General features: G+C 69.3%; 42 protein-coding genes (1 of these 42 cut by a window edge). 29 read left to right on the forward strand and 13 right to left on the reverse strand.

Going from position 1 to position 52,740, the window contains the following annotated elements; genetic code table 11:
• The 5 genes in view from OEB96_RS23595 to OEB96_RS23615 are tightly spaced (at most 29 nt apart) and all read left to right on the forward strand, a layout consistent with a single transcriptional unit that may run on beyond the window.
• Positions 1–583 carry the 3' portion of a hypothetical protein gene (locus OEB96_RS23595; RefSeq protein WP_266218959.1) on the forward strand. Its footprint begins 323 nt before the window's first position, so 583 of the gene's 906 nt are visible here — the last part of the coding sequence; its start codon lies beyond the left edge, outside the window; it ends in the stop codon at positions 581–583.
• Between the two features lie 29 nt (positions 584–612).
• Positions 613–4,086, forward strand: coding sequence for a phytanoyl-CoA dioxygenase family protein (locus OEB96_RS23600; protein ID WP_266218960.1), 3,474 nt, complete (start codon positions 613–615; stop codon positions 4,084–4,086).
• On the forward strand, positions 4,076–5,770 hold the full coding sequence (locus OEB96_RS23605) for a B12-binding domain-containing radical SAM protein (RefSeq protein WP_266218961.1): 1,695 nt from the start codon (positions 4,076–4,078) through the stop codon (positions 5,768–5,770). Before OEB96_RS23600 ends, OEB96_RS23605 begins: the two co-directional genes overlap by 11 nt.
• 20 nt (positions 5,771–5,790) lie before the next feature.
• Complete coding sequence (locus OEB96_RS23610) at positions 5,791–6,582, forward strand: cupin-like domain-containing protein (protein ID WP_266218962.1); 792 nt, start codon at positions 5,791–5,793, stop codon at positions 6,580–6,582.
• A 29-nt stretch (positions 6,583–6,611) separates the two neighbouring features.
• Positions 6,612–7,775 (forward strand): SPL family radical SAM protein, encoded by a 1,164-nt coding sequence (locus OEB96_RS23615; RefSeq protein WP_266218963.1) that lies wholly within the window; start codon positions 6,612–6,614, stop codon positions 7,773–7,775.
• An 8-nt stretch (positions 7,776–7,783) separates the two neighbouring features.
• On the opposite strand, the gene OEB96_RS23620 is transcribed toward OEB96_RS23615, so the two are convergent.
• Positions 7,784–9,166: a hypothetical protein gene (locus OEB96_RS23620; RefSeq protein ID WP_266218964.1), complete on the reverse strand. Its 1,383-nt coding sequence runs from the start codon at positions 9,164–9,166 to the stop codon at positions 7,784–7,786.
• 78 nt (positions 9,167–9,244) lie between these two features.
• A complete protein-coding gene (locus OEB96_RS23625) occupies positions 9,245–10,024 on the reverse strand; it encodes a 2OG-Fe(II)-dependent halogenase WelO5 family protein (RefSeq protein WP_266218965.1) in 780 nt (259 codons plus the stop codon).
• A gap of 112 nt (positions 10,025–10,136) precedes the next feature.
• Here OEB96_RS23625 and OEB96_RS23630 point away from each other — a divergent pair, with 112 nt between their 5' ends.
• Complete coding sequence (locus OEB96_RS23630) at positions 10,137–10,988, forward strand: 2OG-Fe(II)-dependent halogenase WelO5 family protein (RefSeq protein WP_266218966.1); 852 nt, start codon at positions 10,137–10,139, stop codon at positions 10,986–10,988.
• Here OEB96_RS23630 and OEB96_RS23635 read toward each other — a convergent pair.
• Together OEB96_RS23635 and OEB96_RS23640 are read right to left on the reverse strand one after the other, a co-directional pair.
• Positions 10,976–14,311 carry a B12-binding domain-containing radical SAM protein gene (locus tag OEB96_RS23635; protein ID WP_266218967.1) on the reverse strand — a complete coding sequence of 1,112 codons (3,336 nt, stop codon included), beginning with the start codon at positions 14,309–14,311 and terminating at the stop codon, positions 10,976–10,978. The two genes, OEB96_RS23630 and OEB96_RS23635, sit on opposite strands and share 13 nt — an antisense overlap.
• A gap of 122 nt (positions 14,312–14,433) precedes the next feature.
• Positions 14,434–16,170, reverse strand: a complete 1,737-nt coding sequence (locus tag OEB96_RS23640; RefSeq protein ID WP_266218968.1) for a hypothetical protein — start codon at positions 16,168–16,170, stop codon at positions 14,434–14,436.
• A 154-nt stretch (positions 16,171–16,324) separates the two neighbouring features.
• On the opposite strand from OEB96_RS23640, the gene OEB96_RS23645 reads away from it, so the two are divergent.
• The 4 genes from OEB96_RS23645 to OEB96_RS23660 all read left to right on the forward strand — a co-directional run bounded on the left by OEB96_RS23645 (position 16,325) and on the right by OEB96_RS23660 (position 21,102).
• A complete protein-coding gene (locus OEB96_RS23645; protein WP_266218969.1) occupies positions 16,325–17,113 on the forward strand; it encodes a phytanoyl-CoA dioxygenase family protein in 789 nt (262 codons plus the stop codon).
• A 6-nt stretch (positions 17,114–17,119) separates the two neighbouring features.
• Positions 17,120–18,964 (forward strand): radical SAM protein, encoded by a 1,845-nt coding sequence (locus OEB96_RS23650; RefSeq protein ID WP_266218970.1) that lies wholly within the window; start codon positions 17,120–17,122, stop codon positions 18,962–18,964.
• Positions 18,965–19,048: 84 nt separating this feature from the next.
• Entirely contained in the window at positions 19,049–20,089 is a 1,041-nt protein-coding gene (locus tag OEB96_RS23655; RefSeq protein WP_266218971.1) for a radical SAM protein, read from the forward strand.
• Positions 20,086–21,102 (forward strand): radical SAM/SPASM domain-containing protein, encoded by a 1,017-nt coding sequence (locus OEB96_RS23660; protein WP_266218972.1) that lies wholly within the window; start codon positions 20,086–20,088, stop codon positions 21,100–21,102. Before OEB96_RS23655 ends, OEB96_RS23660 begins: the two co-directional genes overlap by 4 nt.
• A 9-nt stretch (positions 21,103–21,111) precedes the next feature.
• Here OEB96_RS23660 and OEB96_RS23665 read toward each other — a convergent pair whose 3' ends face one another.
• On the reverse strand, positions 21,112–22,011 hold the full coding sequence (locus OEB96_RS23665) for a cupin-like domain-containing protein (protein WP_266218973.1): 900 nt from the start codon (positions 22,009–22,011) through the stop codon (positions 21,112–21,114).
• An 83-nt stretch (positions 22,012–22,094) separates the two neighbouring features.
• Here OEB96_RS23665 and OEB96_RS23670 point away from each other — a divergent pair, with 83 nt between their 5' ends.
• On the forward strand, positions 22,095–23,048 hold the full coding sequence (locus OEB96_RS23670; RefSeq protein WP_266218974.1) for a hypothetical protein: 954 nt from the start codon (positions 22,095–22,097) through the stop codon (positions 23,046–23,048).
• A gap of 9 nt (positions 23,049–23,057) precedes the next feature.
• On the opposite strand, the gene OEB96_RS23675 is transcribed toward OEB96_RS23670, so the two are convergent.
• Positions 23,058–23,960 carry a UbiA family prenyltransferase gene (locus OEB96_RS23675; protein WP_266218975.1) on the reverse strand — a complete coding sequence of 301 codons (903 nt, stop codon included), beginning with the start codon at positions 23,958–23,960 and terminating at the stop codon, positions 23,058–23,060.
• A 193-nt stretch (positions 23,961–24,153) separates the two neighbouring features.
• On the opposite strand from OEB96_RS23675, the gene OEB96_RS23680 reads away from it, so the two are divergent.
• Complete coding sequence (locus tag OEB96_RS23680) at positions 24,154–26,397, forward strand: hypothetical protein (protein WP_266218976.1); 2,244 nt, start codon at positions 24,154–24,156, stop codon at positions 26,395–26,397.
• 25 nt (positions 26,398–26,422) lie between these two features.
• Here OEB96_RS23680 and OEB96_RS23685 read toward each other — a convergent pair whose 3' ends face one another.
• Genes OEB96_RS23685 through OEB96_RS23695 form a run of 3 tightly spaced genes read right to left on the reverse strand, consistent with a single transcriptional unit; the run spans position 26,423 to position 28,970 of the window.
• The gene (locus tag OEB96_RS23685; RefSeq protein ID WP_266218977.1) at positions 26,423–27,721 is read right to left on the reverse strand and encodes a hypothetical protein; all 1,299 of its coding nucleotides are present in this window, start codon (positions 27,719–27,721) and stop codon (positions 26,423–26,425) included.
• Positions 27,722–27,750: 29 nt separating this feature from the next.
• Positions 27,751–28,206, reverse strand: a complete 456-nt coding sequence (locus OEB96_RS23690; RefSeq protein WP_266218978.1) for a hypothetical protein — start codon at positions 28,204–28,206, stop codon at positions 27,751–27,753.
• A 2-nt stretch (positions 28,207–28,208) separates the two neighbouring features.
• Positions 28,209–28,970: a phytanoyl-CoA dioxygenase family protein gene (locus OEB96_RS23695; protein ID WP_266218979.1), complete on the reverse strand. Its 762-nt coding sequence runs from the start codon at positions 28,968–28,970 to the stop codon at positions 28,209–28,211.
• A 151-nt stretch (positions 28,971–29,121) separates the two neighbouring features.
• Here OEB96_RS23695 and OEB96_RS23700 point away from each other — a divergent pair, with 151 nt between their 5' ends.
• The 5 genes from OEB96_RS23700 to OEB96_RS23720 all read left to right on the forward strand — a co-directional run bounded on the left by OEB96_RS23700 (position 29,122) and on the right by OEB96_RS23720 (position 40,996).
• Positions 29,122–32,973 carry a DUF483 domain-containing protein gene (locus tag OEB96_RS23700; RefSeq protein ID WP_266218980.1) on the forward strand — a complete coding sequence of 1,284 codons (3,852 nt, stop codon included), beginning with the start codon at positions 29,122–29,124 and terminating at the stop codon, positions 32,971–32,973.
• 119 nt (positions 32,974–33,092) lie between these two features.
• Positions 33,093–34,823 (forward strand): radical SAM protein, encoded by a 1,731-nt coding sequence (locus OEB96_RS23705; RefSeq protein WP_266218981.1) that lies wholly within the window; start codon positions 33,093–33,095, stop codon positions 34,821–34,823.
• Positions 34,824–34,828: 5 nt separating this feature from the next.
• On the forward strand, positions 34,829–36,799 hold the full coding sequence (locus OEB96_RS23710) for a hypothetical protein (RefSeq protein ID WP_266218982.1): 1,971 nt from the start codon (positions 34,829–34,831) through the stop codon (positions 36,797–36,799).
• The gene (locus OEB96_RS23715; protein ID WP_266218983.1) at positions 36,796–39,153 is read left to right on the forward strand and encodes a tetratricopeptide repeat protein; all 2,358 of its coding nucleotides are present in this window, start codon (positions 36,796–36,798) and stop codon (positions 39,151–39,153) included. Before OEB96_RS23710 ends, OEB96_RS23715 begins: the two co-directional genes overlap by 4 nt.
• 91 nt (positions 39,154–39,244) lie before the next feature.
• Entirely contained in the window at positions 39,245–40,996 is a 1,752-nt protein-coding gene (locus OEB96_RS23720) for a radical SAM protein (RefSeq protein WP_266218984.1), read from the forward strand.
• A gap of 52 nt (positions 40,997–41,048) precedes the next feature.
• Here OEB96_RS23720 and OEB96_RS23725 read toward each other — a convergent pair whose 3' ends face one another.
• The 3 genes from OEB96_RS23725 to OEB96_RS23735 are packed head-to-tail and all read right to left on the reverse strand — an operon-like array spanning position 41,049 to position 43,172.
• Positions 41,049–41,252 carry a ferredoxin gene (locus OEB96_RS23725; RefSeq protein ID WP_266218985.1) on the reverse strand — a complete coding sequence of 68 codons (204 nt, stop codon included), beginning with the start codon at positions 41,250–41,252 and terminating at the stop codon, positions 41,049–41,051.
• On the reverse strand, positions 41,249–41,959 hold the full coding sequence (locus OEB96_RS23730; protein ID WP_266218986.1) for a TetR/AcrR family transcriptional regulator: 711 nt from the start codon (positions 41,957–41,959) through the stop codon (positions 41,249–41,251). The genes OEB96_RS23725 and OEB96_RS23730 overlap by 4 nt, the downstream gene beginning before the upstream one ends.
• A gap of 4 nt (positions 41,960–41,963) precedes the next feature.
• Entirely contained in the window at positions 41,964–43,172 is a 1,209-nt protein-coding gene (locus tag OEB96_RS23735; protein WP_266218987.1) for a cytochrome P450, read from the reverse strand.
• A 307-nt stretch (positions 43,173–43,479) separates the two neighbouring features.
• On the opposite strand from OEB96_RS23735, the gene OEB96_RS23740 reads away from it, so the two are divergent.
• The 12 genes from OEB96_RS23740 (at position 43,480) to OEB96_RS23795 (ending at position 52,343) form a co-directional block, all read left to right on the forward strand.
• Positions 43,480–44,043, forward strand: a complete 564-nt coding sequence (locus OEB96_RS23740; RefSeq protein ID WP_266218988.1) for a DinB family protein — start codon at positions 43,480–43,482, stop codon at positions 44,041–44,043.
• 11 nt (positions 44,044–44,054) lie between these two features.
• Positions 44,055–44,837 carry a phytanoyl-CoA dioxygenase family protein gene (locus OEB96_RS23745; protein ID WP_266218989.1) on the forward strand — a complete coding sequence of 261 codons (783 nt, stop codon included), beginning with the start codon at positions 44,055–44,057 and terminating at the stop codon, positions 44,835–44,837.
• Positions 44,838–45,192: 355 nt separating this feature from the next.
• Entirely contained in the window at positions 45,193–46,407 is a 1,215-nt protein-coding gene (locus OEB96_RS23750) for a site-specific integrase (RefSeq protein ID WP_266218990.1), read from the forward strand.
• A 59-nt stretch (positions 46,408–46,466) separates the two neighbouring features.
• The gene (locus tag OEB96_RS23755) at positions 46,467–47,486 is read left to right on the forward strand and encodes an Rpn family recombination-promoting nuclease/putative transposase (RefSeq protein WP_266218991.1); all 1,020 of its coding nucleotides are present in this window, start codon (positions 46,467–46,469) and stop codon (positions 47,484–47,486) included.
• Positions 47,487–47,544: 58 nt separating this feature from the next.
• Positions 47,545–47,988 carry a hypothetical protein gene (locus OEB96_RS23760; protein ID WP_266218992.1) on the forward strand — a complete coding sequence of 148 codons (444 nt, stop codon included), beginning with the start codon at positions 47,545–47,547 and terminating at the stop codon, positions 47,986–47,988.
• Between the two features lie 57 nt (positions 47,989–48,045).
• Positions 48,046–48,375 carry a FliH/SctL family protein gene (locus tag OEB96_RS23765; protein ID WP_266218993.1) on the forward strand — a complete coding sequence of 110 codons (330 nt, stop codon included), beginning with the start codon at positions 48,046–48,048 and terminating at the stop codon, positions 48,373–48,375.
• 62 nt (positions 48,376–48,437) lie between these two features.
• Positions 48,438–48,635 carry a hypothetical protein gene (locus tag OEB96_RS23770; protein ID WP_266218994.1) on the forward strand — a complete coding sequence of 66 codons (198 nt, stop codon included), beginning with the start codon at positions 48,438–48,440 and terminating at the stop codon, positions 48,633–48,635.
• 95 nt (positions 48,636–48,730) lie between these two features.
• Positions 48,731–48,940: a hypothetical protein gene (locus tag OEB96_RS23775; protein WP_266218995.1), complete on the forward strand. Its 210-nt coding sequence runs from the start codon at positions 48,731–48,733 to the stop codon at positions 48,938–48,940.
• A 52-nt stretch (positions 48,941–48,992) separates the two neighbouring features.
• Positions 48,993–49,169, forward strand: a complete 177-nt coding sequence (locus tag OEB96_RS23780) for a hypothetical protein (RefSeq protein ID WP_266218996.1) — start codon at positions 48,993–48,995, stop codon at positions 49,167–49,169.
• 247 nt (positions 49,170–49,416) lie between these two features.
• The gene (locus tag OEB96_RS23785) at positions 49,417–50,472 is read left to right on the forward strand and encodes an Rpn family recombination-promoting nuclease/putative transposase (protein WP_266218997.1); all 1,056 of its coding nucleotides are present in this window, start codon (positions 49,417–49,419) and stop codon (positions 50,470–50,472) included.
• Positions 50,473–50,637: 165 nt separating this feature from the next.
• Entirely contained in the window at positions 50,638–50,787 is a 150-nt protein-coding gene (locus tag OEB96_RS23790) for a hypothetical protein (protein WP_266218998.1), read from the forward strand.
• Between the two features lie 47 nt (positions 50,788–50,834).
• A complete protein-coding gene (locus OEB96_RS23795) occupies positions 50,835–52,343 on the forward strand; it encodes a DNA repair protein RecN (protein WP_266218999.1) in 1,509 nt (502 codons plus the stop codon).
• Between the two features lie 63 nt (positions 52,344–52,406).
• Here the strand turns inward: OEB96_RS23795 and OEB96_RS46685 are convergent, their stop codons facing one another.
• Positions 52,407–52,574, reverse strand: a complete 168-nt coding sequence (locus tag OEB96_RS46685) for a helix-turn-helix transcriptional regulator (protein ID WP_407674670.1) — start codon at positions 52,572–52,574, stop codon at positions 52,407–52,409.
• Positions 52,575–52,740: the final 166 nt, after the last annotated feature.

The raw sequence follows: 52,740 nt of genomic DNA on the forward strand, positions 1-52,740 counted from the left end.
GGGCATCCTCGAGCCGCTGCGCGAGATCTTGGCGCCCTGGGTGGACCTGCTTCCGTCGGTTCGCGACCTGCCGGACTACGCCATGCTCGGCTTGCGCTTCGATGCCGCCCCGCCGGGAGGGGTGGGAAGGATGCACGTCGAGCTCCATCGGCGAGGACCGAGCCCCCGGGTGATGCAGGTCTACCGCGTGGAAGCCGGTGGGCCCCGCCTGGCCGGTCACGACGTGGCCTTGCACCCCAAGCGCGACGCCCACGAGGTGCTCGCGGAGATCAAGGCCAGCCGCTTCGTCTCCTACTCGCTCGATCGGCGGCTCCTCGGACGCACGCTGATTCCCGAGCTGTTCGCCTGCCGCAGGCTCCACGTCGGCCGACGCGATCACTGCGACGCGCTGGGGTTCTCGGGGGTCAACGTCGATCAGCTGAAGTTCGTCCACCGGCGCTTCGACTTTCCCGAGCCGATGCGCGCCTACCTCGCCCGGCACCGCGACCGCCTCGAGCACATCCTCTTCGACGTGGTCACGGAGTACGTCGCGCGAGACGGGACGATCGCCCACCTCCGCACCGGGTTCCGCTCGTGTTTCTAGCTCGTGGCTGTGCACTTTGGAGTTCGGGCATGGAGAGCTACAAGGGCCGCTTCGATCCGACTCGCTTCGAGGACCTCACGGTCACCGTGGAGTTCCACTGCCACAGCGCGTGCCGCTTCTGCATCGTGCAGGAGGGCATGAACTACTTCAAGGGCGTCCCCTTCGAGCGGTTCAAGGCGGCGGTCGACGACAACGCCAGCTCGCGGCGCTACCGGCGGGTCACGTTCACGGGCGGCGAGGTGACGCTGGAGGCCAAGCTCTTCGACTACGTCCACTACGCCCGCGACGTCGGCAACTTCGAGCACATCCGCCTGCAGACCAACGGCCGACTCTGTGCCGACCCCGAGTTCGCCCGGCGCCTGGTCGACGCCGGGATCGACGAGTTCTTCGTGTCGCTGCACGGACATGATGCCGCCACTCAGGACCACATCTCCCGACGCCCGGGGAGCTTCGACGAGGCGATGGCGGGCATGGAGAACCTGGCCGCGCTCGACGTGTGCTTGATGACCAACACGGTGCTCACGACGATCAACCAGCCGCACTTGGCCGAGATCGTCGAGACGGTGCAGCGACTCGCCCCCGTTCGCATGGAGTGGTGGAACTACCTCCCCATGGAGGACTACGCCGACGAGCGCGAGCTCCTCGCCCCGATGAGCCGGCTGGCCCCGTCGCTGCGCGAGGCCCTCGCGCGCGCGGCGGGCTACGGCATCGAGACCGCCGTCAAGTACGTGCCCCGGTGCCTGCTGGGCGACCACGCCGCGAGCCAGGACAACACGCAGTCCGACGTGCTCATCGTCGAGGAGTTCTACGACGTCTACCCGAAGTTCGCGTGCGTGTACGAGGCGCAGTGCGAGTATGCCGAGTCGTGTCTGGGGCTCCACCACCCGTACATCACCAAGTACGGCTGGGAGGAGGACGTCCTCCGCCCCTACCCTCGCAGCCGCGAGTGGGAGGAACCGGAGTACGGGCCGTGGGTCGGCTCGGACCGCCCAGGAGCCGCCGAAGCACCGGCCACGGACCAGCCGCAGTGGGCCAGCCTGGTCGAGGGGGTCGCCGAGCGCCACGGCGCGGTCCTGGCCGAAGTCATCGTCCAGCGACGGGCCTGTGTGTATCGATTCCAGCGGGGCCCGGGGGTGCGCGTCGACGTGTTGCTCACGGCGCGCAGCCACGAGCATGCCCTGGCCAAGAGCGCGTCCTTCGACCTCCACTACCGCAACCTTCGGGCGAACCTCGACGACCCCGAGCAGCGGCGCGGACTCGCAGCCCTGGTCAGGGATGCGATCGACACGGTGCGTGCGCGCGATCCCGGGGGCATGCGCCTCGACCTTCGCAAGGGCCTGGTCGGTCCCGAGGCGCTGCGACCCCGCCCGAGGTCCAGGCCGGAGCACAAGCGCGGAGCGAGGCGCCTGCGCGTCATCGCGGATCCGATCCAGCCCGGCCCAATCCCAACGAAGGAGCAGGTGCAGACGCGGGTACTGGGCCCGGCCTCCTTTCCCACGCCCTACCATCGGGCCGAGCTCGATCGCGAGCGGGACCTCGACGCCGCCGACATCGAGGCCTTTCGTCGCGACGGCCACCTGCTGGTGCGCCGCGCCTTGCCTCGCGATCTCATCCTCGCCGCGCGACCCCACGTGCTCGATGCACTCCGTGCCCCGCCGCAAGAGGCATCGAGCAAGGACGCGCGCGATGACGCCTATGCCCGCGCCTTTCGCCAGCTCACGGACCTCGGTCACCACGATGCCACGGTGCGTGCCTTCGCCCACGGGCGTCGGGTACTGCGCATGGCGGCCGACCTGATGGGCGTGCAGGCGGTGCGCCTGTTCTGCGAGGACTGGCTGATCAAGGAGCCCGGCGCGGGCATCACCCCCTGGCATCAGGACGAGGTCGTCTTCCCCTTCGATGCCGAGCAGACCATCACCTGCTGGATCCCCCTGCAGGACGTGGGCGCGAGCGATGGGCTCATGCGCTTCGCCACGGGGTCCCACCGGCTCGGGCTCGCGGAGATCGAGGACATCAGCGACACCAGCGAGCTCGAGTACGACCGCATCATCGAGCAGCACGCGCTGACGGTGGATCACCAGCCGCCCGTCTTCATGGGCGACGTGAGCTTCCATCACGGCCGCACCATCCACGGCGCCTTCGCCAACGGCAGCGATGCGAGCCGCGTGGTGCTGGCGCTCCACTGCTTTGCCGAGGGGGCGCGGATCAAGGAGCCCACCACGCCGAAGATGGCCCGACTGCTCGCCACGGCCCAGCCCGAGGCCGCGCCGGGCGATCCCGCCCGGAGCCCTCGCTGGCCGCTGGTGTTCGAGCGGGATCGCGTGCGGATCGAAGTCGGCGAGCCTGAGCCGGTAGAGCGCTTCCACCTGCGCGCCCGACTGCTGCCCGACGCCGCAGAGCTTCGTGACGTCTGGATCGAAGGCGGTCGCATTCGCCTCGAGCCCGTGGCAGGGGCGGTCACCTTGGCGCCGGCCGGCGGCTACCTCACCACGGGGCTGGTCGAGTGCCACGGTCACCTCAGCTACCCCCAGAACGAGGACTCACCGGTGGGCACCCCGGCGTGGATGGATGGGAAGCGCGCCGAGTATGCGGCCACCGGGGTCCTGTTGGTGCGCGACATGGGCGCGGTGGGCGACGAGATCCTGGACTCGACGGATCGGCCGGGGCTGCCTCGGGTCCAGCCCTCCGGCACCATGGTCCTGCGCTACGACGAGTTCCCCTTCACCCGTACGGAACCCGAAGCGCTGGTGGCCACCTGCGTGCGCCGCATGGAGGCCGGCGCCCGCTGGGTGAAGATCTTCGCCGACTGGTCGAGCGACTACCGCGGGCGAGTCAACACCGGCTTTCGCGGCGACGATGCGCTGACCTATGCCCCCGAGCTGCTGGCGGCCGCCGTGCAGGCCGTGCACGAGCGGGGCGGGCGGGTGGCCGCCCACTGCTTCACCCGGGCGGGGGCCGAGGCGTCGATCCGGGCGAGCGTCGATTCCCTGGAGCACGGCTGGGGCGTGGACGAGGGACTGATCGACGCGATGGTCGAGGCCCGCATCGCCTGGGCACCGCTCACCGGCATCGGCGTGCACATGTGGACGGTCGCTCGGCGAGACGGCCAGACAGACCGTATGCTCTGGGTGCAGGACGCCATGGACTCCCTCGCGCGACACCTCCCCCTCGCCGTGGATCGCGGGGTCGTGCTGCTGGCCGGGACCGACATGTTCCCGGAGGTCACCGTGGCCGACGAGGTGCTGCAGCTGTGCGAGCTGGGCGTCGATCCGACCACGGCGGTGGGAGCCGCGAGCTGGGCGGCCCGGGCCTGGCTGGGGGAGTGGGGCATCGAGGAGGGAGCACCCGCCGACCTGGTTCTCCTTCGCGAGGATCCACGCGTCGATCCGCACGTGCTCTCCCGTCCCGAGCTGATCCTCTCGGGTGGGAAGCGCGTGACCCCTGCCACCGCCCACGTTCGACCCCGCCGGCTCTCCTGGCGTCGAAGGATCGATGTCCGCTGAGCCGCGCATCGCGTTCCTGGCACGGGACCTCGTCTGGGCCGACGAGTCCGGCGGCGTGCTGCCGTTCTCCTACGCCGCCAGGAAGCTCGACGCGTCCCTGAGGAGCGCGCCCGACCTGGCCGGGGTCGAGAGCACGGTGATCGATCTGCGCACGGACGATCCCGAGGCGTTCTTCGCACGCATCCGCGAGTTTCGCCCGACCCTGATCGCCGCCTCCACCTACATCTGGTCGACGAAGGTGTTCTGCCAGGTCGCCAAGCAAGTGCGCGCGTGGGACTCGAGCGTTCGCTTCGTGATGGGGGGCCCCGCGGCCCGGCCCTCCCTGCTCTCCCTCGCTCCCTATGCGCCCTACGTCGATGCCATCGATGCGGTGGTCGTGGGCGAGGGCGAGGAGGTCGTGCGCGAGCTGGCCCGCAAGCACCTGCACGACGACTGGCGGCGAGAGGTCGCGGGGTTGGTGACGCCGTCGCCGCTGGGCTGGAGGCATGCCACCCCGCAGGAACGTCCCGCGCTCGACGGGTACGCCTCGCCCTACCAGCTCGGCAACGTGCCCCGCGACGAGGTGGGCTTCTTGGAGACCTTTCGCGGCTGCCCCATGCGCTGCGCGTTCTGCCAGTGGGGAGACGAGCGCTCCGATCGCGTGCACTCGGTGGACTACCTCGCTGGGCACCTGCGCGGCATGGCTGACTCCGGGGTGGAGCGGGTCTACGTGCTCGACGCCGGCTTCAATCTCAGCCCGCGCGCGTTTCGGAATCTCATGGAGGCGGAGCGCCAGGAGCAGGTGCTCGAGCACTGCCAGGTGCTCGGCCACATCTACCCGACCCACATTCGCGACGAGCACCTGGACTTCTTCGACACGTTTGCGCGGGCGGAGGTCACCGTGGGCATCCAGAGCTTCGATACCGCCGTGCTCCAGGCCCTGGGCCGTCGCTTCGACATTCCCCGCTTCGAGGCCGTGATGGCGCAGCTCCAGGGCCGGCTCGACATCGACCTGGAGCTCATCCTGGGCCTGCCCGGCGACAATCCACGCTCGTTTCGTCGCACGCTCGAGCGAGCGATGGAGTTCGCGACCACGGTGCGCGTGTTCTACTGCCTCGCCCTGCCGGACGCCCTGCTCGACCGGGCGGACGAGCTCGGCATCGAGTTCGATCCCGAGACCTTCATGGTCACCCGCTGCGAGGGCTGGACGCTCGATGAGCTGAAGACGGAGTGGGCCTACGTGCTCGAGCTGGCGCAGTCCTGCCATCGGCCCCACATCGGACCCAACTGGGTCGACTTCCGCCCCAACCCACCCCGACGAGATCCACCGGTCGACGCCACGCCCAAGCGGTCCTCCAATGGGCCCGCCGCTCGGCCGGGCGATCGGCGCCCGACCGAGCTCTCGTCTGCGTCCCGTGCCTCCCTGGGGGAGGTCATCGACGGCTCGGGCACGGGCTGGCGTCTCCATGCCGCGCGTGTCGACGGTGGCGCGCTGCTGCTCGATCTGTCTCGCGAGCGAAGGACCCTGATCCTCGAGGTCACCCCGGCGCGGCACGGCCAACGACGCTTCCGGGAGCTCGAGGGTCTGGCCTACTCCTACCGCGGTGAGCTAGCGACCGGCGAGGCCGAGCGGCTGACCGCGCTGATCCTCTATATACATGCCCATGTACACGCTACGGTGAAGGGCCTGCACGGCGTCTTCTGATGGCAAGGCAAGGACGGCCCATGCCCGGCGCCCTGACCACGCGCCCGATCCCCCGGATCGAGGCGCCGGATCCCGAGGTCTTCCTCCGCGAGTACGTACGCCGGTCCCAACCCGTGGTGATCGGCGGTGCCATCGACGACTGGCCCGCCCTCGAGCGCTGGACGCCGCGAGGGCTGCTCGAGGCGTTCGGGGATCGGCCGCTGCCCTCCATCCCCGTGCGCGACGGGAACGCGGTCTTCGATCCGAAGCGAGGCATCGACTACGCGCCGATTGGCCTCGCCGACTTCGTACGCGACCTCGAGGCCGGCACCGCCCAGCGCTACGTGATCTTTCGGGTGCACGAGCACCTGCCCGAGCTCATGGGTGACATCCGCACCCCGAGGTACCTCGAGCGCGCTCGCTGGCGTCGCTCTCGCTTCTGGTTTTCGCCGGGCAACGTGGGCAGCGTGCTGCACCGCGATCTGCCCGAGAACCTCTATGCCCAGGTTGCCGGCCACAAGCGCTGGATGCTCGTCTCCCGACGCGAGCTCACCCGCGTCTATCCCCATCCCCCCTGGTCGGGCGTGCCCAACTACTGCCGCGCCAGCGTCGAGGATCCCGACCTCGCCCGCTTCCCGAGGCTCCGGGGCCTGACCGTGCACACCACCACCCTCGGCCCCGGGGAGCTGCTCTACATCCCCAGTCTCTGGTGGCATCAGGCCCGATCGGTGGACACGAGCATCTCCATCAACCTGTGGTGGGTCCGAGGCGCGCTGCTGCCCCTCGTTCGCGCCGCCGAGGCCTTCATGGCCGTGCGACGCTTACGCTTGTAGACCCGTGCGATCTATCATCGTGGGGCCGCATGGACGTTCACCGGCACCTGCGAGCGCTGCTCGCCCCGCTCGTCGTGGGCGACGAGGTCTTGCCCGGGGTCGAGCTGGACGGAACCTCCACGGAGCTGGGGCTGCGGCTGCGACTCACGGCGGGAGAGCAGCGCATCTGGATCGACGTGACTCCGGTCGATCGCACCCCGAGGTGGGCCGCGCGCTCGCAGACGCTGGCGATCGGATACCGCGACGAGGGGGGGCGCAACGTCGTCGATCAGCGGCTCGGCTTGGCCCTCTGCCAGCGGATCGCTGCGATCATCGCCACCAACGAAGATGCGGTCGTGGGCGCGCTGCGCCGGGAGGCCGCGCAGGAAGCCCCCCTCGACGCGCGGGTCCGCGAGGTCACGGTGCCCACGGCTCTCGATGCGGCGGGACCGACGGAGGCCCCCTACTACACCATCAACCCCTACGTCGGGTGCGTGATCGGGTGTCGATTCTGCTACGCGCAGACCAACCTCGGGCTCATGCGACAGCTGATGGGGCTGGTCGAGATCCCGTGGGGGAGCTGGGTGGAAGTCCGCGCCAATCTCCCGCAGGTGCTCGCCGAGGAGCTCGCGCGTCTACCACCCCGTCCGATCAAGTTCTGTCCGATCGTCGGCGACGCGTACCAGGCGGTGGAGAAGAAGCTCCGCGTGACGCACGGATGCCTCGAAGCGATCCGCGACAGCGGACGGCCGTGGCCCACCATGATCCTGACCCGCTCCGCGCTCATGAATCGCGACGTGGAGCTGATGGCGTCGCTGCCCGCACCATGGGCCGGGGTCTCGCTACCCACCATCGACGACGCGGTGCGCGAGCACTTCGAGCCTCGCGCCTCGACCATCGCGCAGCGGCTCGACCTGCTGCGGAACCTGCGACGGGCCGGCGTCAAGACGATCGCGGTGGTCCAGCCGATCTTCGCCGGGCCCCTCGAGCCGCTCGCGGACACGCTCGCGGAGCACGTCGACGGCGTGTCCTGGGACGTCCTGCGCGGTGAGGAGGGCGCGAGGGCGGATTTCGACGATCCGCGGTTCGAAGCGACGCGCAGCGAGAGCTGGCAGCGGGACCGCGCGATCGCCTTGCTGGCCATGCTCGAGGAACGGGGCGTCGAGGTGTGGGACTCCGATCTTCCGCCGCCTCGCTCATCGCCGGGCTCGTAGCCCGGCCCCTATCCCGCGGGCGGCGGAGGCGGAGGCGGCGTCTCGTGGCAGACGCCGATCTCCAGGATGATGTACAGCAAGAGCAGCTCCTGTGGCGTCAGCCCGGGGTGGACGTCCTCGTCGGTGTGATAGGTGCTGAACATCATGCGCCCGCAGCCGTACTCGGCGCTGATGGTCATGGGCCGCACGGCGTCGGTCGGAGTGCACACCGAGCAGGGGCCCTCCACCCATGCACGATGACCCACGTCGACCGGCTCGCCCTCGTCGTTCTCCACCATCACCGGGTAGACGGCGTCGATGCCCGACCAGTTGTGCACGAGCTCCACCTCGGGCAGCGACAGCAGGTTGGGATGGCCGCCTCCGATGTCCTTGAGCGGCTCGGGCAGCGCCTCGAGCCACGCCAGCAGGTCCGGGTCGAGCACCGTCCCCGTGGTGTCGTAGTGGTCGAGGTCGGGATCGAAGGCCTCCCCGTGCAAGTGCTGGTAGTTGGGGAAGCTCTCGTAGAGGTACTCGTTGGCCCAGTCGGTCACGTACCACTTGCCGCCCTCCGAGACCCACTGGCGGATGTTGTCGATCCGCTGCGCGCTGAGGGTCCCCATGCCCACCTGCGCCATGCAGGGCACGAAGATGATGTGATACTGGCGCATCGCCTCGAGGTCGTCGAGCAGCGCCCCGCCCTCGGGCTGGGGCAGCAGATCGAATTTCTCGGTGCCCTCGACCAGGCCCCCGGCGTCGCTCACGTCGCCCAGGCCGATCTTCGCCAGGATGTTGTAGATGTTGTCGTTGGGGGTCCGTACCACCGCGATGCGGGGGATCCACATGCCGCCTCCCGGGTACCACCGGTCGGGCAGGTTGCTCTGGTCGGGCGCCACCACGTTCTCGCCCGCGACGACGTCGATGTCGGTCACGCGCAAGAACTGGCCCTTCTGCACCACGAGCTTGCGGCCGGCGCCGGCCGAGGCCGGCACCTCGAAGGTCCCATCGGCCTCGGTGAGCACGAATTGCTCGTTGCAGGCCACCTTCACGCACTCCGCACAGTACACCCCGTCGGGCACCGGCTCGGCATCGTTGGCGGTCACGTAGACCACCGCGCCGGCGATGGGGATCTCCAGGTTGGGTGCGTACACCGTGCCCCTGACGGTGGCGTCTTCGGTGGGCGTGCACGCGTCGCCCATGTCGAGCTTGGGTCCCCCGCCGATGGCCGCGTCGAGCTTGGGTCCCGTGCTGCCCTCGTCGTCGGCCGTGGTCCCGGTGGAGGTGGGGACGTGGGTTCCACCGCTGATGCCGGTCCCCTCCGCGGACGGATCGGCGGTGCACCCGGCCAGCACCAGCATCGAGACCACGGCTCCCAGTCCCATGCCCAGTCCCACACCAAGTCGCCTGTTCGTCATCGAGATCCTCTCATGTCGAGCCCGGGCCGGAACCAGCCTACCGCAACGGTGACGGGTTTGGGGCACGCAATGGGCGTGCTACGTCCAGAAGCTCATCTCCCCCCGCTGCGGGTCCACCGACACGAAGCCGTGGGTGTAGACCCGGTGTCGACCGCCCTCGATGAGCGTGACGGTGTGATAGCGGTTTGCATCGAACAGGATGAAGTCGCCCGTGCGGAAGCGGATGATCGTCTCCCGACGGAGGAGCGCATCGTCCATCACGAAGCCGCCCTGCTTCTCCGTGACCCACTCGCCGTCGCCCTGGGCGAAGGTCTTGTCGTAGACGATGAGGTCGCCGCCCCTCTCCGCGAGCTGGAGGTAGACGTTCCAGCTCAGCTGCACGGGGAAGCGCTTGATGCCGAGCCCCTCGATGTCGGCGGACCGGTCCACGTGCAGCGGGATGTGAGCGCCCGGGGGAAACGAGACGAACAGGCTCTCGAGGTAGGGCGCACCGTTCTCCGCCAGCACGAGGGTGCGCCAGCCCGTGACCTGCTCGAGCATCGTGCGTACGCGGTGGGCCTGGTTGGGCGTGTCCCCGTAGAGCGACGCGACCTTGGCGTTGAGCTCGCGGGTGCGGGCGAAGTACGCGTCGCACTCGCGGGGCATCAGCGGCTGGCCGACCTGGAGCGTGGGCAGCACCCCGTACCGACCCCGGTCGGGCTCGCTGGCGCCGAAGCGGTCCACCAGCGCAGCGCAGGTTTCGGCGTCGAGAAAGCCGCGAACGACCACGTAGGCGATCCGACCGTCGAGCACGTCCTGCACGTCCGCCATGGTGACGGTCTGGACCTCGCGCCCCTCCCAGGCGGTGGTTGCCGACATCTGTGCTTGCATCCCGAGGGCTCCTGGCTGGAGCGGTAGCGCACGAGGCGCGCGAGCGACGATAGCGTAGCGCATCATTGCCACCATGGGCCGCCGAAGCTAGCGTAGCGGCGTGCGGCAGGCCCTTGAGGTCGACGACCTGGACGCCTCCGTGCTCGCGGAGCGCCGCCCCAACGGGCTGGCCCAGGTGCGCGCGGGCAACGGCTTCGCGGGCATGATCATTCGCAACGTCTTCCCCGAGGCGACGATGCAGGAGATCGTCCGCCGCCTCGAGGCGGGCCTCAGCCGCATCCCGCGCAACGAGTCCGACTACTACCCGGGGGTCGTCTTCGGGCGCGTACTACCAGCGGAGCGCGACGCCACCCTGCACGCCTACTTCGAAGAAGCCGCGATCTACCGCGAGGAATCCAGGCGCCTCTTCGACGGCTTGCAGATCGACTTCCTCACCCGCCTGGAACGCATCCTCTCCAGCATGGCCGGGGGCCGCGAGGTCCGGCTGGCCCGGAGCGAGGACGGCCGCGAGTACCAGGCGTTCTCGATTCGCACGATGATGCCCAGCGGCCAGATCGGTCTGCACTACGAGAACGAGGCGTTCGACGCCGAGTCCATGGCGGGTCTGCGACGGATCTGCGGCGCCGGCGTGCGCCCGCACCTGCTCAGCATCTACCTCACCCTGCAGGCGCCCGAGCGCGGCGGAGAGCTCGGCCTCTACTCCATCGGCGAGGACGATCCCGACACGCCCACGCTCAAGTACATGCCCCGCGACGACGCCCGCACCTACGAGCACTTCGAGCGCACGAGCCCGCACCACCGGCTGCGCGCGGGCACGGGCGACATGTTGCTGTTCGACGCCGGCCGCTACTTCCACCGCGTGGTTCGGGTCGAGGGCGAGCGCGACCGGTGGACCATCGGGTCGTTCATCGTGCTCTCCGAGGACGACTCGACGTTCTGCTACTTCGCGTGAGCCCGGCCTCGCTTGGGCGGCACGGGCTGCTCGCGCCGCTCGGGCAGCACAGCGAGGCCGCGGCCCTTGGCGGCGCTCCGGTACCCGAGCAGCGCGGCGCGCATGAGGGGATGGAGCGCCTCGATGAGCACGTCGAGGACGCGCATGCCCGAGCCTCCCTGGGCACGTTGGTTGCCCTGGGCCCGCTCGTACGAGTAGGCCAGGCCGTGGGCCGCCTTGTAGTGGCGCTGGCCCTCCACCGCGGGCACGACGCGCAGCGTCAGCGAGCCCTCGGTCCTCTCCACCGAGACGAGCAGACCCCGGCGCACGTCGGCATCGACGGCAACGACGTCGACGAGGGACCAGCCCGTGGCCGTCGCGCGCCGCTGCACCGCCTCGCGCAAGCCAGGCAGCAGCTCCACGTCCCGCGAGGTCGGACGACCGGGCGGCGGCTCCATGCTGCGCCGCTGCTGCCGCTGCTGCCGCTCCTGTTGCTGGGTGCGCACGACGATCTCGTCGGTGCGCGGACCACCGCGACCAAAGCGGTCCGCGCGATCGGGTCGGAAGAAGCGCCAGGTGCCCACGGGCTCGCCGCTCGGATCCTCCACCTGGTCGTCGAGCCACTGGCAGGCCGCCTCGATGTCCTTGCGCGACCAGCCCTGGCACGACAGGATGCGCAGATCGAAGGGGTCATAGACGAGGTCGAAGCTGGCGGGGGCCTTGGTCATCAGGGCCCCCGGGAGGACCAGCGTGTGGAACACCCGTACGTTCACGGGCAGCGTGCGCACGCGCTCCACCGTGCGCCTGAAATTGTCGGGGGTGTCTCCCGGCAGGCCCATCATCACCTCGACCGTGGCCTCGGGGACGATGGCGCCCACCTCGTGCACCACGCGGTTGAAGCGGTCCACGTCGAACTTGCGCGACACGCCCTTGAGCACCTGGGGATCGAAGGACTGCAGACCGATGCCCGCGTAGACCGCGGTGGTGTCCTCCAGGAAGCGCAGGTGCTCGTCGTTGGTGTGCGAGGGATAGATCTCGCAGCGAAAGTTGCCGAGCTTCTTGAGCGCGCCCACCTCGGCCTCGGCGCGGGACAGGTTCTTGAATGCGCGGGCGTTGAGGTTGAGCCCCGCATCGACGAGCCACGAGCCCTTGGCATCGAGTGCGGTCAGGGCCTGGAGTTCCGCGAGGAGGTACTCGAAGCCGAAGGTGCGCCCCGAGGCCCCCGTATCGCCCCACTCGCAGAAGGTGCAGGACAGGGGACACCCGCGAAACGACTCGATCTCGCAGGTGATGCCCGAAGGCACCAGGCCCATCTGGTAGGGCGAGGGATGCACGTCGGGCGAGCCGAGCTTCAGCGACGCCGTACGAAACCAGCGCTCCCCGTCGTGCAGCGCGAGGCCCGGGATCCGCCGCAGCGTCGACAGCTCGCGATCGGGCGACAGCAGGATCTGCTGGATGCAGTACTCGCCCTCGTCGGTGACGAGCACGTCGATGACCTCGGCCGCGTCGCTGTGCTGGGGCAGCGCGCACATCTCCGGCCGCGACGAGGGGCCGCCGAAGACCACCAGGCGGTCGGGACGCGCTCGCTTGGCGCGACGGCAGACCTCGAGCAGCAGCGGGAACGACCACACGTAGGCGGATACGCCGATCACATCGGGATCGAAGTCCTCGATCTTGGCCGCGAGCACGGCCGGGTCGAGCGACGTGGACTCGAGCAGGGCCAGCTCGCTGTCCGCCAGCGCGGGGTGACCGAGGATGGCCGCCTGGATCCGACGTACGCCATAGTTGAACGGCCGGATGTCGTCGCTGTCCTCGTGCCGCCAGGGATCGTGGCAGACCAGCGCGATGCGACGCGGCCGGGGGCCCGATGTTCCATGAGCGCGGGACCCATGCGGTCGGGGCCGCGCGGAGCGGTCTGCTGGAGCAGCCGGCGGAGGAGTTGCTCGAGGGGCCGCTCGATCGGCCGCAGCCTCCTGCGTTTGCGAGCGCAGCTCGGGCGGGCGCTCGCTCGTGCCGTGGTGAGCCCTGGTCTCGGGGCCGCGCTCGATGCCGTACCAGAGCTCGCCGTGCCGCTGGCACAGATCGCTCAGGCGCTTCTTGGTGTCGACGATGTCCTGCGCGCTCCATCCATCGCAGGAGCGCATGGTGAGCGTGACGGGATCGAAGTCGATCTCGCAGCCCTCGGGCGCGCGCGTCATGAGCCCGTCGGGCAAGACCAGCGCGTGATAGGCGAACACGTCGGCGGCGTCGCTGACCTCGAGGGCGAACTCGATGGTCCGCCAAAACGCCTCGGGGCTGTCGCCGGGCAGGCCGAAGATGACGTCGATGGTCGGGCGCGTGACCTCTTCGATGAGGCCCATGCCGCGCCTGAATTTCTCGGCGTTGAAGCGCCGGCCCATCGATGCGTGGGTATTGGGCGAGATCGTCTGCAGACCCACGCCCACCGTGTGGATGTTGCAGCCCCGCAAGAAGTCGATGTGCTCCTCGCGGACGTAGTCGGGGTAGAGCTCGAGGGCGACCTTGGCGTGCTCGAACAAGCCCACCTCGGACTCGGCGGCGACGAGGTTGCGGAAGGCGCGTCCGTTGAGGTTGATGCCCGCGTCCACCAACAACACGCTCTGGAGACCGAGGCGGCGGAAGGTGAGCAGCTCCTCGGTCAGCCACTCGCGGGAGGCCACGCGCGACGGGTCGTCGGCCACGCCCCACTCACAGAACGCGCAGGACATGGGGCAGCCGCGGAACAGCTCGATCTTGCCGGGCACGTGGGCGGGCGACAGGCCCATGCGGTAGGGCGAGGGCATCTCGTCCAGCGGCTGGACCGGCCGTCCACCCGCGCCGCCCGCCCGAAAGCCGAAGGGCGTCGGCACCATGACGCCCTGGATCGCGAGCAAGGCGTCGCGGTCGATGGCTTCGAGGGCGAGGATGCTCGCGATCACGGTCTCCCCCTCGCGAGCGACCAGCGCGTCCACGAGGCGATGGCAGTCCCGGTAGGGGGGCAGGTCGAACATGGCCGGGTGCGCACACGGCCCGCCGAAGACGATGGCCATGCCGGGAAGGCGCGGGCGGAGGCGCTTGGCGACCTCGACGAAGGTCGGGAACGACCACATGAAGCAGGAGGCGGCGAAGACGTCGGGGCCGAATGCCTCGATGTCCGCGGCGAGCGCCTCCACCTCGCCCTCGCCACACGAGAACAGGCGGGTGTCGTTGTCGGGGCACGCCTGCACGGCCGCCGCGAGCACGCGGTACGCCCCATAGCTGAACACGTCCCACGGATTGTCGGGCTTGGGCTCCTCGCCCCTCCCCTGCGTCTCGACGTAGGCGATTGCGACCTTGCGTTGGCGCACCGCGGTCATGCTCCCGAGCGAAGATCGACCCGCGACAGGCACTGGTCCAGCATCCCTCCACCAGCATCCTCCCGTGGATCCCCGGTGGATGATGAAAGTCTGTTCGGGGGGCCCTGCCGATGTCAAGGCGCGTGGGGGCGGGAGCGGTGCAAGCGCACGAGCCGAATCGCCGTCGGTCCGTCGCCATCGACCCCCACCGCGAAGTCCTCCTCGACGGTGAACGTCACGCCCGCGCGCTCGGCCGCCCGGGCGAGGGCCGACTCGTACGCCATGGCATCGTGCTCGTCGGTCCGGGTGGCCGACGCGGGGAGCACCACGCGGGCCGGCAGGGCTCCCGGGTGGTCGATGAGCCACCCGAAGCGGGTCTCCACGCACTGCGTGTCGCCGTCGTTGCAGGAGTTGAAGACCCGCTCGAGGCGCACGGTCGACAGCTCACCACGCCCGAGGGAGTCGATCACGCCAGCCAGGTTGTAGGTGGTCGTGTAGATCGTCGCGGTGGGCTCGGGATGCTCGATGAGGTGCGCCACCAGGCGTCGCTCGGCCTGTGCGTTGATGGACAGGGGCACGTCGTCGGCGGTGGAGATCCGGCCGTAGGTCGAGTGGGCCAGCCCGAGCGCATGGATGGAGGCGAGCGCGAGGGCGGTGCGACGGGGGCTCTTGCCTCCGGGGACCCCCCGGGTCTGCAGCCAGCGCGCCGCGGCCGTGACCGCCATGGCCACCATGATCGCGAACGAGCCGTGTAGCGGGGCATAGTTGGCCGCCGGGCGCTGGTTGTACAGCTCCAGGCTGACGAGCACGAAGCCGATGACGAGGCAGCCCGTGAGCGCCTCGAGGGGGTGCCCTCCCCACGAGCCCAGCACGCGCACGGTCTGCACGAGCACGTAGAGCATGGCGAGGGCGAACAGCACCGCGGTCGCGATGCCCAACCCGCCCAGCGGCTCCCACTGCGCGGTCATGTAGGAGCCCGTGTCGGTACCAAAGCGCACCACGTTGACGAGCTCGAGTCCCAGGTCCTCGAGGGTCGTGGGACGGGCCAGGAACTCCGTGCGCTTGAAGATCTGCTGACTCAGCCCTCCTCCCCCCAGCATCAGGTTCGGCCCCCACAGCGGAGCGAGGCCGAGCACGAAGCCGACCGCCGCCTTGCCCACGTTGGCCATGGGGATCCCCCGCAGCGCCTTGACGCGCCAGGCGACGAAGACGATGGCCACCAGCAGGAAGGCCGCCTTCACGTTGGAGGTCATGGCGAGCCCCGTCAGCAGCCCCGTCAGCAGGGGGCGGCGCGGCCCCGCGGATCCCTCCCCGGATCCCTGCTCGGACCCCTCGGGCCCGAGCACGGCGAGGCCTGCGAGCATGAGGAAGACCCACGGCGCCACCTCGTACTGCAAGAGCGTGGCGTGCAGCAGGATGAAGGCCGGGCTCACGCAGAGCACGAGAGTCGTGACGTCCGCCGTGAGCTCGTCCTTGAGGCGGCGCACCAGTCGGTGGATCAGCAAGAGGGACAGGAGGCCGACCAGGAGCCCCCAGCGGCGCAAGCCGAACACCGTGCCCGCATGCAACGGCCAGCCGAGCAGGGAGTGCCAGTGCGGAATGCCCGACGCATAGGGCGCGATGAGTACCGGCAGGGACAGCCCACCCGTACAGACCGCGAGCTCGGGGCGCCCCTCGGAGCTCACGGTGACCGGCGGGTTTGGATCGGCACAGGACGGCTCGACCTCGAGGGCACCATCGTTGGCGACCAGTACGCGCGCGGGCCGGGTCGGAAACGTGGAGATCTCCTCGTGGTGCGCGGGAGTCCGTCCCGAGGTCCACCAGCCCAGCCCGAGGAACAGCAGGCAGGACAGGACGAGCAGCGGAGGCACACGGCGCCTCGAAGACGGCTTCGCTTCCGCACCCGGGGGGAAGGACGGCACGGCCCCGCTTAGCACGAAAGCCGGGCCACATGGGCGAATTTCGCCCTTGCAGCCCGGCGTACTAGACTCGTCGACGGAGACCCGAGAGGTGCATGAAGGGGGCATGAGCGCGAGGGCTTCGAGCTTGGGTCGGGCCGACGCCGCAGCTCTGACCGCGCTGAGGGAGCAGGGCTACGCGGTCTTCGAGCGCGCCTACTCCAACGAAGAGGTCGCCTTCCTTCGCGGGCTCTTGTTGGCCGAGTGGGAGAAGCTCGGGCGCCCCGCCCTGGCCGCCAATCCCCCCGTGCGACCGGCCCCGAACGTGGAGGTGGGGCCCGCGGGCATCGTCTTTCACGGCCTCTCGAGCGCCTACCCCGAGGTCGCCCCTCGCCTCTACAAGCCCGACATCATCGCGACCATCCGAGGCCTGCTCGGCGAGGACATGCGCCTCGAGCTGCCCGCCGGGGTCCTGAGCGACGAGAGCCGGCCGTTCTTCAGCTGGCACACGCACATCGACGGGGTCGACGACGCCTACTACGACAACGCGCGGCCATTCGAAGCCTTCGAACGCTCGGCCCGGGTCACGCACCTCCTCTATCTCGACGATCTGAGCGCGGACAACGGACCGCTGCTGGTGCTGCCGCGCCGGATCACCGATCCTACGGCCCCGCCCTTCGACACGAACGAGGATCATTGGCCGGGCCAGGTGGTGATCGACTGCCCTGCCGGAAGCGTGGTGGTGATCGAGCAATGCACCTGGCACGCCGCCTTCCAAAGGCGCGTGCCGGGGATCCGCGCCTTCGTCGGCAGCTACTTCCGCGCCGCCGACACCCCGCCCACGCCCTTGACGGATCCCCAGCTCTCGAGCTGGAGGGGAGACGATCCGCTGTTCGCGTCGTTGATCGGACGGTGATGGCCCATGGACGTCGTCCGCATCGAGACCAACCGATCGTGCATGCTGCGGTGCGGGCATTGCTCCTGCTCCACGCGCGAGGATCCCGTCGTCGTGCGCCGCGCCCCACAGGCCATCGCCGCGGCGCTCGAGACCGACCCCCGCGTCCTCGTGCTCGGCGGCGGGGAACCGCTGCGACGTCGTGATCTCGAGCGGCTGGTGGCCTTCGCCAAGCGAGCCCACCAGGCAGATCGGGGAGCCGCGGACCTCGGGCCACGCGAGGCGCGTCGGGTGATCCTCGAGACCACCGCCCTGGGTCTGACACGCGCGCGGGCCGAGGCGCTGAAGGCCGCCGGCCTCGACCGCGTGCGCGTGCGACTGCCCGGCTGGGGACCGGTCTACGAGCAGATCACCGGTGTGCGCGGAAGCTTCGCGAGCGCGCTCGCCGGCCTGCGTGCCGCGGCCGAGGTCGGGCTGCGGCTCGAGCTCGAGGTGCCGGTGCTGCGAGCCAACCTGGCGACCCTCGCACGGATCCCCCGGCAGCTGCGCGAGCAGGACGTCGAGCTCGCCACGCTGTGGCTGCGCCTGCCGGAGCGGGATCGCGAGCCGGTGACGTTGCGCGAGGCGGTGGCGGCGATCGAGGCCACCGAGGCCGAGGTCAGGGCCTTGCCCCCTCCGCGCATGGCCGACGCGATGCCGACGCGGTTACGCCTCGCCACCGGCGGGCTCCCGCCCCCGTGCATGTTCGAGCGCCCCGCCCAGATCGCGCATGCCTACGCCCTCGATCGCGGTGCCGCTTCGCAGCCCGGCTACCGACGACCGCCGGGCTGCCGAGGCTGCACGATCGAGGATCGCTGCCCTGGCTTCCCGACCGGTGCGCTCGAGCGCGAGCCCGGCCTCGAGCCCGCGCCGATCTCGACGCGGCGGGTCGCGCGAAGGCTGTCCGTCGTGCGCGGCGTGGAGGACCAGGTCGCTCGAGAGCTGGTCAGCCGCGAGCTCGGCCGCGACACCGACGGCAACGCCTGGCTCGTCCACACCATCCGGGTTCAGTTCGCGTGCAACCAGGCGTGCGACTTCTGCTTCGTCTCCACGCACCTGCCCGACCCGCCGCACTCGGCGGTCTGCCGGGCCATCGACGAGGCGGCCCGCGAGGGGGCCCACGTCGCGCTGTCGGGTGGCGAGCCGACCCTCAACCCGCGGCTGCTCGAGTACCTGCGCCACGCCCGACGGGCCGGCGTCGCGTCGATCGAGCTGCAGACCAATGCGATCCGCCTCGCGGATCCGCAGCTCGCGGCCGCGGTGGTGCAGGCCGGCGTCGACACGGTGTTCGTCTCGCTGCACGGCAGCCGCGCCGAGATCGGCGATGCCGTGACCAGCGCGCCCGGGACCTGGAACAAGACCGTCGCCGGCATCGATCAGCTCGCGGCCCTGGGCGTCCGCACGCGGCTCAACTTCGTGATGTGCCGCGCCAATGCCACGGACTTCGGTGCGACCGTCGAGCTCGTCGCCACGCGCTGGCCTCGGCTCCACCTGACGTTCTCGTTCGTCTCTCCCTCGACGGATCTCGTGCCGCGAACCCCCGAGCTCATCCCCCGCTACTCCGAGGTCCTCGAGCCGCTGGTCGCCGGACTCCGCCGCGCCCGTGAGCTGGGGGTGCCGGTCACCGGGTTCGAATCGATGTGCTCGATCCCGCTGTGTCTCATCCCCGACGGCCTCGACGGCCATGAACGGATGCCGGAGATCGGCGAGCCCAGCGAGGAGTTCGAAAAGCCCCCGATCTGCGACGGCTGTCGCCAGCGCACGCGCTGCTGGGGGCTGCGGCGCGGCTACCTGAGCCTCTACGGTAGCGAGGAGCTCCGCCCGTTCTCGTGATCCGTTCGTCGGGGGGCCGTCGGGGGCCGTTCGAGCAGCGGCGTCGGTGAGCATGCGGGACCGAGACGCGATACTCTCCCCGAGATGGACGCGTCCGCTCGGCCGCCGCAGAAGTCGTGGGCCGCGAACTCATGGGCCGCCACCGCTCGCTCGGCGGCCTCGCTCGCCCGCTTCCTCGCCGCCCGAGCCGTGGATGGCAAGCACCCGCTGGCGGTGACCCTGTGCCTCACCAATCGCTGCAACTTTCGCTGCGAGTACTGCCACATGCCGGGGACCCGGCGTGACGAGCTGACCACCGAGCAGTGGCTCTCGGCCATCGACCAGTTCCGAGCGGGCGGCATGATCCGCTGCAGCCTCATGGGAGGCGAGCCGCTGCTCCGCAAGGACGTGGGGGAGATCATCGAGCACCTCGTGTCCCGGGGCGTGCACTCGGCGATGAACACCAACGGATGGCTGGTGGAGGACAAGCTCGATGACGTGGCCAAGCTGAACATGGTCTGCGTGGGTCTGGATGGCCCGCGCGAGATCCACGACCGCCAGCGCCAACGCAAGGGCTCGTTCGATCGAGCGGTGCGTGCCATCGAGCTGCTTCGGGGCCGCGGCGTCGAGGTGGTGACCATGTCGCCGGTCACGCCGGGGAGCATCGATCACGTCGACTTCATGATCGACATGGCGCGCCGGATGGGATTTCGCGCGGGCTTCCAGATCGAGCACGATGCGGACTGCGACGTGCGCAACCCCATCGGGCCCGGGCTCTCCGACGAGCGACTCGGGCAGCTCGCCCGCCACCTCATGGCCCGCAAGGCCGAGGGCGCGCCCATGGCCATCTCCAGCACCTTCCTCTCGACCTTCGCCCGGCGAGGGCGTCGCATGCTCTCCTCGTGCGCCGAGTGCCGCGTGCCACGCTACTCCTGCATGGTGAGGCCGGATGGCATGGTGGTCCCTTGCTTCCTCACCCAACACCAGGGGCCGATGATCTCCGGGGCAGAGCTGGGCTACCTACGGGCATTCCACGAGCTCGTCCAGCCGGCCGATGCGAGCTGCTCCTCGCAGCCCCTGATGGAGATGAACTTCCTGCTGGGGCTGCGGCCCGCCGCCGTCCTCAACGCACTGAGGCTGACATGAGCACGCACCTCAAGATCATCTCCGAGGTGGCCAGCCTCACGCGGCCCTTCGGTCGCTATCTCGCCTCGCGAGTCACGGGCGGCAAGATCCCGCTGGCGGTGACGCTCTCGTTGACCAATCGCTGCAACTTTCGCTGCGTCTACTGTCACGTACCGGCCTTGCCTCACGGCGAGATGGACACCCAGGAGTGGCTGCACGCCATCGACGAGCTGGCCGCCGCCGGCATGATCCGCGCCAGCGTCATGGGCGGGGAGCCGCTGCTGCGCGAGGACTGCGGCGAGGTCATCCGGCACATCAAGCGCCGCGGCGTGCATGCGGCCATGAACACCAATGGGTGGCTCGTGGAGGAGCGGATCGAGGACGTCGCTCGACTGGATGTGGTCTGCGTGAGCATCGACGGACCCAAGGAGGTCCACGACGTCCAGCGACGCAAGGGCTCCTACGACCGGGTGGTGCGGGCGATCGAGCGCTCGCTGTCCGCCGGCGTGCAGGTCGTGACCATGACGGTCGTGACGCCCAAGAGCCGCGAGACCATCGACGTGGTGCTCCGGATGGCGAAGGAGATGGGCTTTCGCGCCCACTTCCACCTCGAGCACGACGCCGATTGCGACACCAACAAGCCGATCTCGCCGCAGATCGACGACGCGGGGGTGGCCGACCTGGCGCGGCTGTTGATGCGGCGCAAGGACGAGGGGTTTCCCGTGGGGCCCTCCCGCACGTTCCTGAGGGCGCTCGCCGACAAGGGGCGCCGGCTTCACGGCTGCGACACGTGCTACGCGTCGCGCTACTTCTGCCACGTGATGCCCGACGGAACCGTGGTTCCCTGTCTGCTCACGCACCGCTCCCCGGGTGCCGTATCGGGCCGAGAGCTTGGCTACGTCGAGGCCTTGCAGCGCCTGCCCCAGCCCATGGACGCCGGGTGTTCCTGCGAGCCGCTGCAGGAGATGAACATGATGCTCGGCGGCCACCCGGAGGTCGTGCTGAACGCGCTCGGACTCGCCGGTAGGTCCTGAGCTCGAGCGCTAGATGTTCAGGCCGCGCAGGCGCTTGTACAGATCGGAGGCCATGCACACCGGCAGCATCGCCACCGGCGACCACCAGTGGTTGATGGTGATCGAGGCCCCCAGCGACAGAGCGTAGTGCCACATCCGGCTGGGCATGAAGAGCATGTCGCCCTCGGCGAGCTCGCAGTGCCATCCGTGCGCCAGTGGCAGCCGGGGAAAGCGTCGAAAGTCCGGAGCGCCGAGGTCTGCCCGAGAGAGGTGAGGCACGCTGGACCACGGCGGGAACGGGTACAGGTTCCGGTACTCGCTCCAGGGATAGAGGAGGAACCGCTTGCGGCCGTAGAGCTGCGCGATGAGGTTGTGCGGCAGGTCGAAGTGCAAGCGGCTGACCGTGCCCGGAGCGCTGAACCACAGATTCCGGCGAAGGCGGAGGCCCCCTCGGCAGTACACCGGATCGACCCACTCGGCCCGGAGCCGAGCCGGCAGCACCTCCAGCGGGGCACGAAAGTAGCCCTGCGGAGTCCGTCCTGCGATCACGTCATCGGCATACTCCGAGAGGTCGGTCTCCCGCAGCTCGAACCCAGTGCGCGCATCCAGGCGCACCTGACCGTCGGGGATCACGTAGGCCCTCGCGCGCACGGAGCCGGCGTGCTCGCGGAGATGGCTCGGGGTCCAACGACCCACGGCGGCGGCGTCTTGCAGCGCACCGCGAATCACCAGCGGCAAGCCAGCGCGCCCGAAGCGATGCAGGGTGGGAAGCGACGGCCGGGTCAGGCACCTCACCGGGCGCAGGGGCAGCGGAGGGAGCCCGGGCTCGGCGGTCGAGGCCTCGTCTCGATCCGGATCCGGCGTGGGCAGAGCCTGGGGCTCGTCGCCGGCCGTGTCGGGAGGCGATACCACGGGCAGTCGATGGCGCATCGTCGGCAGGCGCCAGGGTACCACCCCGGCACCGCGCGTCGACGCCGGATGCTCCTCGACCGCGGTATGCTGCGAGAGCCACAGTGACCCGCCGATCCACCGACGCCACCGCCGAAGTGACGACTCGCGGGGCGGGCCGGCGAGGGTCGCTGCTGCTACGGTGGGTGCTGGGGTCGTCGTTGGTGGGCTGGGTGTTGGGGACCGTCTCGGGTGACGCCGTCATTGCTGCGTTCCGCTCGGTGAACCCCCTGCTCTACGGAGCGTTCTGCGTGGGGTTCGCGCTGCTGAACCTGCTGCTCGACGGCGTGGCGGCGGTCCCCACCCACCGCCACGCCGCCCCCGACCTGAGGTTACGAGAGTACCTGGTGGTCCGTGGCGCAGCCCACCTCGGCGGCGCCATCAACGTCCACCTCGGACAGGCGCAGGTGGGCTCGCTGCTGGTGCGCGTGTACGGGGCCGGGCTCACCGACGTGCTGGCCACCACCCTCATCTGCTATGGCACCACCCTGGGGGCGCTGCTGCTCCTGGGTGCCATCCCCCTGCTGTCGTGGGACGCCCCCGCGTGGCTCTCCACCGGCATCCTCGGTGGCCTGACCGCGGCGGTCGCCTACGGGGCGGCCCTGCTGTGGCCACCCCGCGCCCTCGCCCGGCTTCCCGTGTTCGCCCAGCTCCGCCAGATCGGCGTGACGACCCAGCTCCGCCTGCTGGTGCTGCGCTTGCCCACGGTGATGCTCCACATGCTCGGGATCTGGGTGGCCTATGCGTTCTTCGGCATTCGCCTCGCGCTCGACGATGCGGTGGTGGTGATCCCATTGCTGACGGTGGTGAGCGCGGTGCCCCTGGTTCCCCATGGGATCGGTGCGAGGGATCTGGCGGCGCTCTCCTTGCTCGGGGCCGCGGCCGGTCCCCAGCAGCTCGCCAACCTGGTGTCCGCGGGCGTCGCACTGGCAGCCGGGAGCACGCTCGCCCAAGTGGTGGTGGGCCTGGCCTTCATGCCGGCACTCGAGCGACTGCGAGCCCGACGGACGGCGCTCTGACTCCCTGGGCTAGATCACCGCGACGAACAGCAACGCACCGCTCACGGCGCTGGCGAGACGATGGTAGGCGCGCAGCTCGGCGACTCGTGCATCATCGGCTCGGCATCGCCACAGCAGCCACGGAACCACCACGACGTACGGGATGGCGTGAGCCACGAGCCAGGTGGGCACCGCCGCCCGCTGGGCCAGGAACCACGACGCCGCCAGCACGCCGGCGCCCGCCACCGCGGTCGCGAGCACGACGCCTCGAGGTCCCAGCAGGCCGAAGGTCGTCTGCAGACCACCGTCCCGATCTTCCTTGGCGTCGGCCGCCTCGTGCAGGAGTTGGTTCTGGAGCAGGAGCGCGCTGAACGTGGCCACCAGCGCCCACTGGGCCGGGCTCACGGCCTCGCCAGCCAGTCCCATGAGCATCAGCGGAGCGAAGCACCCCACGTTGAGCACGGTGCAGATGATGGGATGGCCCTTGAGCCGTGGGCCCACGGAGTACATCGTGCCCGACACCACGCTGGTGAGCGTGGCCACGAGGACCAGGGACGACGCGCTGGCGGCCAACATCGACGCGAAGCAGGGCATCAACACGGCGAGCGCGTAGTGCAGGCGTGACGGGCCGTGATCCCGCACGAACGGGTTCTTGGACACGCTGTGGTCCAGATCGCGATCGGAGATGGCGTTGAGCAGGTAGCCCCAGCCGAGCACCGTGGCGCCGAGAACGAACCCACGGCCCAGGGCGGGCAGGCTCTGCAGCAGCGGGAGCGCTCGATCGAAGCACGCACACGGCAGCACGGTGAAGTGGAGCCACTGCATGGGACGCAGCGCATCCATGATGGTGGCCGTCCCCAGCGATCCCGGCGCGCGAGGGGGGCGCTCCGCTACGGCCCGGTGGGTGTCGACGGCGGGGCAATCGGCGTTCATGGGCTCGAGGACTCGGTCGCACTCTACCGCAGCCCACCATCGCCCGCGAGATCGGACGCCGAGGTGGCACCCGTTCGCAGCCGCTGCATCACCGCCTTGGGCTCAGGGCGCTCGTCGACTCGAGTCCCCGGGCTTTACAGTGCAGGGCGGGTCCGCCACGATGCAGGAGGTGTTCTGCGCTCCGGTTCTCGGCATGATGCTGCTCGGGAACCTGGGGGCGGGACAGCAGATCGGCTCATGTGATCCCGACGTCATCGGGGCCCGAGCCATGATGCTGGCGCCGTCCCTCGGGGAGATACGCGCGTCTGCGCAGGGAGGGACCGTGTCGCTCGAGGTCGAGGCGCCGTCGGGTGCGACGGGCATGATGGTGCTCGAGCGCGAAGGCGATCAGCTCGTCACCAGCACCAACGCCAGGCACCTCCCCGAGGCATTGGCAACGGCGCTCGTCCAGCTCGGGCCGGCTCTCTCCTCGGACCCGGTCGTGCTGGCCGAACTGGCGGGATGCGAGCAGGACGAGCGCACGCCCAAGGAGGTGCTCGAAGCCCGGGAACGGACACGGCCCGATGCGATCGGGCAGGAACGGGAACCACGCGTCCCGTGGGTACTCCCCTCGATCCTGGTGCTCGGCGCCCTGATCGCGGCGTGGATGGTCAGGGCCCGCCCCACCGATCGCCCGGCGCCCCCCAGACTGCCGCTCCCGAGACTGGGCTGGGCCAGCGTCCTCCCCATCACATTGGGCGCAATGCTGGTCTCGAGCCTGTATCTGGCGATCTCGGCCGACGGGTTGCCGATCCGTCACGACTCGATCCGCGACCTCGCCACCGCACGAGACCTCTGGGTCGATGGCATCGGACCCGGAACCCATGGGTCCTCCGTCCCGGGAGTCCAGCACGGACGTCTGTGGCCCGCCATCCTGGGATTCCTGCGCTTCGCGGGCGCCGATCTGCGCTGGATCCATGGGCTACGCGACGCGAGCATCGTTGGAGCAACCGTGCTCTGCACCCTGCTGGCGGTTCGGCTGCATGGGCCGCGCAGTGCATGGGCGGCGGCGGTCGCCGCCGGCATCCTCGGCCCCTGGTTCGCCGTTCATCCGCTGCTGTGGAACCCGGCCCTGGCCACGCTCCCGCTGGCCGGGCTCTTCGTCCTGCTCTCGCTCCAGCTCGAACGCGGAGGCCCGAGGCTCGCCGTCATCACGGGCACCGTGGCGGGCATCGCCATGCAGGCCCACCCGATCAATGCCTTCGCCATTCCCCTGGTGGCTGCCGTGGCCACGGTGCGCGGTGGTTCCTTCCTCGATCCACTCCTGGCGGTGGCGGCCGCGCTGGTCACGGTGTCGATCGTCGACCCCCAGTGGATCCTGAACTGGCGCTCGCTGGCGACCGCGGGCCCGATCGCAACGGTGGTCACCGCGTGTGTCCCGATCGCCATCGTACTGGGCGGGCTGGTGCGTGGCCGCTTCGATCGCCTACCTGCAGCGTCGAGACAGCATGTCCTGATCTACGCCACATCGTTGGGCCTCGCCGCCGTGATCGCGGTCGCGTCCTACTTCGCAGAGCTTCCACGACGCCACTATCTGGCCGCGGTCGTGCCGGGCATGGCCTGCTTCGCGGGTCTGGTGGGTGCTCGCGTACGCGGACGATCGGCGGGTGCACGTCGAGACGTGGCGGTGTGGCTCGCCGCCTGTGCGCTGGCGATCGCCCCCGGCCCGGGTCCGTTTGCGGGCCATGGATACTATCTGGAGGACGTGGAACGGCTCGCAGGCCACCTGCACGCGCGAGGCATTTCGCGGGCCCAGGCCGCAATGGTGCTGCAGACCCCCCATCGATTCGCCCAGGTGGTCGCGCTCCCATTGCTGTACCCCGATCCCTCGCCTGAACGCGCCTCGGTGGACCCGGCCCGGCCAGTCCTGGCCTTCTTTCCCCGTGAAGGCGTCGTGGGCACCCCAGCCGGCTGGGAACGCGTGAGGTTGGCCTACACCGATGCGCTTCTCGGAACGGGCCCCCTCCCCTGGGCCGACCGACGCGAGTTCGAGACCTGTGGCCAGCGGAATGGAGCGCCTTGGTGCCGATCCGTGATCGATGCAGGAGTGACCGACCCGGCCAGTCCATGGCTCCAACGCACACGAAACATGGACCTCTCGTCGTGGCCCGGTGAGATCGACCCGTCGAGCGTCGTGCAACGGATCACCATGCGCGCCTCCGAGGCTGGAACGCGCTACTTGATCCTCGACCCGGCGTGGGAATTGTCCGGGTGCGTGCATTTCGAATGCACCGCGACCGGCCACCCGGCGGTGGTCGAGCTGAGCAGTACCGGCAAGGTCGAAGGAGAGTTGGTGCTGCGCCAGCGCGAGCATGAGACGCCGATGGCGATCCTCGGCCTCGCGGTCGAGCTCGACCACCCCCCCGAGGCATGGCTCACCGACAGCCTGCCCCGGTAGGCAGTCCCTCGTCGCCCTTTTCACCTCACGGGCCGCTCGGGCCTGCCTCGCGTGGCTCGAGATGCTCGGCGTCCCCGCGCCACGCGTGCCAGCTCTCGCAGACGTCTCGCCCCTCGGTGGCGCGCTCGATCTCCTGGCGCAGGGCCTCGCCGATCGCCTGGACTTCCGCATCCGGCACGTCGCCCTCGTAGACGATGTGGGCGTCTCCCAGATCGAAGGGGCCGGCGCGAGGCGAAGGCTCGCAGGTCAGCGCGAAGACGGCGAGCCCGGGGGGGCCTTCCATCTTCACGCGCAGGGCATCGTCGTCGACGTGCAGCGAGGAGACCGACCAACCGGCGAGGTCGCTCCCCGAGCCGAAGGGTCCGATGCGCTTCACCCCCGCGTGCGGCGCGGGCGACGGCGCTGGCGTGTCCTGGGACCGAGAAGGCTCCGGCTGCTCGTGATGACGGAACCCCTGGTAGCCCACACCGACCACCCACCCGGTGCAGAGCAGAGCCGCGAGCGGAACGAAGACTCGAACGTCGAGCAGCACGGCGGACCGAGGAGCTCGGGGGGCTCGCTCGGCAGGCTCCTCGAGGGGCCCCTCGAGAGGCAGCCCGAACAACACCAGCAGGACCATCGATTCCCAGTAGAGGATGCCGGTCAGCACGAAGATGTTGAAGTGCATCACCAAGAGGCCCAAGGCCGCGAGCGCTCGGATCCGCTTGGGGCCCAGCAGGGCCGGTCCCGCGGCCTCGACCACCATGGTCCCCACGGCAAACGCAGCGGCAAGGGTCGGCGAGAACGCGACCCCGCTGCGGTAGGCATTGAGCCAGGTGTCGGCAACCAGCCCGGTTTGGTTGATCACGGACGCCTGGATCGCCGTGCCGTCCGCCCAGCCCAGGCCGCCGTAGAGCAACTTGCTCAGGGCCGCGCTCAGATACGCGCTGCCGAGGAGCGCCCGGGCGCCGGTCACCGCGTAGGACTCGTCGCGGCGACGGTCGTCGACTCGAGTCAGGACCAGACCCGCGAGCCACCCGAGCAGGCACAGGCCGCTGAAGAACATGTGTCGCCAGGGCGAGCCGAACAATTGCGTGTGGGCCGAGCTCAGCAAGGCCAACACGCCCAGCGCGACCGCACCCGCCCCAAGTCGGCCGGGGCGCCGGGCGAAGGACACCACGCTCACCAGGCCCACCAGCACCAACGAAGCGCGACCCGGCGTGGATGAGACCCACTCGCTCAGCCAACCCCAGCTGGCGCCAGCGGCCTGGGCCCGCGCTCGTGCGTCGGCGACGAAGAAGGAGTAGCCCACCACGTCCAGGGCGACGAGGGACGCCAACCCCATGCGAAGCACCCGTGCAGCGTTGCTCGGAGTCACCGGGACACTCGGCACGCAGTGATGACACAGTCCCCGGACGGGCGCGGTGGCCGACCCGCGAAGACCATCCAGGTCCGTCGGATGATGTCGACCTGCGAGGACCCGGAGCCGGGATGAGTCTGGATGTAGTCGACCAGGTCGTCGTCCAGGTACTGGATCGTGGCCCTGGTACCGCAGGCGCTCGCCCTGGAGTCGATCGGCGCGTCGCAGTCGAACGAGCGAAAGGACGTGATGGAGTGGACGTCCCCGCGTTCATCGCGGGCCAAGAGGTGGCTGCTCTGCGCCTCGGGCATGGTCGAATACATGGAGAACGTATCGAAGGGATAGACCAACGACGCGATCTGAGTCCCCCGGACCATGTCGAAGCGCACGACCCAGGACACCATCAAGTAGCTCAGGGCACACAGGATCCCGAACCGCAGGTGGGATGAACCGGACGTGCTCCCAAACATAGTCATAGCAGCGATCGCAACAGTGCGCTGTCGTGGGCGAAGGGCCGCCAGCTGTGATCGCGCCAGGAGGTCCTCTGGGCGTAGCTCGCCGTGAAGTAGCACGCCACGAACATGCGCAGGCCCGATGATTCCTTGGGGCGAGCCGCGTGCCATGTGTTCTGCTCGAGCAGAACCGCCGTGCCGCTCCGGCAGGCGAGCGCCACCTGGCCATGCCAGTGCTCCTTGGCCGGGTCGAAGGGCGGCCGCGTGGGATCCTCCACCCGGCGCGGGAACACCAGCAGCTCGCCGCTCTCGCGCGTCAGGTCGTCGAGGTAGAGCAGCATGGTGACCCGCTCGGAGCGCGTGAACGAGGGGAACAGCTGCTGCTTGCGGTAGACCTCGTTGTCGACGCCCCCCACGTGCATGTGCCAGCGAAAGAACGGGCGGCTCCCGTCGTTGACGATGCCGGCGGTGTACTCGAGGTGCATGTCGTCACCGAGCAGCGCCCGGGCCGACGCGACCACCTCGGGATCGAGCAGACACGCCGCCACTTCGCCGCAGTGCTTGCCGAGCTGGTGGAACACCAGACCCACCGCGGAAATCTCCACGTCGGGACCGGGCTCCAGGGGGGGGCGAGCAAAGGTGCGCGGAGAGCCGAGCGCGGCGTAGCGCGTGGCGAGGCTGTCTCGGATCCGTCGTACGTCGTCGGGGCTGCGAGCGCCCTCGAACACCGCATAGCCCCGCTCTCGGAGCTCGGCCGCGGCCTGCAGCGCACGCGCGGTCATCGGAGCCCGACCTCGGCGCCCGCGTGGTGGATCGTCGTGGACATGCGCGGCTGGAAGCATCGTAGCCGCTGAGCCAGACGGAGTCGACGGGGCCGCCACGCGGGTGTGATTGATCGGCGCAACCGGCTGAGCGAGACTCGTTGCGGGCTCCATGCAGCGCACGCGAAACTCCGTCGACGTGTCGTTCCGTGGGCGGTGCACCCTGGGCTGCGCTCCGTGCGACTGCGGCCGATCGGACGAGCCCGGCCGCCTCGAGCGCGTCCTGGCCGGTTCCGCGGAGCGCGTGGTGCTGCGCGGCGGTGCCGAGACCCGAGCCGACCTTCCCGAGCTGATACGGCAGGTGCGGGATCGTGGAAAGGCCGTGGTCCTGCGGACCAACGCCATCGCCTTCGGACGCCCCGGTGCCGCGCGTCGCCTGGCGAGCCTGGGCCTCGATGCGGTGCTGGTCCCGATCTTCTCCCATCACTCGACGCCCCACGACAAGATCGCCGGGCGAGCGGGATCGCTGCGGTCCGCACTCGAGGGCATCGAGGCGCTGGCGCTGGCCGGCATGGGGATCGAGATCGAAGTCCCCCTGCTGAGCGCGAGCCTGCAGGATCTGGATCGGATCCTGGACCTCGTGCGGGCCGTCGCGCCGCGACTCGAGCACGTCCGGCTGTTCGTGCCCCTGTCGAACCTGCCCGCCGTGCTCGCCCCTCCGCCGTGGGACGAGCGTCGTCCGGCCGTGGAGGCGTTCTTGCACCGCTGCATCGCCGAGAAGATTCGCGTGCAGATCGATCCGCCCGACGGGATTCCCCAGTGCGCGATCCCTACGGACGAGGAGCTGTGGCCCCTCGTGCGCTTCGATCCAAGGGGCAAGACCGCCGCGCTGCCGGGTGCCTGCTACCCGGAGGCCTGCGGCCGCTGCAAGGTGCGCCCCCAGTGCGGGGGGGTGGCGGCTCCGTACCACGCCGCCCACGGAGAACGGGGCCTGGTGCCCTTCGTCCGCAAGCCCCGACGGATGTACGAGCAGCGCACCACCCCCCGGCCGCGGTGGACCGAGCTGCGACGACGGGCGGCGTCCACCCCCGAGAACGTGGTGCTGCGGCCCACCGTCAACTGCAACCAGGATTGCCCGTTTTGCAGCGCCGACGAGACCTCGAGCAACGTCTGGCCCGACCCCCAGCAGATGCTGCGTCGCATCGCTCGCGTGGGCCGCACCGGGGTGGAGCACATCTCGTTCAGCGGCGGGGAGCCCATGCTCTCGCCGCACATCACCAGCTACATTCGCGCCGCGCGACGCGTCGGGGTGCCCACCGTCGAGCTGGTCACCAACGCCGTGCTGCTCGCCAACGCCACCCGGGCCCAGGCGGTGGTCGACGCGGGCTTGACCCACGCGTTCGTCTCGCTCCACGCCCACACCGAGGCGCTGTCGCGGCACCAGACCCGCAAGGTCGGAGACTTTGCCAAGACCATCGCCGGGATCGGCAACCTCCTCGACCGCAACGTGTCGGTGGTGGTCAACCACGTCATCAACTCGCGAAACTACCGCTACCTGCGTCGCTTCACGGAATTCGTGAACGAGGCGTTCGAGGGCAAGACGCCGATCTCCTTCGCGTTCATCACCCCCCAGTTCCAGGCCCTCGAGCGCATCGACTTGATGCCGCGGCTGTCGGAGGTGATGCCGTTCTTGCGCGACGCGATGCACCGGGCCCAGGCGCTCGATCAGGGCTTTCACGTGGGGTCCCGACAGGGCATCCCGCCGTGTCAGCTGCGCGAGTTCGAGTTCTGGTCGGATGTGCTCGAGAGCTCCTCCAACGCCGCCTCGGAGGATGCGCATCAGAAGGTGCGCAGTCCCGTGTGCAACGACTGCAAGTACTCCCGCACGTGCACCGGGCTGTGGAAGCCCTACGCCGACCTGTACGGCCTGGATGAGCTGCGAGCGCTCCCCGGCGCGCTGGGTCCGGACGCACGAGCGGGTGCACACGCCTGGGCTCCCGTTCCCTTCGATCGAGTCCCCGACGTGTTCCGTGATCGAGAGGCGGAGACGGAATACGCCGCCGGGATCTCACCGCCGACACCCGGGACCGACCCCGGGCTCCCGGACGAAACGGGGTACACGCGACGCACACGGCTGCTGCTGGTGGGGACCGGCCGTCGGGCGCGGGTCCTGGCGCGCGAGATCATGCGTGACCCGGATCTGCTGGTGGGCTGTGTCGCCTCCCCCCACGCGCCCGACGGAGACCTGCGGGCCTTTGCCCACGCTCCGGCCTATCGCGACCCGGCACGGGCGCTGGACGAGCAGGACCCGAACGCGATGGTGATCGCCAGCGACACCGCCCATCACCTGCAGGCCATTCGGATGGCGCTCGAGGCGAGCGTGCCGGTGCTGGTGGAGAAGCCGGTGGTGCCGCTCGAGCACACCGATGCCCTGGTCGAGCTGCTCGTCCCGGGAGCGCCCACCGTCATGCCGGCCCACCAGGTCCTGTTCGCCGACGGCCTGGCCGAGGTGCTGGCCGGGCCGATCCCCCGCGAGGTGAGCTACTCCCGAGTGGTGCCGGTGAGCGCCCCCGATGCCCCACGGTTCTGGTCGTCGGACGCGATCTTCGAGCTGCTGTACCACGGGCTGGTCCTCGTGGGACGTGCCGCCGGCGGGGGAGAGGCGGTCGTCGAGCTCGCCAGGATTGCGGGGACCTCTCGCCCGCTTCGGGTGGACGTGCGCTTGCAGTACGCATCGACCGTCGCCGAGCTGAGCCTGGATTTCGACGGCGCTGCCGACACGCTCCGCCTGACCCTGGATGCAGATCGGGCCTGGACGCGGGTGGACGGATCCATTGCGAGGACCCTCGACGGAGTCACGCGGCCCGTCGAGCGAGTCCGCGGCGAGCTGGCCGGGATGTTGGCGAGCTTCCATCGGGCCGTCCGCGGCGATGCCCCGCAGGGCCTGCCCACGGTACGAGAGGCGCTCGACGTGGCCACGAACGCGCGCGCGGTCATCGACGTCCTGGTGAAGGCCGAGCCTCGCCTGGCGCGGGCGCCCCATGCCCCCCGACACGCGCAGACCCTGCATCGCGCCCTGGTCCGCTCGCCGCGGGTCGAAACGGAGCAACCGACCGAGACCGATCCATTGGGGACGCTCGGACTGCGCGGGCACGTGCCCCGATCGCCCGCCCCCGCGCCGCCGGTGGCGGTCGAGCTGCCGTCGTGGCCGCTCGAGCTGGCCGCGCTGCGAGCGGGGGTCAAGCCGGTGGCCTTCCTGACCCTGAGGCCCGCCGACGAGGCCGCGGTCCGCGATGCGGCGGCGGGCTACGCCGTGGAGCGACGAGAGCGGCGTGTGTTGGTCGAGGCCCAGGATCGATGGATCGATGATCGAACGCGGGGCGAGCCGCGAGTCGAGCTGTACATCTCGGCCGACCCCGCGGCGGCCGCCAGAGCGGCGCATCTGCAGGCCGACGGCGACCCCAGCCGCTCCATCGGCGAGCTGGGTCGGCTGATGGGCTATCCCGACTGCTGCGTGCGCGCGTTCGCGTCGCTCGATGATCGCAGCAACAACTCGCGCAATCGCCACTGGACCGCGGCGCGGACCACCGAAGCGGGCGCGTGGCCCTGGGAGCTGAACAACCTGTTCGTGGCGGTCATCCCCTTCTTTCCGTGCAGCTACCGGTGCTCGGGGGCGCTCGCCCATGCACGCGCCACGCTCGTGGCCGCCGAGCGCGAGGAGGCCGGGCTGACGGCTCGACTTCGTGCCGTCCTCGCGCGGCCCGTGCTGTACTTCGATCACGAGCACCAGGTGATCGTGGAGGGCACCGCAGACCTCGCCGGCAGGGTCGGACGCGTGCAGGTACGCGGCGCGTCCGTTCCTCCGTGGACGGGCGTCGCCATGGCGAACTTCGCCGGGGTGCTGGGCGCAGCGCAGAACCTCGAGTGGACCGACGCCGAGCTGCGAGTCGACGCGCTGACCCTGCACCGCACCGACCCGGCCCTGGGGTTCCTCGCGCCCTTTGCCGCCGTCGACGTCGATTGACAGTGCGAGGTGCCCGTGAGCAAGATCGGCGCGTGCGAAGCGTGCGTGTCACGGTCTTCCGACAGGACGACCCGCTGTACCGCTTCTGCAATCGGCGGGGTGCTGCCGGACGCCAACCCGTGCCCTGGTCGGAGCTCATGACCCAGCTCGAGGGTCTGCGCGACGACACCACGGTCACGTTCGCCGGCAGCGACCCCCTCGAGCACCCCGACTTTGCCCGCTTGCTCGAGCAGTGCCCGCCGCGGAGCCGGGGGCGAACGAAGCTGCTGACCGATGGATTCGGCCTGGCGCGCCCGGCCGCGATCGAGCTGCTGGAGCGCTCGGGCGTCGACGAGGTGCAGGTGGTGATGCCCACCATGGACGCGGCGCTGTGGGGGGCCGTGATGCGCAGCCTGGTGCGCTTCGAGGCCTGCGCCCGCGGTCTGGAGAACGCGGCCCGCAGCAGCCTCTCGACCTACGTGATCGTCCCCCTGCTGCGGCTGCGGTCGAGTCTGCGGCACCTCGAAGGCCTGCTCGATCGCCTCGACGATCTACCGATCCACGGGGTGCTCGTGGCCCTGCCCGAGCTGGAGCGCGTGCCCCCGCCCCTCCACGACCTCCTGCCGAGCCATCCCGACGCCAGCGCCGCCATGTCCCGGGTGTTCGAGCGGACCCGGGCAAGGCGCCGCGAGATCGGCGTGTTCGAGCGCCAGCCCATTCCACCGTGTGCAGCCGATCGGCAGCTCGATTCCTATGGCGACCTGTTCAACCAGCGGCTTCGACACCTGTCGGCCCACGGCGCCAAGGGAGTGCGACGGGTCGAGGCCTGCACCGACTGCGAGCTGGCGCAGTCCTGTCCCGGGATCGATGACGCCTACGTTCGCAGTCGGGGTGACGGTGGCTTGCGCCCGATCACGGTGGCCGAGGCCAACGGCTGGTACACCAAGCCCATCAATCGCCTCGAGGAGATCCAGTACACCCGGGTCTCCCCGTTCGACAGCCAGCGCGCCGGCAAGCGCGGGCTGCTCCGGATCAACGGCCACTGCAACATGGGGTGCTCGTTCTGCTTCGTGGACCTGAGCCATCCGAACGTCCCGGAGGAGCGGTTGATGGCCGAGGTGGACCGGCTCGCGCAGGGCGGAGTGACCCACCTGGTCCTGTCCGGAGGCGAGCCCTCGCTGCATCCGGCGCTCCCCCGGCTCATCGAGCGCGCTCGCGAGCGCGGCATGACCGACGTCGAGGTGCAGACCAACGGCGTGCGGTTCGCCCGGCGCGAGTACACCGAGCGCGTCGTGCGAGCGGGCCTCACCACCGCATGCGTGTCCCTCCATAGCTCCGACGCCGCCGAGTCCGACGCCATCACCAAGCAGCCGGACGCCTTTGCCAAGACGGTCCAGGCCATGCACACCTTCCGCGAGCTGGGGGTCTGGACGCGTGTGTCCCACGTGATCAACAAGCTCAATTACGAGGACGTGCCGCGCTTCGTGCGTTGGCTGCGGGCCGAGTTTCCCGACGGCATGCTCGACATCTGCTTTGCCCGCGCCCAGGAGATCAGCAGTCAGACCTCGCCATGGATCCTGCCGTCCTTCGCGGAGATCAAGCCTCACGTCAGGGCGGCGCTGGACTACTGCCTCGACCACGACATCGCGTTCTCGGGGCTGATCGGTCAAGGAGGGTATCCGCCATGCATGCTGGACGGAGACCTGCGCTACTACGAAGACGCCATGGATCAGATCCATCGTGACGCCGGTGGCTCATCGGACTTCGTCAAGGCCGAGCGGTGCTCGGCGTGCTCCTTCGACGCGCACTGCGTGGGGGTTCGTCGAGCCTACGTTCGGCGGCACGGCGACGAGGAGATGCGGCCGTTTTGAGCCCGGTGCGCAGCATTGGCTTCCTGGTGTTCCAGAGCCTCCGCAAGGGCTCGTATCTCCACGACGCCGAGATCTCCATGCTCTCGGGCCAGCTCGGGCTCGAGGGCGTGCCCAACGAGGTAGTGGAAGCGGTGTTCGACGGCTCCAACCTCGCCGAGAACGCGGTGGTGCTGGCCAAGCTCGTCGACGTGCTCGCCGAGTGGAGGTTCGACATCCTGGTGTTCCACCGCATCTGGGATCCACAGCTCCCCCGCACGCTCCGCGCGCGGCTGCACGACCGCGGGCTGCAGCCGGTGTTCGTGCTGCATCGAACCAAGGAGATCGGCGCCACGGATCCCTACGACTGCGTACTCGGTGCATCGCCCGTGGGAGCGCTGCGCGCCATGGCCCGCGCTCCGGCGCCGCTTCATCTCTCCGAGATCGCGGGGCTGTCCCATCGCGATCCGGACGGTAATCTGGTGGACGACCCTCCCGGCAAGCCGGAGCCCGTCATCCCTCGCTGGGAACGCACCTCCAACTTCCGCCGCATTCACGTGAACCCCGAGGCCGCTGGCCGGCCCCCCGCCGTGGTGATCCACGGCAATCCCGGCTGCCCATATCGCAAGCCGGTGTCCGCCGTTCCTGCCTGGAGACGCCTGGCGCTGGATCCGAAGACCACCAACACACGGGGCTGCGCCTTCTGCGACGTGAACCTCGGGGAGAAGTGGCGTCACGTCCACGAGATCGCCGCGCACTGCCTGCGGCAGATACGTCAGGTCCAGTCGGATCTACCGCAGGCCTACGAGATGATCCTGCTCGATCAGGATCCGTTTCCATACCTGCCCGACCTGATGCAGGAGTTGGCGACTGCGGGAGCCCGGCCGGTGCACTTGCTGATTCAGGCGCGGGCCGATCTGTTCCTCGAGCGAACCGACGCGTTCGAGCAGGCGCTGGTCCTGGCGCGGACCGGCGGGCATCGGCTCAGTCCATTCCTCGTGGGCATCGAGAACTTCCACCAGCCCACCCTGGACTTCTACAACAAGGGCGTCTCGGTGGAGACCAACGTGCAAGTGCTCGACTACCTCGAGGACGTGGGCCAGCGCTTTGCCGATGTGATGGACCTCGAGAAGATGTCGCCCGGGTTCATCCTGTGGCATCCCTGGGTCACCATGGAGTCTCTGCGGGCCAATCAGGCGGCGCTCGCGAGCACCAAGCTCATGCGGTTTCGGAGCGAAGTGGTGCTCTCCAAGATCCGCCTCTATCCCGACATCCCCTTCTACTGGAAGGCCAAGGAGGACGGCCTGCTCCTGCCCTCGTACGGGGCACAGGGGCTCGACTCGTCGGTGCGCTACGGCTACGACGAGGAGCACCCCTACCGCTTCGAGCGCCCACGAGCCCAGGCGGCCTACACCTTGCTCGCGGGGCTCTCCAAGGACTTCGAACCGGTCGAGGAGCTTCCCCTGCTGGCCCTGGTGCTGGACTGGGTGGACGCCCACCCCGAGTATGGAGACGAGGAACTCGCGCTCGGCCTGCGGGAGCCCGCGGCGCTGCGGGAGCGCTTCGACGCCGATCACCGCGACGACGTCGCAAGTCTCCGCCGCCGCGAGGGCTCTTTAGCGGGCAAGCGCGACGCCACCGAGGCTCAGCGCCGCGACGTGCTGGCGCGCCTGGGGCTGCCCCCCTCGGCCACCCGGATCGGGTCGGGGCGGTACGAGCTGGCGCGGCTGTTCTGCCGGGGCGATCGCCGCGAGCTGGTGTTCGCCCCGCGAGGGCGAGCCCACCAGATCGCGGCGGATCCTCGGTCGGCCGCGTTCGTGCTGTTCATCGAACCGCGATCCTCCAGGGCGCACTACATGCAGACCCGGGCGTTCAATCTGAGCTACTCCATGCCCGCCGAGGACCCACTCGCCATGTCCGAGGTGACCTTGCTGTGCCAGCGGATCGCGGCCGTCGACGACGGCGAGGACCCGGGATCGACGGAGCGGTCGGCCCCATGAGTACGTCGCCTGGGCCGCACGATGACCCCGGCTCCGCGCCGCTGGATCCTCCCCCGGCCTGGCTGTCCCGGATCGCCGCCGCCCATGTCACCGGAGCACGAGTCCGAGTCGGCCGCCAGGGATTGGTCTACCAGATCGGGATGGTCAGGATGGGACGCTCCGGGCGGCTCGTCCTGAGCCTGCCGCTTCACCTCACCGACCGCAGCCTTTGGTGGGATCGGGCCAAGATCAAGGTGTTCGGAGACCTCGACCCGGGAAAGCCCCATGTCGCACGCCTCGCCGGTGAACGTCTCGACCCATCGAGCACCATGGAACACGACGCACGGCGTCATGCGAGCGTGTTGGACTTCCTGACCGGGGGGTCGCTGCGCTTGGCGGACGCGCCCCAGAGCGACCAGCGTCCCCTCTTCGAGATCCTGTCCGTCCTGGGTCGCGGCTCGGTCGACCCACCGGAGCGTTGGGTCCACAGTGAGGACTCGTTCGTCGTGGCCGCGCGAGTGTTCATCGATCTGCTGGTCCGTCAAGATGTGCAGGCGCTGATGGACCCCCTGCCCCCGGCCGTCTCTCGCGATCGAGGGGGCCAGTGGCTGCAGGTCCTCTCGGCGACGCTGAGCGGCGACATCGAGGGCCTGCGCCGGCTCGCGTCGCGGCACCCCCTCCCCGGGCAGGGGACTCCGCTGTCGTCGTTTTGCGGCGCCGTGTTCAAGGACACCGGCTTCTTCGAGGCCGCGCTCACCTTGCTCGAGGATGGCAAGTCGCTCACGCCCGCTCGGCGTAGCGAGCGCTGCATCGAGCTCGCCCAGATCCTGCTGCAGCTCGGTGAGACCGAGCGGGCGCGAGGCTTCCTGCGCGAGGCCGTCCTGACCGCTTCGGACGACCCTCGACGGGTGCTCCACGCCAGCCGTGAACTCCTGCGGGTGGGCGCCATCGACGATGCGTTCAGCGTCCTGTCGGAGGCGGCGGCGCGGATGGATGCGGTCCCCGACGTCCTGCTGTGCATGGCGCAGCTGCAGCACGTCGCGGGGCAGCTCGATGCCGCGTACGCCACGCTCCGCCGCATCGAGCGGCTCGACCCCGGTCGGCGCGACGTCGCACGCGAGCGCGGCGCGCTGGCCATGACCGAGTCGAGGTACGAGGACGCCCGTGGGATCCTCGGCGACGTCTTCGCCGAGGATCCCCGCGACTGGGTCGCAGGTACGTGGCTGACCGAGGCCCACCTTCGCCTCGGTGACATCGAGTCCGCCCGACGAGCCCTCAAGGAGGCGCGCAGCGTGCACGACAGCCCGATTCACACGCTCTTGCAGTGCGCGATGAGCGATGGGGAAGAAGTCGCCAAGCACACCGAGCTCGAGGAGCTCCTTCGGCACTGGAGCGAGCCGTGGTCGATCCAGGACGTGGCCGACCGCCACGACCCCTACCCCGCACGTGCGCGCATCTTCGAGATCCTCTCGAGCTTCCGTGGCTCGCGCGGCGAGGACCTCACCCGGGTATCGCCGCTGGCCGACGGCCCCACCGGAGTTCGGGCCGTCTCGACCGGGAAGCGCGACGATCGATCCGAGAGCCGGTCGGCCTCGGCCAGCGCGATCAAGGCGATCGTCACGCGTCCTCTCGAGGTGGTCTTCGAGAGCTTCGATCGCATCATCGAGCAGTACCCCGACTCCCCCCACCCCTGGTGCTATCGCGGCGAGCTACGCCTGTGGCTCGGGGACTACGCGGCGGCGCTCGACGACTTCGACGCGGCGCTTGGGTGCGAGAAGGCACGCTGGGCCTACATTGGACGCGCCGCGGTCCACCTGCTGGCCGGCCGCCGCGAAGAAGGCATGGCCGAGGTCGAGGTCTGTCGCCGGAGCTTCGATGCGGTCCCCAGCGCCACCACGCACATCTACGTCGGAGAGAGCGACCGCAAGGCGGGACGACTCGACACGGCCTTGCTCGAGCTGGAGGAGTCGGTCCGCGTCAAGCCCGGCCGACTCTCGGGATGGATCAACCTCGTGCTGACCCACCACGCGCTGGGCCACCGGGAGCGAGCCTCCGAGCTCTTGCTGCGGCGCGTCGTTCGGGTCGCGCCCCGCCTCTTGCGAGACGCCGCGCGAGCGGCTGGGCTTGCCCCGGGCCGCGCGACGACCCGCGGCGTCCCATCGCCGGAAGACCTCGTCCCCTTGCTCGAGCAGGCACTGCTCATGATGCGAGGCAATCGCTCCTCGCACACGGTGACCTACTTCGACCATGACGGCGTGTTTCGCCTGGTCCGGGACGCGCACTCGTGGGTCCGGCGGCTCCCTGGTCTTCGGCTCCCCGTGTGGGAAGAGGCGCGGCGACGTGCCCTCCACGGCGTCTCACGCGATGGTTCATGAGCGTGCCGGTTGAGCGATCCCCTGGAGGCGCGATAGATTGGTCGGGTCGAGCACCGCTCGTGTTCACTCCCCAACCCCATCAGGCCGTCCCATGACCCGCGTCGGGCTCAAGGTCCTCGACGTTCCCGAGCCCAGCGCGCGCGACCTCACCGAGGCGTCCACCGTGACGGCTCGGCGTTCCGGGCACCAGTTCGAGATTCAGCTGGGGCACATGTGCAACAACCGCTGCGTCTTCTGCGTGAGCGGCCACCTGAGCAAGCGGCGCATGGTTCGTCCCCTCGAGGTCCAGCCGATCCTCGATGTGATCGAGCGAGCACGGCGGGACGGAGCGGTGCGGATCGTCTTCCTCGGTGGAGAGCCGACGATCCAGCCCGCATTCTTTCCTGCCCTCGAGCACGCCGCGCGGCTCGGCTTCAGCGAGATCGTCATCTTCACCAACGGCGTGCGACTGGCCCAGGAAGGCTTCATCGATGCTTGCCTGGCGCTCGGTCGCTTCACGTGGCGCATCTCCATTCAGGGGGCCAACGAAGCCGCCCATGTCGCGGTCACCAAGAAGTCGACGTCGTTCCAGCGAATCATCACCGGAATCGAGATGCTGCGAGCGCGGGGCCAGCGCGTGACGGTGAACATGTGCGTGTGCGAGCAGAGCTATCGCTCGCTCCCCGACTACCCGGCGCTCGTCGCCAAGCACGGGATCAAGCAGCTCCACATCGACATCGTTCGACCGCAGAGCAGCGGCATCAAGACCGTCGACTACCTTCGGGAGATCATGCCGAAGTACTCGGTGATGGCCCCCTACTACGACCAGATGCTGCGCGGCTTCGACGAGTGGGACTCGGGGTTCGACGTCAACATCGGAAACCTGCCCTATTGCATCCTTCCGCAGTGGGGCCACCGCATTCACCACGGCGGGGAGAACACCGTCACCCAGTCCACCAGCACCGCCGGGCTCGAGCATGGCGCGCGCAACAAGTACGCCGTGCACAACGCCCAGCGCACCTTCACCAAGGCGTGCCCCCGCTGTGCGTTTGCCGACCGGTGCTCGGGAGTGTTCAAGGACTACCTCGAGGTCTACGGCGAGGACGAGTTCCAGCCGGTCACGCTGGAGCAGCTTCGCGACCTCGATCCCGAGCAGAACAACTTCACCGTGCTCGTGGCTCCCTTCGTCGGCTTGCTGGTGCAGTCACCGCCGCCGCCCGGCTGGATCTCGTCCCACCGCTTCGACGACGCGAGGAGCCGACGCGTGGAGCTTCGCTTCGAGCGCTCGGGGGGCGCCGTCGTGACGCTGCTGCTCTCGCCCGCCTCCGGCACCACGCAGGCCGAGCGTGCCACCGCCGCGTTCACCACCAACCAGTTTTGCGCCGACGTCACCGTCGAGGGTTGGTGCGACGACGAGGACCTCACGGGTCTGGTGCGTTGGGCCTTCGACGTCACCACCGGCGACCCGCGCGTCCAGGCGATCGAGGGGGTCGACGAGCAGCGAGTCCTGGCCGCCAGGGGCGAGCATCCCGTGCTGAGCCGCAGCCGTACCCGGATGCACCGGCTCGTGCGTGCGCTGCAACGAACGGCCCGCTTCGCCGGGTGGCGATACGAGGGAAGCGAGCGCGCGCCCGATGGAAACGCGGCGATCATCCACGTCGGGGGGCCCGAAGGGATGAGTCTCTCGCTGAGGATCTCGGCCCACGCCAACGCCGGACGCAGCCGCTTGGACGCGACCTTCTCGCTGTCCGAGGGCACCGACGAGGCGGCGGCTCGCCCCGCGATCGAGGCCATGGTGATGGCCATGAAGCACCAGGAGGCCGCCCCCGGCGCGATGCGATCGCGGCACGACGAGTCGGACTGATGTGCCGAGTTCATGACGAGGCGGGGCGGATCGCCCTCGTCGGGATGACCTCTCAGCCCGACTCGTCCACGCGGATCGCTCCTCCCGGGCACACGCACGCCGCCTCGCGGGCGGCCGCGTGCAACGACTCGGGCGGCGTGGGATCGAGCAGGATCACCGTCCCCTCGTCCTCCTGATCGAACACGTCGGGCACGAGCATCACACACTGCCCGGCTCCACAGCACTTGTCTCGATCGACGATCACTCGCAACGTCATCGTTCCTTCGCTCCTTGCCGCACCACGTGCAGCGCTTCGTCCTCGCTCCCGCGGCGCCGCCTCTCGGAAGTGCACGGCGCCTGCCACAGCCCCACCAGGGCGTCGATGAGCCCATGCGCCGCGTCGTCCCAGGACGCGCGGGGCGTGGCGCTGCCCTCCTCGAGGGCTCGCTCTCGCTCGGCACACATGTGCACGATGAGGTGTCGGCTCATGTCCTCGCGCTCCGCCGCCACGTCGTCGGGTAGCTTGGCCACCAGCGGCGTGAGCTGCTCGAGCACCGCCTTCATCGACGCCGAGGCGACCGACTCGTCGACCACGATCCGACGCAGGGTCGGATCGGTGGTCGCCTGGGCCAGGAAGCGCGCGTGCCAGCTGGGGATGCCCAGCGCGGCGAGGTGCTCGGTGCTGGGCAGCACCAGGCACGCCATCCAGTCGCGCAGCTCGGTCGAGCCGCGGGTGGACTCGAGCAGGGCCTCGCGACGGCGCTCGATGTCCGGGGCGTGGTGACGCACGATCGCGAGCACGAGGTCCGCCTTGGTGCCGAAGTGGTAGCCGACCGCGGAGTTGTTCGCCTGACCCGCCTCCACGCTCACCTGGCGATTGGAGACCGCCGACACGCCGTGCTCGGCGAAGAGTCGCTCGGCCGTGACCAAGATGAGCTCTCGCGTGTCGGGGGCGGGGGCAGGTCTGTGGCGCGCTCGGCTCATGGAGCTACCAGCGTACCGGAACCCGTTCGAAGCCGCCGATGAGCAGGCCCTCGCGGAGCTCGAGCTGCTCGGCCGGTACCGCCAGGGCGAGCGTGGGCAGCCGGCGCAGCAGCACCCGGAGCACCGTCTGCAGCTCGGTACGCGCCAGCGCCTGGCCCACGCATGCGTAGGGGCCTGCCCCGAACGTGAGGTGGGGGTTGGGCGAGCGGCGCAGGTCCATCGTCTCGGCGGCCTCGAACGACGCCGCGTCCCGATTGGCGGCGGCCATGCTGCAGATCACGGTCGTGCCGCCGGGGATCGTGTGGCCCTCGAGCTCGACGTCCTCGGTGATGAAGCGCGGCAGCCCGAAGCCCGAGTTGGTGTCGAAGCGCAGCACCTCCTCCACCGCGGTGCGCACCAGCGAGGGGTCGGCCAGCAGCAGCTCCCAGCGCGAGCGCTCGCCGAGGAGCATCGCCATCATCTTGCCGATCATGTTCGAGGTGGTCTCGTGGCCGGCCACCAGGATGCCCTGGCCGATCGTCAGCAGCTCCCGCTCCGTGAGCGCCTGGCCCTCGTCGACCGCGATGATCAGCTCGCTGAGCAGGTCTTCCCCTGGCTCGGCCCGCTTGGCCGCGACGTGGGCCTGCATGTACTCGTCGAACTCCGCCTGCGCCGCCTGCATCTGCTCCCTGGAGTACTGGGTCATGCTCAGCATGGAGTTGGACCAGTGCGCCAGCTTGTCGCGATCGACGTCGGGCACCCCGAGCAGATCGCAGATCACCCACACCGGCAGCGGAAAGCCCACCATGGCCAGCAGATCCGCTGGCGGCGGCTGCTGGATCATCTCGTCGACGAGCTGCTCGGTCATCTGCTCGACCCGCGGCTGCATCGCGTTGACCCGCTTCGCGGTGAAGGACTTGTGCAGGCGCCCGCGCCAGCGCTCGTGGTTCTCCGTCAGCGAGGCCGAGTCGGCGTTCTCGAAGATCGTCTCCGAGCCGTCGCTGCCGATCCGCGCCGCCCGGTCCGTGCCCAGCTGCCGAGAGAACCGCCGATCGGAGAGCACGCCACGGACGTCGCGATAGCGGGTCAGCAGCATCGCCTGGTCGCCGCTGGGCAGGCGGACGGGCGCCATGGGACAGCGCTCCCGAAGCTCGGCCCACTGCGGCGGCGGCTCCAGGGGCTCTGGGGATCGAAACGGATAGTCCGGGACCTGCTCGGTGTCGTTGGTGCTCATCGTCGGAAGCTCTCGGATGAAAGAGCTAAGGCATATGACTTACTAAGTCAAGCGACTTATCTTGCGGAACGACGTGCATTGGCTGTAGAGGGGCGTTGGTGTGGCTTCTGGAGGGGTGGAGGAAATTGCGGTCCAGCGCGAATACGCGCCGAGTGTTCGTGTCGAGCGAGTACGGGACGCGACGAAGGGACGCAGAATTTCCGCGCCCGAAGGCGAGCGTAGACGAGGCCCTTCGTGTGCATCTCGTGCACGTGACGCGAGGAAGTCGTTGGACGCCGCTCACCCAAGTGTCCTATGCACCACGCCGATGGCCGACCCGGTCAAGTCGATTCTGCTCGGACAGCTCGAGACCGCCTGGGCGCTCACCCGCTACCACCTCGAGGGCCTCACCACCGAGGAGTGCCTGCGACGCCCAGCCCGCGCGGGTCTCCACGTGCACCGCGAGGCCGACGGTGGCTGGCGTGCCGACTGGCCCGAGCACGAGGGCTACGACCTCGGCCCGGCGAGCATCGCCTGGCTCACGTGGCATCTCGTCTTCTGGTGGTCGATGACGCTCGATCACGCGTTCGGTGACGCTCGCCTCGCGCGTGAGGACGTACGCTGGCCCGGCACTGCCGACGAGGTCCGCGGCGCCATCACGCGCCTGCACGACCGTTGGCTCGCCGCGATCGAGCCGCTCCGCGACGAGGACCTGAGCTCCTGCGAGCGCACGCGCTGGCCGCTGCAGGATCGTCCGTTCGGCCAGATCGTGGCGTGGGTCAACCTCGAGCTGATGAAGAACGCCGCCGAGATTGGCTACGCCCGCTTCGCGCTGGCGGTGTCCGACGGCGCGCCCGCCGTCGGCGAGCACCGGTCGACTACCCAACAGTAGAGCCGACCCCAATGACGTTGAGCAACGCGCAGATCGAGCGATTCGTCGAGGACGGATTCATCAGGCTCGACGGTGCCTTTCCCCGCGAGTTGGCCGACGAGGTGAGAGCGTTGCTCTGGCGGGAGACCGGCTGCGATCCGAACGATCCCCGCACGTGGACGCGACCGGTCATCCGCCTGGGCATGTACACGGGCGCCCCGTTCGTGGCGGCCGCCAACACGCCGGAGCTGCACGCCGCGTTCGATCGCCTCGTGGGCCCCGACCGCTGGCTGCCGTGCCGCAGCATGGGGACGTTCCGGTGTGCGTTCCCGTCGCCGGAGGATCCCGGAGATGCGGGCTGGCACGTCGACGCGAGCTTCGGCTACGAGGACCCGGACTTCTTCGCGTGGCGGGTCAACGTGGCCTCGAAGGGGCGAGCGCTCCTGATGCTGCTGCTGTTCTCGGACGTGGGTGAAGACGACGCGCCGACGCGGCTACGGGTTGGGTCCCACTTGGAGATCGCTCGACGCCTTGCGCCCGCCGGCGAGGAGGGGTTGTCGCTGCGAGAGCTGGCCTCGAACGGGTTCGAGGAATTCATGGGCTGCGGGCAGGCCTTCGCGACCGGCGAGGCCGGCACGGTGTACTTGTGCCATCCCTTCCTCATCCACGCGGCGCAGATCCATCGCGGCACCCGGCCGCGATTCCTGGCCCAGCCACCGCTGCTTCCGCGGCAGCCCCTCGATCCATTTCGCGAGGACGCAGGCGCATCGCCGGTCGAGGCCGCGATCCGGCTCGCCCTCGGGTTGCCGAGGTAGCGCTCCCTCGAACGCGAGGCTCCTCGCCAGGCAGCTCGTCCCTCACGTCCTCAAGCCCGCGTGCGGGGAGGCGGACCACGCTGGTCTACGTGCGGTCGACAGCCCTCGCCCAAATTGAAAAAGCCCCGAATTCGGGGCTCCACGGGGTGGGCGTGGGAGGACTTGAACCTCCGACCTCTGCCTTATCAGGGCAGAATCATGGGGTTTGCGGGGGTTTGCTCGGGTGGCCGGAAGTTTGAGAATTCGTCGTTAAATCAACGATTAACGCGTGAATTCGAGCGATGCGCATTGCTCGCTCTTTGCGTCGTTTTGGCGAAGGTTGGTCCAACTGTGGTCCAACGGCTAGACTCGTTTCGTGCCCACCCTACGGCTGACCAACGCCAGTATCCGGTCCCATACCCACGGCAAGCGCGTCGAGCTCTGGGACACCGTCGTGCCCGGCCTCCTCGTGATCATCACCGCCAACGGGGCGCAGACCTTCTATCTGAAGTACCGGAGCGAGGGGCAGCAGCAGAGGGTCAAGCTCGGGGCCTACGGCACAGCGCTGACGATCGAGCAGGCGCGCAAGCAGGCCCAGGTCGTCCGAGGATCGGTGGCCCGTGGTGAGAATCCGCAGGCCGAGCGCAAGCAGGCGCGGCAGGCCATGCGGGTGGTCGACCTGCTCGGCGAGAAGGACGACGAGGGCTGGTATCTGGGCAGCTACTGCAAGGTCGCGGGGCAGCTCGGCACGGCCAAGTCGGAGGGGGCGCTCAAGACCGACCGGTACCGCATCAACAAGCACCTGCGATCGCGAGGGGCGTTCATGCGGATGCGGGTCGATGCGGTCACGACCGCCGACCTCGAGCAGATCCAGCAGGAGCTCACCGCCGGGACGTGGCGCAAGCTCCGGGACGTGCTGCGGATCTGCTTTCGGCATGCCGAGGATCTCGGTGTCATTGCGCGTAGCCCCGCGGCTCGGCTCAAGGCGACCAGCGATCGGAAGGTCGAGCGGTATCTGTCTCCAGAGGAGCGGCAGCGGCTCGAGGCTGCGCTCGCGTATGCGCTGGAGGCCGGACCCCAGACCAAGGGTGGGCTCGCGCCCGGCTACGTGCGGGTGTTTCGGCTGCTGTCGCTGACGGGGATGCGGCTGGGCGAGGTGGTGAACCTGCGATGGGAGTACGTGGACTGGCGGCACGGGCAGCTGCGATTGCCCACGTCCAAGACGGGCGCCAAATCGGTCCCGCTGACGCGGCAGGCTCTGGAGTTCCTGCGGAAGGAGCGAGGCAGGGTCGGGCGCATCGGGCTGGTCTGCCCGAACGAGTCGGGGGAACGGCTCTCGAATGTCCAGCGGGCCTGGCGAACGCTGCGGGCCCATGCCGGGCTCGATGACGTGCGGATCCACGACCTGCGTCACTCGTGGGCGAGCGATGCGATCTCGGCCGACGTGTCGCTCCCGGTCGTGGGCAAGGTGCTCGGGCACAAGTCGTCGCAGACGACCGCACGCTACGCCCACCTGCACGACCGGGCGCTGCAGGATGGGCTCGAGCGTGCCGGCGCCGCCATCGAGCACGCCACCAACGGCGGCGGCTGAGTCGCCGCAGCCCAGTCGCCCACCCGATCGCCACACGGTAGAGTCCGCGAAGAGTCTCGATGGCCAAGCGCAAGAACGGCGACGACCCGGTCGCTCACAATCCGCACGACGGCCTCGTGAAGCGGATCTTCACCAACCCCGAGGCCGCAGCCGCCGAGCTGAGTCAGGTGCTTCCGTCCGCGCTCACCAGCCGACTCGACTGGAAGACGCTCCACGTCGAGCCGAGCTCGTTCGTCGACCCCGAGCTCGAGCACCGCACCAGCGACATCCTCTACTCGATCGCGCTCAGCGGCTCCACGCGCAGGATTTCGATCTACGTCGTGCTCGAGCACCAGAGCACGCCCGACCCGGTGATGGCGGCTCGCTTCGTGGTGTACGTGGGCCGGCTCTACGAGCGTTACCTCAGCGAGCACAAGGGCACCAAGACGGTTCCGCTAGTCGCCCCCGTGCTGCTCTACCAGGGTCCCAAGGGCTGGACCATGCCGCAGCGGCTCTCCGAGCTGCTCGACGTGCCGCCCGAGCTACTCGAGGCGTTCCCCTCCCCCATCGAGCTCGCCTTCGTCGTCGACGACCTCGGGGAGTCGGTCCTCGGTGACCAGGTGACCCATGACCAGCTCGTCCGCAACCGCGGCCTCGCGTTGGCGGAGATGGCCCGCACCATGCTGTGGCTCTACCACCACCCCGAGGCCACCGACGGCGAGCGCGCCGCCCTGCTCGGCCTGCTCGGCAACGTGATCGCCGAAGCGTGGGGCCCCAAGGCGGTCAAGCCGTTCCTGACCTACTTCCTGTCCGTGTTCGGACCCGAGTCCCCGGTCCGAGGTATACTGCTCGCGTCCGCCAGCAAGGAGACCCGCCACTTGTACGCCACCATCCGAGAACAGCTCATCGCTGAGGGACAGGCCAAGGGTGAGACCAAGGGCATGGCCCGCATGCTGGAGCGGCTGCTCGACACACGCGGGCTGTCGCTCACCCGCGACTTGCGAGATCGGCTGGCCGGGTGCCAGGACGAGAGCCTGCTTCAGCGATGGTTCGATCGCGCAATCACGGCAACGTCGCTCACCGAGATCTTCGACGACTGAACCGGCCGTTCCTGACCTACTTCCTCTCCGTGCTCCGACCCGAGACCCCGGTCCGAACATGCTGCTCGCGTCCGCCAGCAAGGAGGCCTGCCAGATGTACGCCACCATCCGAGAGCAACTCTACGCCGAGGGATGGGCCATCGGCTTCATCGAGGGTCGCGCCAAGGGCATGGCTAGCATGCTGGAGCAGCTGATCGACATGCGCGGGCTCTCGCTCACCCACGAGCTGCGCGAGCGGCTGGCCGAGTGCCAGGACGAGAACCAGCTTCTGCAGTGGTTTGATCGCGCAGTCACGGCGACCTCGCTTGCCGAGATCTTCGACGTGGAAGGTATACTCAAGGGCATGGCTCGCATGCTGGAGCGGCTGTTCGTGTTGCGCGGGCTCTCGCTCACCGACGAGCTGCGCGAGCGGCTGGCCGAGTGCAAGGACGAGAGCCTGCTCCAGCGGTGGTTCGATCGCGCCGTCACGGCGACCTCGCTCACCGAGATCTTCGACGACTGAAGCGGCCGTTCCCAACCCACTGTCCTCTGTGCGCGGACCCGATTCCCCGGTCCGAACATGCTGCTCGCGTCCACCAGCAACGAGACCCGCCAGATGTACGCCACCATCCGAGAGCAGCTCATCGCTGAGGGAATGGCCGACGGTCTGAAAAAAGGAATGGCTGACGGTCTTGCAAAGGGCAAGGCCGACGGCATTCGCGAGGGTCTCGCCCGAGGTGAAACCAAGGGCATGGCTCGTATGCTGGAGCAACTGCTCGGCATGCGCGGGCTATCGCTCACCAACGAGCTGCGCGACCGGCTGGCCGGGTGCCAGGACGAGAACCTGCTGCGGCGGTGGTTCGAGCGCGCAGACACGGCGACGTCCCTCACCGAGATCTTCGACGACTGAACCGTTCCTGACCCACTTCCTCTCCGTGCCCGTGCTCGCCCGCCAGCAAGGAGACCCGCCAGATGTACGCCACCATCCGAGAGCAGCTCATCGCTGAGGGAATGACTCGCATGCTGGAGCAGCTGCTCGACTTGCGCGGGCTCTCGCTCACCCACGAGCTGCGCGAGCGGCTGGCCGGGTGCCAGGACGAGAACCAGCTTCTGCAGTGGTTCGATCGCGCAGTCACGGCGACGTCGATCACCGAGATCTTCGACGACTGAACCGGCCGTTCCTGACCTACTTCCTGTCCGTGCCCAGACCCGAGTCCCCGGTCCGAGGTTTACTGCTCGCGCCCGCCAGCAAGGAGACCCGCCAGATGTACGCCACCATCCGAGAGCAGCTCATCGCTGAGGGACAGACCAAGGGCATGGCGAGCATGCTGGAGCAGCTGATCGACATGCGCGGGCTCTCGCTCACCCACGAGCTGCGCGAGCGGCTGGCCGGATGCCAGGACGAGAACCTCCTTCTGCGGTGGTTCGAGCGCGCAGTCACGGCGACCTCGCTCACCGAGATCTTCGACGACTGAACCGTTCCTGCCCACGTCCTCTTTGTGCCCGGACCCGAGTCCCGGTCCGAACATGCTCGCATCGGCCAGCAAGGAAGACCCGCCCGTTGTACACCACCATCCGAGAGCAGCTTCCGAGGCCGAGTATCTCGACCTGCTCCTCGCGCTGGTCACCGCGCTCCGGACGACCGTGGTGATGGCCCGCGGCAACGGGGTGTGGGACGAGAGCTCGGCGGCCGTCCAAGGCTGACCTGCTCCCGGTGGGGTTGAGATTCTCGACCATCAACCCCGCCGGGCCGATCTAGGGCGGGCCCGGACACTGGGACCCACGGTCGCGCGCCGCACCCCGGAACCACACACTACGCTCACCGGGCGCTGCAGGATGGGCTCGAGCGTGCCGGCGCCGCCATCGAGAACGCCACCAACGGCGGCGGCTGAGCCACGGCGGTCCAGTCGCCCACCCGATCCTCACACGGTAGAGTCCGCAACGAGTCTCGATGAGCAAGCGCAAGCAAGGCGACGACCCCGTCGCCCACAATCCGCACGACGGCCTCGTGAAGCGGATCTTCACGAATCCCGAGGCCGCAGCCGCCGAGCTGAGCCAGGTGCTTCCCTCTGCGCTCACCTCCCGGCTCGACTGGAAGACGCTGCACGTCGAGCCGAGCTCGTTCGTCGACCCCGAGCTCGAGCACCGCACCAGCGACATCCTCTACTCGATCGCGCTCACCGGCTCCACTCGCAGGATCTCGATCTACGTCGTGCTCGAGCACCAGAGCACGCCCGACCCGGTGATGGCGGCGCGCTTCGTCGTCTACGTGGGCCGGCTCTACGAGCGCTATCTCGGCGAGCACCAGGGCACCAAGACGGTGCCGCTCGTCGCTCCCGTGCTCCTCTACCAGGGTCCCAAGGGCTGGACCATGCCGCAGCGACTCTCCGAGCTGCTCGACGTCCCGCCCGAGTTGCTCGAGGCGTTCCCCTCCCCCATCGAGCTCTCCTTCGCTGTCGACGACCTCGGGGAATCGGTCCTCGGTGACCAGGTGACCCATGACCAGCTGATCCGTAACCGCGGCCTCGCGCTGGCCGAGATGGCCCGCACCATGCTCTGGCTGTACCACCACCCCGAGGCCACCGTCGGCGAGCGCGCCGCCCTGCTCGGTCTGCTCGGCAACGTGATCGCCGAAGCGTGGGGCCCCAAGGCGGTCAAGCCGTTCCTGACCTACTTCCTGTCCGTGTTCGGACCCGAGTCCCCGGTCCGAGGTATACTGCTCGCGTCCGCCAGCAAGGAGACCCGCCAGATGTACGCCACCATCCGAGAGCAGCTCATCGCTGAGGGAATGGCCAAGGGTGAGACCAAGGGCATGGCCGACGGTCTTGCAAAGGGTAAGACGGTGGGCATGACCAGCATGCTGGAGCAGCTGCTCGACATGCGCGGGCTCTCGCTCACCGACGAGCTGCGAGAGCGGCTGGCCGGGTGCCAGGACGAGAATCTCCTGCGGCGGTGGTTCGAGCGCGCATTCACAGCGACGTCACTCACCGAGATCTTCGACGACTGAACCGGCCGCTCCGGACCCACTTCCTCTCCGTGCTCGGACCCGATTCCCCGGTCCGTGGCACACAGATAGTCCGCCACCAAGGAGACCCGCCAGATGTACGCCACCATCCGAGAGCAGCTCTACGCTGAGGGATGGGCCATCGGTCGCGCCAAGGGCATGGCTAGCATGCTAGAGTTGCTGATCGACATGCGCGGGATCTCGCTCACCGACGAGCTGCACGAGCGGCTGGCCGGGTGCCAGGACGAGAACCTGCTTCTGTTGTGGTTCGATCGCGCAGTCACGGCGACCTCGCTCGCCGAGATCTTCGACGACTGACACCCGTGATCGCCGAGACACGGTGTTCGAGCACAGGAGCCCACGCGATGAGCAACGCCTGGTGTGATGTCCTGGGCATCAAGGTCCCCACCCTCGAAGCGGTGCGGGACCACCCCAGCGCCAACACCTACTCGCTGCTCCTCGTGGCCCTGCTCGAGCGTGGCGAGCCCATGACCCTCGTCGAGGTGGCAGCCCGCTTCGCCGACGCCGGGATCGCGCCGCCCGAGCGCGCCCTCTTGTCGCTGCAGCGCTGCAAGCCGGGCCGGGCGCCCGTCTACCGTGACGGCGACCGCTATGGCCTCGACCCCCACGACGACGAGCTCGACCTGTGGGCGTTCCGCCTTGGCCTGCGCCCTCCCAAGGTCTCTCGGCCCAAACCCGAACCCCCGAAGCTCGAGCCCATCCCCAGGCCCGAGACCCCGCTGAGCGTGAAGGAGCTCGACGAAGCCTGGAAGGGCGCCAACCTCCAAAACTGGTCCGCGCAGCGCGTCACCCTGGCCGTGCTCGATGCCCACCGCGAGCCGATGCTGCCGCAGCAGGTGATCGACTTCGTAGCCGCGCGCACCCGGTGGTTCCGGCTTCCCGCGGACACGCCCAGCTTCACCCGCAAGAACGCAGCTGTGACCATCCTTCCCGACGGACGCTGGGCGATGATCGCCAGCCCGGGGCAGTTCCTGATCGATGCTCGCAACGCGGTCCGAGATCGAATCGAGCGGCTCCGTTTCAATCCACCCCCTCAGCGCACCTCCTCCGAAGACATCGCGCGCATCCTCGAGGAAGAGGAGCGCAAGCGACTCGCCCATGCCGCGGAGCTGGCCAAGCTCCGTCGGGTGCTGCTCTACGCGTTCCCGGCCAAGGACCCCCAGGCGCTGGCGCTGCTCGACGTGGCCGGCCACGAGCTGGCGACCTTCGTCGGTGAGCAGGAGCTCGCGGCGGCCCGCGAGCGCCTGGCGACCTTCGATGTCATCGGCGCCATGGATGTTCGCGGATTGTTGCGCGGACTGGGGTTCGACCCGGGCTCACGCCGTCTCGCCGATCTGGGGCCTCCGCAGAAGTCCAAGCAGATCAACAAGCGCGGCCGAACCCTCAAGATCACGACCGAGCTGCTGATCCAGGGATCCTGCGGCATCAGCCGGCCCTTGGGCGATCCCAAGAAGCTCGCGGCATACCTCCGCGACGGCGACGACAAGAAGCTGCGTCGCCGCCTCGAAGCCAATGTCAAGGCGTTGCATGCCCTCTACGAGTACGGCTGCTTGCACGGTGCCGTGCGGCTGCGCTGGGGGTTCCTCGACGAGCTCATCCCGGCGCCATGGGCCCACCCAGACGAGCCCAAGCTGCGCCACCTCTGCAAGGCCGCGCTCGAGGCCGGCCTCCCGCTCGAGGTCGTGGTGGGATCCGCCCCGGGCTGGGCCGACCCCTGGGCTCGTGTCCGCTTGGCCCACGCACACAAGGCCGCCACCGGCTGGCGGATCTGGCTGACCGACGACCTGGGCTTCGAGATCAACGAAGCCGACGTACAGCGGGCTCGCCTTCGTACCCCCTCGCACCAGCACTGAGCGATTGCCCGACACCCACGGTCTCTCGCTCACCGACGAGCCGGTGATAACCGAGGCACGAGATCAACCGGCCGTGCTCGATCGCAGACGCGCGTCTCGCCACGCCCGTAGGTCCGCGACGCGGTAGAAGACGCGGCGGCCCATCTTGACGTATGGCGGACCCCCTCCTCTGCTGCGCAGCGTGTTGAGCGTCGACGGGGACAGGCCGACGACGCCGCTGGCCTGCTTCACGTCGAGAACCTCGGGCGCATCATTGGCCGCGGGTCGCGGTACGAGATCGAGCCTTGGTGGGCGGGCGACACGGCCCAGGAAGGGTGTCGTTGTTCACGATCATGACCCACCCGTAGCCGGGGTTTGTTCACGACCATGGCCCACCCTGGGGGCGGGTTGTTCACGA

Source organism: Paraliomyxa miuraensis, assembly GCF_026337845.1.
Lineage (GTDB): Bacteria > Myxococcota_A > Polyangia > Nannocystales > Nannocystaceae > Paraliomyxa > Paraliomyxa miuraensis.

Bases quoted from the DNA above. Each gene is read 5' to 3' on its own strand.
- OEB96_RS23600 (WP_266218960.1), top strand. From the start codon at position 613: ATGGAGAGCTACAAGGGCCGCTTCGATCCGACTCGCTTCGAGGACCTC.
- OEB96_RS23605 (WP_266218961.1), top strand. From the start codon at position 4,076: ATGTCCGCTGAGCCGCGCATCGCGTTCCTGGCACGGGACCTCGTCTGG.
- OEB96_RS23610 (WP_266218962.1), top strand. From the start codon at position 5,791: ATGCCCGGCGCCCTGACCACGCGCCCGATCCCCCGGATCGAGGCGCCG.
- OEB96_RS23615 (WP_266218963.1), top strand. From the start codon at position 6,612: ATGGACGTTCACCGGCACCTGCGAGCGCTGCTCGCCCCGCTCGTCGTG.
- OEB96_RS23620 (WP_266218964.1), bottom strand. From the start codon at position 9,166: ATGACGAACAGGCGACTTGGTGTGGGACTGGGCATGGGACTGGGAGCC.
- OEB96_RS23625 (WP_266218965.1), bottom strand. From the start codon at position 10,024: ATGTCGGCAACCACCGCCTGGGAGGGGCGCGAGGTCCAGACCGTCACC.
- OEB96_RS23645 (WP_266218969.1), top strand. From the start codon at position 16,325: ATGAGCGCGAGGGCTTCGAGCTTGGGTCGGGCCGACGCCGCAGCTCTG.
- OEB96_RS23650 (WP_266218970.1), top strand. From the start codon at position 17,120: ATGGACGTCGTCCGCATCGAGACCAACCGATCGTGCATGCTGCGGTGC.
- OEB96_RS23655 (WP_266218971.1), top strand. From the start codon at position 19,049: ATGGACGCGTCCGCTCGGCCGCCGCAGAAGTCGTGGGCCGCGAACTCA.
- OEB96_RS23660 (WP_266218972.1), top strand. From the start codon at position 20,086: ATGAGCACGCACCTCAAGATCATCTCCGAGGTGGCCAGCCTCACGCGG.
- OEB96_RS23665 (WP_266218973.1), bottom strand. From the start codon at position 22,011: ATGCGCCATCGACTGCCCGTGGTATCGCCTCCCGACACGGCCGGCGAC.
- OEB96_RS23675 (WP_266218975.1), bottom strand. From the start codon at position 23,960: ATGAACGCCGATTGCCCCGCCGTCGACACCCACCGGGCCGTAGCGGAG.
- OEB96_RS23680 (WP_266218976.1), top strand. From the start codon at position 24,154: ATGATGCTGCTCGGGAACCTGGGGGCGGGACAGCAGATCGGCTCATGT.
- OEB96_RS23685 (WP_266218977.1), bottom strand. From the start codon at position 27,721: ATGGGGTTGGCGTCCCTCGTCGCCCTGGACGTGGTGGGCTACTCCTTC.
- OEB96_RS23690 (WP_266218978.1), bottom strand. From the start codon at position 28,206: ATGTTTGGGAGCACGTCCGGTTCATCCCACCTGCGGTTCGGGATCCTG.
- OEB96_RS23695 (WP_266218979.1), bottom strand. From the start codon at position 28,970: ATGACCGCGCGTGCGCTGCAGGCCGCGGCCGAGCTCCGAGAGCGGGGC.
- OEB96_RS23700 (WP_266218980.1), top strand. From the start codon at position 29,122: ATGCAGCGCACGCGAAACTCCGTCGACGTGTCGTTCCGTGGGCGGTGC.
- OEB96_RS23715 (WP_266218983.1), top strand. From the start codon at position 36,796: ATGAGTACGTCGCCTGGGCCGCACGATGACCCCGGCTCCGCGCCGCTG.
- OEB96_RS23720 (WP_266218984.1), top strand. From the start codon at position 39,245: ATGACCCGCGTCGGGCTCAAGGTCCTCGACGTTCCCGAGCCCAGCGCG.
- OEB96_RS23725 (WP_266218985.1), bottom strand. From the start codon at position 41,252: ATGACGTTGCGAGTGATCGTCGATCGAGACAAGTGCTGTGGAGCCGGG.
- OEB96_RS23730 (WP_266218986.1), bottom strand. From the start codon at position 41,959: ATGAGCCGAGCGCGCCACAGACCTGCCCCCGCCCCCGACACGCGAGAG.
- OEB96_RS23735 (WP_266218987.1), bottom strand. From the start codon at position 43,172: ATGAGCACCAACGACACCGAGCAGGTCCCGGACTATCCGTTTCGATCC.
- OEB96_RS23740 (WP_266218988.1), top strand. From the start codon at position 43,480: ATGGCCGACCCGGTCAAGTCGATTCTGCTCGGACAGCTCGAGACCGCC.
- OEB96_RS23745 (WP_266218989.1), top strand. From the start codon at position 44,055: ATGACGTTGAGCAACGCGCAGATCGAGCGATTCGTCGAGGACGGATTC.
- OEB96_RS23755 (WP_266218991.1), top strand. From the start codon at position 46,467: ATGGCCAAGCGCAAGAACGGCGACGACCCGGTCGCTCACAATCCGCAC.
- OEB96_RS23760 (WP_266218992.1), top strand. From the start codon at position 47,545: ATGCTGCTCGCGTCCGCCAGCAAGGAGGCCTGCCAGATGTACGCCACC.
- OEB96_RS23765 (WP_266218993.1), top strand. From the start codon at position 48,046: ATGCTGCTCGCGTCCACCAGCAACGAGACCCGCCAGATGTACGCCACC.
- OEB96_RS23770 (WP_266218994.1), top strand. From the start codon at position 48,438: ATGTACGCCACCATCCGAGAGCAGCTCATCGCTGAGGGAATGACTCGC.
- OEB96_RS23775 (WP_266218995.1), top strand. From the start codon at position 48,731: ATGTACGCCACCATCCGAGAGCAGCTCATCGCTGAGGGACAGACCAAG.
- OEB96_RS23780 (WP_266218996.1), top strand. From the start codon at position 48,993: ATGCTCGCATCGGCCAGCAAGGAAGACCCGCCCGTTGTACACCACCAT.
- OEB96_RS23785 (WP_266218997.1), top strand. From the start codon at position 49,417: ATGAGCAAGCGCAAGCAAGGCGACGACCCCGTCGCCCACAATCCGCAC.
- OEB96_RS23790 (WP_266218998.1), top strand. From the start codon at position 50,638: ATGCTAGAGTTGCTGATCGACATGCGCGGGATCTCGCTCACCGACGAG.
- OEB96_RS23795 (WP_266218999.1), top strand. From the start codon at position 50,835: ATGAGCAACGCCTGGTGTGATGTCCTGGGCATCAAGGTCCCCACCCTC.